We start from the raw sequence: 56373 nt of genomic DNA, 5'->3' as shown, positions 1-56373 counted from the left end.
CGTCGGCCTTCTCATGGAGGGGGAAGGCGTCGCTGCAAGAGTCCTGGAGGCAAATGATGTCAAAGCCGAGAAGGTGAAGGAACTGATCAGTCAGCTGATCTTTCCCAATCAGAATGTTGGGACCATCGGAGAGACAGTATATACTCCGGGTGCAGTGCGGGTGCTGAATCAGAGCTACCGGGAAGCCGTCCGTTTTAAAGCACCGCTTATCGGAACCGAACATCTGCTGATCGCGATGATCCGGGAAAGTGACTGCGCTGCAGTCCGTCTGCTCAATACCATGGATGTAAGCCTGCAGAAGCTTTATGTGGATCTGTGCAGTGCCATGGGCGAAGACGGGGCGGACGCGAAGGAAGAACTTCAGTCATCCAGAAGCGGAAAAGACAGCAGTTCTTCTACACCGGTTTTAAACAGTTTTAGCCGCGATTTGACGAAGCTTGCCAGAGAAGGAAAGCTGGATCCAGTGATCGGACGGGAACAGGAAATCCAGCGCGTGGTTCAGATTTTAAGCAGAAGAACCAAGAACAATCCATGTCTGATCGGTGAACCTGGTGTCGGTAAGACTGCTGTAGTAGAAGGGCTGGCGCAGATGATCGCTGGCGGCAGTGTTCCGGAAACCATTGCGGATAAGCGTGTTATGACGTTAGATCTTTCTGGAATGGTGGCTGGTTCCAAGTACCGCGGAGAGTTTGAGGAACGCATTAAAAAGGTCATTTCCGAGGTGACAGAAGATGGCAATGTGCTGTTGTTCCTGGATGAGATCCATACGATCATTGGTGCAGGCGGAGCAGAGGGAGCGATCGATGCTTCCAATATTTTAAAACCGTCCCTTGCGCGCGGAGAGATCCAGCTGATCGGTGCAACGACCAGAGAAGAATATCGCAAATACATCGAGAAGGATGCAGCACTGGAGCGCCGCTTCCAGCCGGTTGTGGTAGAGGAACCGACGGAAGAACAGTCCATTGAGATCTTAAAGGGACTGCGCCCGAAATATGAGGAGCATCACAGAGTTACCATTACCGATGAAGCCCTGACTGCAGCCGTGCGTCTTTCCGCGCGCTATATCAGTGACCGCTTCCTTCCGGATAAAGCCATTGATTTAATCGATGAAGCAGCTTCCAAAATCCGTCTGACTACCTATGTGGAGCCGGCTGAGATCAAAACCCTGACAGAGGATATTGAAAAACTGGAAACGCAGAAGGAGCAGGCAATTAAGGCAGAGGCTTACGAAAAGGCCGGCGATATCAAAAAACGTCAGCAGAAAAAACGGGAAAAAATCGAAAAGATCCGGGAAAAATGGCAGAAGGAAAAAACATCCAAAAAGCTGATCGTCGGGGAAGGTGAGATTGCGGATGTGGTTTCCGGATGGACGAAGATCCCGGTGCGCAAGCTGGCAGAAGAGGAATCGGAACGGCTCAGAAAGCTGGAATCCATTCTGCATGAGCGGGTGGTTGGTCAGAAAGAAGCCGTGACGGCAGTTGCGAAAGCAATCCGCCGCGGAAGAGTCGGTTTAAAAGATCCGAAGCGTCCGATCGGTTCCTTCTTATTCCTGGGACCGACCGGTGTCGGAAAAACAGAGCTTTGCAAGGCTTTGGCAGAAGCGATGTTCGGTACGGAGAACGCATTGATCCGGGTTGATATGTCGGAGTATATGGAGAAACACAGTGTCTCCAAGATGATCGGGTCCCCGCCAGGATATGTCGGATATGAGGAAGGCGGTCAGCTCAGCGAAAAAGTGCGGAGGAATCCGTACTCCGTTATTCTGTTCGATGAGATTGAAAAAGCACATCCGGATGTATTCAATATTCTGCTTCAGGTGCTGGATGATGGTCACATTACCGATGCCCAGGGCAGGAAGATCGATTTTAAGAATACGGTACTCATCATGACTTCCAATGCAGGTGCGGAGAACATCATTGCTCCGAAGCGGCTTGGTTTTGCATCCAATGACGATGCGAAGGAACGCTACCGTTTCATGAAAGAGCGTGTCATGGAAGAAGTCAAGCGAATGTTCAAACCGGAATTTTTGAACCGGATTGACGAGATCATCGTATTCCACCAGCTGTCCCAGGATCATATGAAAGAGATCGTGGATATTATGCTGAAAGGCATCTGCAGACGGACCCTGACCCAGATGAACTTAAAGCTGACTGTCGATGACGCTGCAAAAGCGTATCTGGTAGAAAAAGGTTACGATGAGAAATATGGTGCACGTCCGCTGCGCCGTGCGATCCAGAATCTTTTAGAGGATGGTCTTGCAGAAGCAGTTCTGGACGGACAGGTAAAAGCAGGCGACGAGGTGACGATCACCAAAGGGGAAGAGGGTCTGAAATTTTTATCGGCAGAACTGATAAAAAACTAGATTAATTTCCATGGTTGTTGTATAATTCTATGAGAAGTGGCACTGCCGGGCAGTGCCACAAGTTACTGCTCACGCGCTGCGTGTCCGGTAACTGCCGCATTTTTACAGCAGCAAAATGCAAAATGAAAATACCAGGAGGGCAAACACATGCCAGTAATCGAATCTTTAATCCGCTCTGAGGCAGATGGAACCATCAGCTTCGGTAATTACAAATTAGACACCAAGAGCAAACTTGACAATTTTGAACATGCGGGAGATTTATATAAGATCAAAACCTTTTATGAGATCACAAAATTAGAGCGCAACGGTTCTTTTGTTTATGAGTCTGTGCCGGGAACTGCAGTGGAGCATTTCTCCGCAAAACACGATGGTGTGGAATTTACCGTATCTGGCGATAAGGACGCACAGATCACCGTACAGCTGGAAGATGACACCGAGTATGAGGTTTACGTGGACGGTGTTGCTGTTGGCGGCATGAAGACGAACATGAGCGGCAAGCTTGTTGTAAGCGTAGAGCTGAATGAGGGTGTTGCCTGCCAGGTGAAGGTTGTAAAGCGTTAAGACCTGAATCAGGAAGGAAACTACATATATGGCAAAAGCAAAGACAACCGTATTTTTCTGTAAAGAATGCGGTTTCGAGTCCAGCAAATGGCTTGGTCAGTGTCCGGCATGCAAGGAATGGAATACCCTGGTGGAAGAACCGGTGGCAAAGAAAACACCTGCCGGTCGTGTAAGCGCGGTTTCACAACGTGCGATGACAAAGCCTGTCAAACTGGATGAAGTGTCCATAGAAGAACAGGACCGGATCTCTACCGGATATCCGGAACTGGACCGTGTACTGGGGAGCGGCATTGTTGCCGGCTCCCTGGTTTTAGTTGGAGGCGATCCGGGTATCGGAAAGTCGACCCTGCTTCTTCAGATGTGCCGGAACCTGGCACGGGACGGTCACAGGGTATTGTATATCTCCGGTGAGGAATCCTTAAAACAGATCAAGATGCGTGCCAGCCGCATTGGCACGATCAGCGGAGAACTGTTATTTTTATGCGAAACAAACCTGGATACCATCGAGGAGGCAATCCGGGAGACCAAACCGGAAGTTGTGATCATCGACTCCATCCAGACCATGTTCCGGGAAGATGTGGCATCAGCTCCGGGCAGTGTGAGTCAGGTGCGCGAATCCACGAATGTCCTGATGCAGATCGCAAAAGGCATGGGAATTTCTGTGTTTATTGTTGGCCATGTGACAAAAGAAGGTGTGGTAGCAGGTCCCCGTGTGCTGGAGCATATGGTGGATACGGTGCTGTATTTTGAGGGAGAGCGCAATGCCTCTTACCGGATTTTGCGCGGCGTCAAAAACCGTTTCGGTTCGACCAACGAGATCGGGGTTTTTGAAATGCAGGAGAATGGTCTGGAAGAGGTTGAGAATCCTTCGGAATATCTGCTGAGCGGAAGACCAGAGGAAGCCTCCGGTGCGGTAGTTGCCTGTTCGATCGAAGGAACCAGGCCGATCCTTCTGGAGGTTCAGGCACTGGTTACCCAGACGAACTTTGGTATGCCGAGACGGACTGCAGCAGGAACAGACTTTAACCGTGTCAATCTGCTTATGGCAGTTCTGGAAAAGCGCTGCCGCTATGAGATGTCCCGTTACGATGCTTATGTGAACATCGCGGGCGGTATGCGGATGAACGAACCGGCCCTGGATTTAGCGATTATCCTGGCGCTGGTATCAAGCATGAAAGACAAGCCGGTCAATCCAAAGTGCATTATATTTGGAGAGGTAGGACTGGCAGGAGAGGTGCGTGCGGTATCCCAGGCGGAGCAGCGTGTTCATGAAGCAATCAAATTAGGTTTTGAATCCTGCATCCTGCCGCAGGTATCCCTGGATAAAATGAAAAAGACCGACAAGATCACCCTGTACGGAGTCAGCAACGTGCGGGAGGCAATCCGTCTGATCTGATTCGTTTATCATGCCTATGCTGGAAGGCAGAACGCCAGGAATGCATGTTTCTGACGTTCTGTTTTTCGCATAAAATCAGGGTTTCGTATCAAAAATATATTTTTTTCAAAAAAATTAAAAAATTTGTTGACAGATACAGGAATCCGTGCTATTATAAATGAGCGTTGAGGGAAACGAAAAACAAAAAGCTCAACGAAAACAACATAGGGGATTAGTTCAATGGTAGAGCACCGGTCTCCAAAACCGTCGATGGGGGTTCGAGCCCCTCATCCCCTGCTTGATTTAAGCGATAAGGTCGATTGATCTTATCGCTTTTTTCGTTTCATAGAGAATTGAGCATATACAAAACGCGATAGGAGGAGTTCAGCATGAGTGCTGACCAGAAAACAATCCGCATTTCCGTCCGCAACCTTGTAGAATTTGTCATGCGCAGCGGCGATATCGACAATCGCCGGACTTCGGCAGCAGAAAAGGATGCCATGCAGGCCGGGAGCCGCATGCACCGGAAAATCCAGAAGCGGCAGGGTGCCGATTACCACGCAGAAGTAGCGATGAAACACATCGTGGAGCAGGAAGATTACCGGATTTTGGTGGAAGGCCGCGCAGACGGTGTGATCGAAGCAGTTTCCGGTGTGACCATCGACGAAATCAAATGCATCTATCTGGATCTTCATCTGCTGGAGAAACCGGCAATGGTCCATCTGGCGCAGGCCTTCTGCTACGCGTACATGTATTGCTGTGACCATGAACATCTGGGTACGATCACGGTTCAGATCACTTATTGCAATCTGGAAACAGAGGAAATCCGCCGCTTCCGGCAGGACAAGAGCAGGGAAGAACTTACCGAATGGTTTGAGGGACTGATCCATGAGTATGTGAAATGGGCGGAATATTTATACCGGCACACCATGCGGAGAAATGAATCCCTGCGGGATCTGGCATTCCCATATGCATACCGGACCGGCCAGAAAGAACTGGCTGTGTCTGTGTACCGTGCCCTGATCCGAAAACGCAATCTGTTCATTCAGGCACCGACCGGAATCGGAAAAACACTGTCTGTAGTATATCCGGCATTGAAATCCATGGGAAATGAAAATGGAGAAAAGCTGTTTTACCTGACAGCCAAAACCATTACACGCAGTGTGGCAGAAACTTGTTTTTCCCTGCTCCGGGAACAGGGAATGTGCTTTACAACGGTCACGATCACGGCGAAAGAGAAATTTTGTCCATTGGAAAAGCCAGAATGCAATCCGGATGCATGTCCTTACGCAAAGGGACATTTTGACCGGGTGAATGATGCGGTCTATGATATCATTCATGAACAGCATGGAATTACCAGGGATATCATTCTGGAATATGCAAAAAACTACCAGGTCTGCCCGTTTGAGTTCTGCCTGGATATCAGCAGCTGGGCGGACGGGATTATCTGTGATTATAATTATGTGTTCGATCCCAATGCAAAGCTAAAGCGATATTTTGCGGATGGAAACCAGGGGGATTATCTGTTTTTGATCGATGAGGCCCATAATCTGGTAAACCGGGCCAGGGAGATGTTTAGTGCCTGTCTGGTAAAGGAAGATATTTTGCAGGTAAAGCGGATTATAAAGGCGAAGGCGCCCCGCCTGGAACGTGCGCTGGAACGCTGCAACCGCAATCTGCTGGAATGGAAGCGGGAGTCAGCCGGATATCAGATTCTGCCGGATGCGAATCTTCTGGTATCGAATTTATTAACGGTAATGGGAGAATTTGAGCCGTTTCTTGACGAACACCGGGAGTTCCCGGAACGTGATATGGTGCTGCAGTTTTATTTCGACCTGCGTCATTTCTTAAATATGTACGATGGACTGGATGATCATTACCGGATCTATACGGAACTGGAGGCAGATGGAAAATTTTGCCTGTATCTGTTTTGCATTGATCCGTCCCGGTGTTTGAATGCGTGTCTTAAGCAGGGAATTGCCGGTATTTTCTTTTCTGCTACCATGATTCCCGTGACATACTATAAGAAACTGCTCAGCGGAAATTCAGAGGATTATGCAATTTATGCCAATTCCCCATTTGACGGCAGAAAACGACAGATCCTGATTGCAAAGGATGTCAGCAGCCGCTATACCAGGAGAAACCGTACGGAATTTGGAAAAGTGGCAGAGTATATCACCAAACTGGCACATAGTCATATCGGAAATTATATGGTGTTCTTTCCTTCCTATAATTATATGGAAGCGGTAGAACAGATCCTGGACGAACAATACGATGGGACGTTTCGATGGCAGATGCAGACAAACCGCATGACCGAAGAAGAACGGGAACAGTTTCTGGAACAATTTGAAGAGCAGAAAAAACAATCATTTGTGGGGCTTTGTGTACTTGGAGGAATCTTTTCAGAGGGAATTGACTTAAAGGCAGAACGTCTGGAAGGAACGATCATTGTAGGCACGGGTCTTCCCATGGTGTGCAGCGAACAGGAAATTCTGATGCAGTATTTTGATGAACAGGGGGAAAATGGATACGATTATGCTTATCAGTATCCGGGAATGAACAAGGTATTGCAGGCAGCAGGCCGGGTTATCCGGACAGCCAAAGACCGGGGCGTGATCCTGCTTTTGGATGACCGGTTTCTGCGAAGAGAGATTCAGGAACTGTTCCCGCGCGAGTGGACCGAGTATGGCATTGTGACCCGGGAAACAGTGGACGGGTGGCTTCAAAATTTCTGGGAGACGGTTTCCTGATCCGCGGAGTGCTGTATGCTTTGTTTTGCAGAATGCAATTTTTACGAAACAGACAATTTTCTGTGGAACAAGAACGTTTTATGAAACAGAAATGGAGATGCTACAGCATCTCCATAAATTGTTTTGCGGCCTGGGAAATCGGCAGATTTTCATTGCTTGCGACAACCAGCTGACGGGTTGGGAGTTCTTCCTCGATCTGAACACGGAAGAGACTGCGCTCATTTTCTGAAATACAGTAATCCGGAACGAAAGCGACACCAAGACCAATGCGTGCAAGGTCGATCAGCAGATCGTTGCTGGAAAGTTCAATCTCCGGTACCAGATCCAGCTGATGGCGCTGGAACATGCTGTGCAGGAATTCGCTGGTAGTGCTCTTGCGGTCCAGCATGAGGATTGGGAATTGCTTTAAGTCTTTCAGACTGACGGTTTTCCCTTTTAATTCCTTATATTCTTCGTTTGCGACAAAGAGATCTTTGAATTCCCGGATGATCCGCACGTTCTGTGTGTTGGAAAGACCGGAGTTCGGATAATTGGTGATGGCAAAATCGACCTGACCGGACTCCAGAAGCTTTGCACAGGCAATGGATGTCTGATTGGTAACTTTGATATGCACGTTTGGATAGCGGCGGTGGAATTCCTTTAAGTATGGAACCAGATAGTAGCGGCAGATGGTGTCGCTGGCTCCGATACGCAACTGACCGCCGTTTAACGTGTTGGCTTCCAGAAGCTGGTTCTCACCCTGCCGGATTAAGTTCATGGCAGGTTCAATATGCTTAAGGAGAATCTCGCCTTCTGGTGTCAGTTGGACCCGTTTTGTGCTGCGGATAAAAAGCGGCTGGTTCAGCTTCTTTTCCAGAACCTTGATGGACTGGCTGACTGCAGACTGGGAAATAAACAGCTGTTTTGAGGCCTCCGAGAAACTTAAGGTGTTTGCTACGTGGTAAAATACTTTATAAAGTTCATAATTGATATCCAATATTAGTCCTCCTTATAAAACCATGGCTATTTTATCACGCTGCTGATGGGTTTGTAAAGAGGAAAATCAAATTGACAAGATATGCAAACAGGTGTATAGTTTCAGTAAATACGCGGATGTGCACCGGTGCATCTGCAATATGTACTGCAAGTAAAGGCGCTTGAGATGAAATTCAGGCGCCTGTTTTCTCGGGCGCATAGAACAAAACAGACAAAGAGTCATTCCTGTTTGAACATGCCTGAATAGCAGACAATTTATATAAAGGTGGAAGAAACGTGAAACAAGACGATACGATAAAAGTCGTAACAGAAGTAGGACTTGCTGTAGATGAAAAGCTCCGGATCTTGAAACATGTGATCGAACCGGAGCAAAAAAACGGAAAGGAAAAACGGATCTGTATTGTGACCGGCACGCATGGAGACGAACTGGAGGGTCAGTATGTGTGTTATGAGATCAACCGGATCCTGAAAGAACAAAAAGAACATTTAAAGGGAATCGTAGAGATCTATCCCGCATTAAATCCCCTGGGCGTGGATTCCATATCCCGGGGAATTCCTATGTTTGACCTGGATATGAACCGGATCTTTCCGGGAAGCGAGGAAGGCTCCGTGGCGGAGCATGTGGCAGCAAAAATTGTGGAGGATATCGCCGGTGCAGACCTTTGCATCGATATTCACGCCAGCAATATTTTCCTGAGGGAAATTCCGCAGGCGCGTGTCAATGTCAATACCAAAGAGACGCTTCTGCCATTTGCCACGCGTCTGAATCTGGATTTTGTGTGGGTTCATGCGGCTGCCACGGTTCTGGAATCCACGCTGGCCCACAGTTTAAACACCATCGGAGTGCCGACGGTCGTGGTGGAAATGGGTGTCGGCATGCGGATTACGGAAAGCTTCTGTCATCAGCTTACCGATGGTATTTTCTGTGTTATGAAAGACATGGGAATCTGGGATGGCGATGTGATCGAGCCAAAGGAACCGATCGTTTCCGATGACGGGGAAGTTGGGTTCTTAAATGCGGAGCATCCGGGCATCTTTGTACCATGCGTGGAGCACTGGAAAAATGTAGAACAGGGACAACTCATCGGCCGGATCCTGAATCCGCTGACTGGGGATGTGGCGCAGGAAGTCAAGGCATCGATTCACGGGATGCTTTTCACCCTGCGTGAATATCCGGTGGTATCCTGCGGTTCCCTGATCGCACGCGTGCTGGGAGGTGACTACCATTGAGGAAAGAAAAAGTATTCACGCTGGAAAACTGTTATCGGGATGATATGGATGTTTATGGCTTCCATTTTGGAAAAGGGGAAAAGTCTGCCTGTATCGTGGGTGCCATGCGCGGCAATGAAGTGCAGCAGCTTTACATCTGTTCCCAGCTTGTAAAAGCATTGAAAGAACTGGAGGAAAAGGGCGCGATCGTGCATGACAATGAGATTTTAGTCATTCCTTCGGTCAACCACAGTTCCATGAACATCGGAAAGCGCTTCTGGGCAACGGATAATACCGACATTAACCGGATGTTTCCGGGGTACAATGCCGGTGAGACGACCCAGCGGATCGCAGCAGGTGTATTTGAGGCGATTCAGGGATACAATTACGGAATCCAGTTTACCAGTTTTTACCTGCCGGGCGATTTTGTCCCGCATGTGCGTATGATGGATACCGGATACCAGAATGCCAGCCTGGCGAATCTGTTCGGTCTGCCTTATGTGGTGATCCGCCATCCGGAGCCGATCGATACGGCAACCCTGAATTACAACTGGCAGATCTGGAATACCAATGCGTTTTCTGTGTATACCAGCGCCACCTCAGTGATCGACGAAAAAGCAGCCCGCATGGCGGTGGCTTCGGTTCTGCGTTTCCTGACCCGCATGGGGATTCTGCGCTATACCAGCCACAGCGGCTATATTGCGAGTGTCCTGCGGGAAGACGATCTGACCAATGTAAAAAATGATCTTCCGGGTCTGTACCGCAGACATGTGGAACCAGGGCAGGAAGTACACCGGGGAGAAGTACTGGCTTCCATTATCGATCCACTGGAAGGTGAGACGATCAGTCAGATCCTTTCACCGACCGACGGAATCGTATTTTATGCGTATCATGAGCCGACGGTCATGGAAGGCACGATCATTTTTAAGATCATTCGCAGACTGCATGAATAAAGGAAGGGACGCGTTCGCTGACATTGGAACCGGGAGTGTTTAAAAGTTAAATATGATAGTGTGATTTCTCCAGAAATCCGTTTATTTCTGCTCCGATGAAAAGAATACAGATACAGATATAAAGCCACAGCATGAGCAGGACAACGGCTGTCAGGCTTCCGTACATGTAAGAAAAATTGCTGAAGTGCGTAAAATAAATGGAAAAGGCATAGGAAAAAATAAGCCATCCGACCGCGGTGAAAACAGCTCCCGCAAGCTGCTGCCGCGGTTTTTGCTTTTTTGCCGGAACAATGGTATAAAGCCCGACGAAGGTAAACAGGAATACAGCCAGGGCAAACAGGGCACGCAGACTGATGATAAGGCGGGCAGCCGGTGCAAGGATCGGAAGATACCGGAACAGGAGACGTTCAATGTTTTTTCCGAAGATCAGAAGAACCAGGGACATCACACACACCAGCATAAAAATAAGGGTATACATGGAGCATAGCAGCCGCTGGAACACATAGTTGCGCCGTTTGAAATCCCCATAGATCCGGTTTAATCCGCGCTCAATGCCAAGCATCCCCTTGGAAGCAGACCAGAGGGCAGTCAGGGCAGTTACCGACAAAATGGTGCCGGGAGATTTGATATACAGATCATCAACAATGCTTACGATCAGGGAGTGCAGCATTTGCGGCATGATGCGGACCATGACGGCGAGCAGATCAGACTTGCCGACATTGGGCAGACACTGGATCAGAGTTAAAAGCAGCATGATAAAAGGGAAAAAGGCGGTTACAATAAAAAAGGATGCCTGTGCCGCATACACGGTAATTTCATCCTTTACGCACCGGTCCCATATGTGTTTACAGTGAAAAAACAGAGAAATCATAGATGGAAAGTTCCTTTCGCATTGGACAGACTGTGCTTACAAACCGTCATCTCCAAATTTATAACATCATAGTATCACGCAGATAAAAATATGGCAAGGATCGCTTCTTGTATGGACTGGAAAAAGGTGGTATAATAACAAAATCCTCTTTTGCGGGATGCAAAACAGAAACCTAAGATAACAGGAGGGGTACCATGAAGAGGTTGTTGCATTACTTGAACGACTACAAAAAAGAGTCGGTGCTGGCTCCGCTCTTTAAAATGTTAGAAGCCAGCTTTGAATTGTTTGTGCCGTTGGTTGTGGCACAGATTGTTGATGTAGGTATCAGAAATCAGGATACAGGTTATATCCTGAAAATGGGAGGAATGCTGTTCCTTTTGGCATTTATCGGTCTGGCATGTTCCATCACCGCCCAGTATTTTGCGGCAAAGGCAGCCGTCGGGTTTGCCACGGGCTTAAGAAACGACCTGTTTGCCCATATTGGAAGATTGTCTTACAGTGAGCAGGATACGATCGGAACTTCTACGCTGATCACGCGTATGACCAGCGATATTAACCAGGTACAGTCCGGCATGAATCTGGCGCTGCGCCTGCTCCTTCGTTCTCCGTTTGTTGTGTTTGGCGCCATGGTCATGGCATTTACGGTAAATGTAAAAGCAGCCATGGTTTTTGTTGTGGCGATTCCGGTTCTTTGTGTCATTGTATTCGGCATCATGCTGATCAGCATGCCGCTGTATAAAAAAGTACAGAAACAGCTGGACCGTGTAACCCAGGCTACACGGGAAAACTTAACCGGCGCAAGAGTCATCCGCGCGTTTAACCGGCAGGAAGATGAGATCAGAAACTTCGATGAATCCAACAGTCTGCTGGTGAAATTCCAGGTTTTTGTAGGAAAAATTTCTGCACTGATGAATCCGCTGACCTACGTTGTCATCAACCTTGCGATCATTGCAGTTGTCTGGATTTCTGGTAAGCAGGTAGATGCAGGAATCATCACACAGGGTCAGACGGTGGCACTTGTAAACTATATGTCCCAGATCCTGGTTGAGCTGATCAAGATGGCAAACCTGATCATTTCCATCTCCAAAGCTCTGGCTTGTGCAAACCGGATCAACACGGTTCTGGATGAAAAGAGCAGCATTGTAAGTCCGGCCGAAGGGATGGAGAAAACACCGGAGGTGTCTGCAGATCCGCAGAAAGCGCCGGCAAAAGTTCAGTTTGACCATGTGAATTTTCTTTATAAAGGAGCAAAGGCAGATTCTTTGACGGATATCCGTTTAACCGTAAAGAGAGGTCAGACCATCGGTATCATCGGCGGAACCGGATCCGGAAAATCTTCCCTGGTGAACCTGATCCCGCGTTTTTATGATGTGCGGGAAGGTGCAGTCCTGGTAGATGGTGTGAATGTCAAAGATTACAAGCTGGAAACCCTGCGCGAAAAGATTGGTGTCGTTCCGCAGAAAGCCATCCTGTTTAAAGGCACTCTGCGTGAAAATATGAAATGGGGCAAAAAAGATGCTACTGACGAGGAAATTTACCGTGCACTTGATATTGCCCAGGCCCGCGAGTTTGTAGACAGCAAGGAAAAAGGACTGGATCTTTATATTGACCAGGCCGGAAAGAATTTATCCGGCGGACAGAAACAGCGTCTGACCATTGCCCGTGCCCTGGTGCGTGATCCGGAAATTTTAATTATGGATGACAGTGCATCTGCCCTGGATTTTGCAACCGATGCAAAGCTGCGTATGGCGATCCAGAACGGCACAAAAGACATGACCGTGTTTATCGTATCCCAGCGTGCGACCACGATTCGCCATGCAGACCAGATTGTGGTTCTGGACGATGGTGCCGCAGTGGGTATCGGTACGCATGAAGAACTGTATGAAAGCTGTGAAGTATACCGCGAGATCTGTCTGTCCCAGCTTTCTAAAGAGGAGGTGCAGTAAGGTGGCAAAACTTGATATCGGAAAACACAAATCGACCTTAAAGCGGATCCTGAATTACATTGGCAGCTATAAGTGGCTTGTAGTCCTTTCTCTGGTCCTTGCAGCCGTGACGGTAGCGACTACGCTGTATGCGCCGATTCTGGTCGGAGAGGGCGTAGACCTGATCCTAGGTCCGGGCAATGTGGATTTTGCAGGACTGTTTGTGATCCTTCGGAAAATTGCAGTGATCATTGCCATTACGGCCCTGGCCCAGTGGCTGATGAACCATATCAATAACCAGATCACGTACCGGGTGGTAAAGGATATCCGTACCAAAGCATTTAACCATTTGGAAGTTCTTCCGCTCAAATACATCGATTCCCATCAGTACGGCGATGTGATCAGCCGGATCATTGCAGATATCGACCAGTTCTCTGAGGGACTTCTGATGGGCTTCACCCAGTTATTTACCGGTGTGCTGACAATCCTTGGTACGCTTGGCTTTATGTTTATGGTAAATCCGTTCATCACGCTGGTTGTGGTCTGTGTGACACCACTTTCCCTGTGTGTAGCGAGTTTTATTGCCAAGAAGACCTATTCCATGTTCCAGCTGCAGTCAAAGACCAGAGGTGAGCTGACTTCCCTGGTAGACGAGATGGTAGGAAATGAAAAAGTCGTGCAGGCATTTGGCTATCAGGAAGAAGCACAGAAACGTTTTGAGGAGATCAATGGACGCCTTCAGGGCTACAGCCTCCGGGCTATTTTCTTCTCCTCCATTACGAATCCGGCAACCCGTTTTGTCAACAGCATCGTCTATGCCAGCGTTGGCGTAGCAGGCGCTTTTGCAGCAATCCGTGGGCTTTTGTCAGTCGGACAGCTTTCTGCATTCTTAAGCTATGCAAACCAGTATACCAAACCGTTCAATGAGATTTCCGGCGTGGTAACAGAGCTGCAGAATGCGCTGGCGTGCGCAGCTCGTGTGTTTGAGCTGATCGACGAGCCGCAGTTTACCCCGGAAGATGCAGATGCGGTCACGCTTCAGAATGTAGACGGCAGTGTGAAACTGGAACATGTCAATTTCTCTTACACTCCGGATACATCCCTGATCGAGGACTTAAACCTCGATGTAAAGCCGGGACAGCGTATTGCAATCGTAGGACCGACTGGTTGTGGAAAGACAACGATCATCAATCTGCTGATGCGTTTCTACGATGTGGTCAGCGGTTCTATCAAAGTGTCTGGCGAAGATATCCGTCATGTCACCAGAAAGAGTCTGCGTACCAACTATGGTATGGTACTTCAGGAAACCTGGCTGAAAGCAGGAACAATCCGGGAGAACATCGCTTATGGAAAACCGGATGCAACCGAGGAAGAAATCATTCAGGCAGCAAAAGAGGCGCATGCCCACAGCTTTATCAAGCGTATGCCGCAGGGATATGATACCGTGATCTCGGAGGATGGAGGAAATCTTTCCCAGGGTCAGAAACAGCTTCTTTGCATTGCCCGCGTGATGCTGTGCCTGCCGCCAATGCTGATCCTGGACGAGGCAACTTCCTCGATCGATACCCGTACGGAGATCCGGATCCAGAAAGCGTTTGCGACCATGATGAAAGGACGTACCAGTTTCATTGTGGCGCACCGTCTTTCCACGATCCGTGAGGCCGATGTAATCCTGGTTATGAAAGATGGTCACATTATTGAGCAGGGCACCCATGAATCCCTGCTTGCCCAGAATGGTTTTTATGCGAACCTCTACAACAGTCAGTTCGCAGGTTAATGAGGAGTGGTGAGTATGAACTATGCAACAATCAAACCAGTTGATATTGCAAATGGTCCTGGCGTGCGTGTGTCGCTGTTTGTCAGCGGCTGCACGCACCACTGTAAAGGCTGTTTTAATGCCCAGGCCTGGGATTTTCATTATGGTGAACCCTTTACAGAAGAAATCTGGGAACAGATCTTTTCGTATCTGGATCATGACTATATGGAGGGAATCACCCTGCTTGGCGGCGAACCCATGGAGCCGGAAAATCAGGAGGGACTGCTTCCATTTGTAAAAGAATTAAAAAAACGTTTTCCGGACAAAAGCATCTGGTGCTTCAGCGGATATGATTTTGAAAAAGACGTTCTTGGGCGAATGATGAAAGAATCCAGGATAACCCGGGAACTGGTTCCGCTGTTTGATGTGATGGTCGATGGAAAATTCGAAGAAGAGAAAAAAAATTTAAGCCTGAAGTTCCGCGGTTCAGAAAATCAGCGGATTCTGGATGTAAAGCGTTCTTTGAACGAAGGAAAGGCAGTCTGGGCAGAACAGTACCGTGAAAAGAACAAATCTCTTGACGGAATGTAAGATTTTTGTCAGAATGTTCCAATTCCCGTCAGAATTGTAGGAATAGTGTCAGAATCGCTAAGGGAACGGTAAAGTCTTAAGCCCCTTCATTGTGCTAGAATGATGTCATAAGAAAACAAGACAGAATTCAGACAGCGCAGATGAGGGGGCTTTTTATGATGAGCAGAATGAAAATTGCGAAATGGATGTTTGCATTTGCCTGCACGATCTTTGCAGGATGTGGATTTAGCTTAGCCGGAGAGGGCTATGGTTTATACAAAAACGCAGTAGAAGAAGTAAGTCTGGAAGAAAAGGTTGCAAAAATCCGCAGCCAGGAGAATTTTACTTCCATAGAGGAATTGCCGGAGACTTATGTACAGGCTGTGATATCAGTCGAAGATCACCGTTTCTATGAGCATGGGGCATTGGATCTGATCGCCATTGGACGGGCTATGTTCAACGATTTAAAGGCAGGCCGTTACGTAGAGGGTGGAAGCACCATTAGCCAGCAGCTTGCAAAGAATCTTTACTTCTCCCAGGAAAAAACCATGAAACGCAAAGCGGCAGAAGTATTTCTGGCATTCGAGCTGGAGCAGAAGTATACAAAAAATGAGATTTTAGAGCTCTATGTCAACAGCATCTATTTTGGAGATGGCTATTACAGCATCGGAGAAGCCAGCGAAGGATATTTCGGAAAATCGGCTTCCCAGATGAATGATTACGAAGCTACACTTCTGGCAGGCGTGCCAAACGCACCGTCCAGATATGCACCAAGCAAAAACCTGGCCCTGGCTGAAAAACGTCAGCAGAAGGTAATCAGCCGCATGGAAGCATGTGGATACTTAAACGATCAGGCAGCCAGTGTGATGAGTGCAGAACTTCTGGCACTGAAATGAGAAAACAAAACCCCAGGGACAGTGTGATATGATATGTTCCCTGGGGTTTTGTCTATGATTTTTTCATTTATTGGATCTCACGAATCATGCAGTACTGCTTTAACGGGAAATTCTGCTTCATGATCCCATAAACCTTAAAACCAAGATTTTTGTAGAATTCCACGTTATGTTCATTGTGTGTTTCCAGCGAAATCATCATGCGGTGTTCATCGGCATAATCGATGGCTTCCTGCATGAGGTGCGCTGCAATGCCGTGGTGCTGCATATTTGGATCGACAGCCAGATAGATGATGTGAAGCCGCTGCTTCTGATGAAGCTGGTCTGTCCAGCTGGAGTTTAAGTAATCGCCACCCTTTAAAAAGTTATGGAAGGTTTTTAACGATGGATCCTCTTTGATGAGATAGGTATCGGTCTGAAGGGTTGCGCGCGCTTCTGCAAAGTAAAACTGGAAGATGTTGTAAGGCTCCGCTTCATCGGAAACCACCAGGATTCCGTTTAAATCTGCACTGTCCGAAAAAATCTCACAGGTTTCATAAAATTCGTCCATATCGCAGTGGAAAAGCTCAGGCATGAGGCGTTCCCGGATTTCCGGATCCGGGATCAGGGTCTCATAGAGCGGATCATGCTTGAAGCAGGTATATAAAAGTTTTTCCAGTTTCGGCAGGTCTTCACGCTGTACGCGGTATAGTTTATCGCTTTCCATAATGTGTTCAGACGGGAGACCGTCTGTCCTTTCTTTTGTTTGGTAATATGTAGTATATCGGATTTCGTCTGTTTTGCTTCTGGTATCGTCAGATTAAAAACTGGTCATGAACCAGGCACTGGATCCGGTCTGTCGTCTGGATCAGCAGACGGCACTGGTCCTGGAAGATCCGTTCCAGATGACTGATCTGCGCAGAAAGCTGAAGCTCCTCCGGGGCAGTCTCTTTTTGCGCCAGCAGTGTTTTCACCAGAGCATACAGGTTCTCATGCGGCATCAGGCGTTTGTATCCCCATTTCAGGCGGTTCTGCGGCTGGTTTAATACATAATCGGTAAAGTGGTCATAAACTTCCTGATCGAACATGAATGCGTAAGCATTGTTATCGACCTGGTAGAGTTTGCGAAGGGCAGAAGAGAGCTTCTGCTCTTTTAAGTTTGCGATCGCTCCTCCGATGAGGCGGATATTCTGAAGCAGGATTTCGTGCGGATAGTGCACATTTCCATACCAGTCAATGCGGACCAGCTCATCCTGCGCACACTTGAAGCGTCTCAAAGCTTCCTGCTCGGCTTCCCTTGACTCGCTAAATAAGACTTCGGCTTCCTCTGTTTTTCCTTCGGCCAGAAGCTCCTGGTAACGGCTGTTTGTATGCATGCGGGATTCATAACGGTCTTCTGCAACTTCCTGTGCATGCTTTAACATGTCTTCCAGATTCGCGATTTTTTCCACGAGAGAGGCCAGTGTCATGGGACTGATCAGGTCCATGGCAACAAATGGGCGGAGAATCTCTTTGGATGCGGCATATCCGTCTAATGCACGTTTCATAACCGGGGCAGAGCATAACGGGATCACGCAGGTCTCGTCCAGGGCAGCGACAAGAAGGGCAAACAGCTCGTGGTGAAGCCGGTAAACCTGCTCGTCATAAAATGCATCGTTATCAAACTGGGAATGATAATGGGTCTCCATAAAGCTGCCGCCGGTAAAGTCATTGACCATGGACGGAATTCCGGCAATTGCCATGGAAAAATCATCCGACCAGGTCTCAATCGGAGAAGTAATGCGGGTCTCCTCCGGGTATGCCTGGGTCAGATCTGGAAGTTCGGAAAGATATTCCTCCAAAAAGCGGGTATATTCGTAGCAGCTGCGGATGCGGGCACGGGTGCCGTGTGCAAGCGCCGGAAGCTCAAAGTTTAAATCGGCGATGACCTTTCCAACCCACTCCGGATGCGCGGTAAACACCTGCTCGTAAGCGCCGGTCGACCAGTCGAAGTTGGAGTCTACAACCCCCCATTCCTCTGCAGCCATCGCACAGATTACAATGGTGTTGTTTGGCTTCATGCCGCTTTTTAAAAGTGCTTTCGCGATTCCAAACATCAGCGCAACCGCGGTGTTATCGTCCTGGAAACCACTGAAGTAAGAGTCATAGTGGGCAGATAACAGGATCATACGGTCTGCATGCTTTCCCGGAATCGATCCCACGATATTGTAAGTGGTGCAGTCACGGGTTACGCGGCTGTCTGCATCCAGGGTTACGGTAATCTCGGAAGTAAGCGCGGTATCGCCTGCAGGGGCATCCGCATCTATGTGTGTGTTAGAAGCAGCTTCTTTTGCAAGGAGCAGACTCTTTAACGGGTCTGCATCTTTTCTGGAGATAGAAAACGCAGGCGCATTTTCCGGTCCGGCGATATCCTGCGCATTCAGCGCCTCATCGTCAATCTCGCCGTAGCCGCCGCTCTGTACAGCGATCAGCGCGGCAGCACCTTTTAAATGAGCCTGATAGACCGGATAATTGATCCACCATTCGTCTCGCTGGTTGATGTCGACCAGAACCAGCTTCCCGGTAATGTCTTTGCCTTCGTAGTCGGCAGCAGTTCCTTTTCCGAGATACATCAGGGAAAAGTCTTTCGGACCATCGGTCACAAAGGTGGTCTGGTAAGCACCGAGCTGAATCTCGTGCCGGGTCCCATTTTCATCGGTATAGGAAAGCACTGCCTTTTTAAATTCCCAGCCGTCTACCTTTATGGCATCTTTCGTGACGTTGGAAAGACCGATGGCTTCCATTTCCTGTTTCAGCATTTCGCCGGTCTCAAATTCTGCTTTGGAACCGGCCGGCCGGTAACCAAGCACTGGGTTGGAGCGGAACTGTTCCATGCGCTTCGCCAGCGTATAAGAATAATTTATATCAAGGTTTTCTAGGATTGATTGTTGTAAATTCATGTGGGTTAACCTCCGTTTGTGCAGTCGATTCCGTGACGAAGTCACGTGACTGCTTTGCCGTTTCATTATAGCACTGAATAGCGGAGGAGAAAAGGAAAATGGAGAAAAAAGAATCAGGTCAAATTAGAATGGCAGATTGTTCGGGATTTGTTTGTGTGGTATGATGAAGCTATGAAAGGCATCCTGGCTATTGGGGCAGTAAAGCCAGAGGCAAAGCGCAGATGAATCAAAACTGGAAGAATATAGCGGAGAGAGTAAGGAAACAATGAAGTCAATACCAATTTATGCACTGACAAGAGAACAGAACCTGACCAATCTTACCAAACTGGAGTATCATTTATCTGAACGAGAAAAGCCACTGAAGTTTCGTACATGGGAACTGAATAGCATGAAAGCCCTGGTAGATCAGCTGGAAGCTCATATGGAGCATGTATACCGCCTGCGCTTTTTCTACTCCTTTCAGATTCCACGGCTTGGAAAGGAATTTGACCTGCTCCAGGTGAAGGAAAACCAGATTGTAAACATTGAACTGAAAAGCGGTGCGGTTTCCGAAGATGCCATACGCAGGCAGCTGATACAGAACCGCTATTATTTGTCTGTACTTGGAAAACCGATCAAATCTTACACTTACATCAGCAGTCAGAACCGGTTGGTGCGTCTGACAAATCATGACCATATTGCTGACACAGACTGGAAACAGTTGTGTGAGGAATTGCAGGAGAAAAGCCCAGAATACACGGGAAATCTGGAAACATTGTTTCAGGCGGAATGGTATCTGATCTCGCCGCTGACACAGCCTGAACGTTTCCTGAGAAAGGAATATTTTCTGACAGCGCAGCAGAAAGATATCGAACGGCAGATTCTAAGAAGAATCAGGACAGAACGAAGAGGGTATTACTGGTTTTCTGGGCTTCCAGGAACGGGAAAAACCTTGCTCCTGTATGACATTGCCATGAAACTTTCTGTCCGGCAAAAGGTCTGCATGATTCACTGTGGAACTTCCGGGCAGAAATGGAAAAAACTTCATGAACGCCTGCTGCGTATGATCTGGATTTCGGATTCGCAAATTACAGAAGAAACAAAATTAGATGAGTACAGTGCCGTTCTGGTTGATGAAGCACATTTACTGAGTCAGGATGTATTACATAGGATTGTAAACCTGGCTGGAAGTCGTCCGGTTATTTTTTCCAGTGACGATGAGAGCCCGGTTTCACCGGAAGAAGCGGATCAAAGCATAAAACAGGAGTTGGAAAATCTTGCTGAGGTTTGGATGTTTCGTCTGACAAATCGGATCCGGACCAATGCGGAACTTTCAGCTTTTATTCAAAATATGATGCATCTTCCAGAGCGGAAAGTTACCAGACACTTTCCAAATGTTACTGTGTTTTATGCCAACAATAACCAGGAAGCAGAAAATTTGATTCAGTATGCAAAAGAACAGGGATATCAACTTTTGTCAGAACATATGGTAACAGGAAAAACACCGGATTGCTTGGCAGTGATGTTGGATGAGCAGTATTTCTATGATGAGAATAAATATTTGCGCTCCGAAAATCATACTGTGCGGAAGCTGTTTCATCAGCTGAATGGTGCAAAAGAAAAGCTGCTGCTGGTTGTAAACAATAATTTCCAGCTTTATGATGTGCTTTTGGACCTGTTATAGTTTCATGAATCTGGATTCACACAGGATTACACCAATTTTACACCATATCTTGACTTTCCTATAGAAATGTGCAATAATACCACTCGTAAAAAGCATAAAGTCTTCAGGGCGGAGCGAAATTCTCCACCGGTGGTAAAGCCCACGAGCCGCAAGGCATGATTCGGTGCAATTCCGAAGCCGACAGTATAGTCTGGATGAAAGAAGAATGATCGTGTATTTCTTATATTTTTGAAAATACCGTATTTGTGATAACCGCTCTGGAATGAAAATTTCAGAGCTTCTTTTATTTCATAGGAATTGTGTTTTATGAAACAAATGGAACATGCAGATCGCATTTTTCGTGATTTCGTGAGCAGGAACAAAGAGAGTTCTTTTTCATGATTTGGAAAATGGTTTACAGGATACGGAAAATTCAAAAATAACGGAAAAACAGTACAAAAAGAAAAGCAAGTTCTGAAGAATATTGATTCTTTGGATCTGCTTTTTTCTGTATTGCATAACTCAGAAGTATCTGTGGTGCATCTGACGTTAACCATCCTTCTGCTTGATACTTATGCGAACAGGAAATGGAGGAAGGAGTCTTTGACAAAACAGGATTATATGCGCCGGGCAGTGGAACTGGCGAAAAAAGGCGAAGGCTGGACCAGTCCGAATCCGATGGTAGGCGCCGTGGTGGTAAAAGACGGGAGAATCATCGGGGAAGGATACCATGCGCGGTATGGGGAACTTCATGCAGAGCGCAATGCGCTCCGTGCCTGTATGGAGCCGACGGAGGGGGCAGACCTCTATGTCACGTTAGAGCCATGCTGCCACTATGGAAAACAGCCTCCCTGCGTAGAGGCAATCGTGCAGGCGGGGATCAAGCGGGTTTTTGTGGGATCGGATGATCCGAATCCACTGGTTGCCGGAAAGGGAATCCAGTATTTGCGGGAACGCGGCATTCTGGTAGAAACCCATGTGCTGAAAGAAGAATGCGATGCGCTAAATCCGGTGTTTTTCCATTACATCCGCAGAAAAACTCCCTATGTGGTTTTAAAATATGCCATGACCATGGATGGGAAAATTGCGGCATATACCGGGGCATCCAAATGGGTTACTGGCGAGGAGGCACGGGCGTGGGTGCAGCGGGAGCGCAGCCGTTACTGTGGCATCATGGTGGGGGTCAATACCGTACTGGCAGATGATCCATTGCTGAACTGCCGCATGCCGGGAGGAAGAAATCCGGTCCGGATCATCTGTGATACACACTTAAAAACTCCGATGGAATCCAGAATCGTAAAGACCGCGAGGGAAATTCCTACAATTCTGGCTGTCTGCGAGACGGACAAAAAACGATATCTTCCCTATGAACAGGCGGGCTGCCAGATTTTGCCAGTTTCAGAGGAAGAGGGGCATGTGAATCTCAAGGACCTGATGAAGCTGCTTGGCGAAAAACAGATCGACAGTATTTTGCTGGAGGGAGGCGGTACCTTAAACTGGTCCGCGTTAAAAAGCGGGATTGTCAAAGAAGTACATGCTTATCTTGCACCGAAGCTGTTTGGCGGTGCAAAAGCCAAAACGCCGGTGGAGGGGCCTGGTGTGGCAGATCCTTCGGAAGCGGTCCGGCTGAAGGTCAGAGAAATCCGAAAGCTGGGCGAGGATTTCCTAGTGGAAAGCGAGGTGCAGGATGTTTACGGGGATCGTTGAAGAGATTGGAACGTTAAAACGGATTACCTGGGGTGCACATTCGGCGGCGCTGACCATTCAGGCAAAACAGGTGCTTGCCGGTACCAAAGTGGGCGACAGCATTGCAGTCAATGGGATTTGCCTGACGGTAACGAATCTGGACACTTCCGGGTTTACGGCAGACGTAATGCATGAAACCTTAAACCGTTCTTCCTTAAAAGGTGCAAAACCGGGCATGCACGTGAACCTGGAGCGGGCAATGGCAGCAGGAGGGCGGTTTGGCGGTCATATCGTAAGTGGCCATGTGGATGGAACCGGAACGATCCGGAAGATTTCGCGGGATGATAATGCAATTTGGTATACTGTGGAAGCCAGCCCGGCAATTCTTCGCTATATTGTGGAAAAGGGATCCGTTACGATCGATGGGATCAGCCTGACTGTGGCATCGGTGACGGAGAAATCTTTTTCCGTTTCCACGATACCGCACACCAATGCCGTGACAACTTTGGGAGAGCGGAAAGAAGGAGATAAAGTGAACCTGGAGAATGATATCATCGGGAAATACGTGGAGCGGCTGCTGGGTGGGGGAATGACAGAGTGCAAATGTCCAGAACAACCAGATTCCAGACAAAAACAGACAGAAAGCAAAATTACAAAAGAATTTCTGACCCAATATGGATTTTAATAAAACGCAAGGCAGGAGGGAAAAATTATGGCATTTCAATACAATACCGTAGAAGAAGCGTTAGAAGAACTTCGCAAAGGACATATCATTCTGGTGACCGATGATCCGGACCGGGAAAATGAGGGAGATTTCATCTGTGCGGCAGAGTTTGCCACGACGGAAAATATCAATTTCATGGCAACCCATGGAAAAGGACTGATCTGCATGCCGATGTCCGAGGAATATGTAAAGAAACTGCAGATTCCTCAGATGGTGACCAATAATACAGACAACCATGAGACAGCGTTTACGGTTTCGATTGATTGTGTCGATACGACGACCGGAATTTCCGCAGCAGAGCGCTCCGTCACGGCCATGCGCTGTGTGGCAGAGGATGCAAAGCCGGAGGACTTTCGCAGACCGGGACACATGTTCCCGCTGCTGGCAAAAAAGAATGGTGTTCTGGAACGGGAAGGACACACGGAAGCTACCGTGGATCTGTGCCGCCTGGCCGGATTAAAGGAATGCGGGCTTTGCTGTGAGATCATGCGGGAGGACGGAACCATGATGCGCACCAGCGAACTGCAGGAACTGGCAAAAACATGGGACTTAAAATTCATCACGATCCAGGACCTGAAAAATTACCGGAAATTCCAGGATCAGCTGGTTGACCGGGTGACTGTGACGAAAATGCCGACCAAATACGGAGAATTTGTGGCTTACGGCTATGTAAACCGATTAAATGGCGAACATCATGTCGCACTGGTAAAAGGGGAGATTGGAGATGGGGAAGATGTCCTTTGCCGGATTCATTCGGAATGTCTGACCGGCGATACGTTTGGTTCCCTGCGCTGTGACTGTGGCCAGCAGTTTGCGGCAGCCATGACCCAGATTGAAAAAGAAGGACGTGGCATTCTCCTTTACATGCGGCAGGAAGGACGCGGCATCGGTCTGATCAACAAGCTGAAGGCCTATGAACTGCAGGAAAAGGGCATGGATACCCTGGAGGCTAATCTGGCACTTGGTTTTGCCGGGGATGAGCGGGAATATTACATCGGTGCACAGATCCTGCGGGATCTTGGAGTAAAGAGCATGCGCCTGCTCACCAACAATCCGGATAAAGTATATCAGCTTTCGGAGTTTGGCATGACCATCAAAGAGCGTGTGCCGATCCAGATGAGCGCGACGAAATACGATCTGTTTTACCTGCGGACCAAGCAGCAGCGTATGGGGCATCTGCTGCGGTATTAGAGGGTAAAAAAATCTGTTGCTATATCATTTTATAATATATTATGAAGAAAGAGGACAAACATATGAGAGTACTGGAAGGAAATGTAGTAGCAAAAGGAATCCGTGTAGGAATTGTGGCAGCAAGATTTAATGAATTTATTACATCAAAGCTGGTTGGCGGGGCACTGGATGGTTTAAAACGCCACGATGTCAAAGAGGAAGATATCGATATCGCGTGGGTGCCAGGTGCCTTTGAAATCCCCCTGATCGCGTCGAAGATGGCGAAAAGCAAAAAGTATGATGCGGTAATCTGTGTGGGTGCCGTGATCCGTGGAAGCACAAGCCACTATGATTATGTATGCAGTGAAGTCTCCAAGGGGATTGCAAATGTCTCTTTAAACAGTGACATTCCGGTGATGTTTGGTGTGCTGACCACCGATAACATTGAGCAGGCAATCGAGCGTGCAGGCAGTAAGGCTGGAAATAAGGGGTATGAGTGCGCGACCGGTGCCATCGAGATGGTGAATCTGATCCGTGCATTGGAAGCATAGATAAAAAGCACCGATAAAATACTGAAAACTTTTGCACTCTAAAAGAATAACATGTTGACGAATCTTATTTTTCGTTTAAAATAAAAGAAGAAAACTAAAAATCTGTATGAAAATAGATAAATCGTTGGAAAATGGAAAGTGAGGAAATAGAACATGTTAAAGCAGGTTTCTGTATACGCAGAAAATAAAAAGGGTGCGCTTAAGATCGTTACCGGAATTTTGACGGATGCCGATATCAATATTTTGGGTTCTGTCACAAATGACAGTGCGGAATACGGAATCATCCGCATGGTGGTTACCAATCCGGAAAAAGCACAGGAAATTCTGACTGAGGCCGGTTACTTATGCCGCCTTACCAATGTACTCGGCATTGAAGTAGAAGATGAAGTAGGAAGCTTAAACCGGGTTCTGGCAGCATTCTTAGAGAGCAATATCAATGTCAATTACCAGTACCTGTCTTTCAACCGTCAGTCTGGAAAGCCGGTCATGGTTCTTCACACAGACGATTGTGAGTTCGTAGAAAAATGTCTGGCAGCAAAGGGATTTCAGATGACCGAAGTTTAAAAAAGTGATCAAAAAATGAGGGATGTTCAGGCAAAAAGGCCGGCATCCCTATTTTTGCTGCACGCGAAAACGACAAAATAATAAGGAGAAAAACTAGACAAATGCACTTTGAAAAACTGGAACAAAATATCATCGATCTGGTCAAAGAGGAACAGGCAAAACTCGGTTATCGGAAGGAATGCATTCGTTTGTACTATCCACTGAGTTCACTTGTGCATCTGACCGGAAAACCATGTGGGGAGCAGGACATGCTCGCGCTGCTTCCTGACTTTTGCCGGGAGGTAGAACCACATCTTGGAAAGATCACGGTTTCTGCAAAGAAAGAACGCTTTTGCTTTTTGATCCCGGAAGAGGGTGTTGTATATGTGAAAGAGAACACACTTCCAAATGAATTTATCAAAGAGTTGGTCGAACTGGTTGGACACCATGACTGTACCATGGAAGAAATCAAAGCATTATTTGAAAAACAGCCATGGCCGGTTATTGTAACACCAGTTAAAGGGGATGAATTTGATCTTTTGATCCGGTTCGCAGAAGGCGCAAAAGATCCTTATTATTATTGTTTTAAGGATGAAGGCTGCCACATCATTTATCACCGGTTCCTTCCGGAAGATTATGCGGACTTTGGATTTGAGGAGGCTTAAGTATGAACCGGAAACATAAAGCAATCCTTTATATTGTATTGTCCTCCTTTTGCTTTGCCCTGATGAGTGTGTTTGTGCGTCTCGCTGGAGATATCCCGCCTGTGCAGAAGAGCTTTTTCCGGAATCTGATCGCATTTTTCTTTGCCGTGATCCTTCTGATCAAAAATAAGATTTGGCTGACTGATGCAAAGAAAAATCTCGGCTATCTGATCCTGCGTTCTACGTTTGGAACGCTGGGGATTTTCTGCAACTTTTATGCGGTCGACCACCTGGTTTTGGCAGATGCTTCCATGTTAAATAAGATGTCGCCGTTTTTCGCCATTGTATTCAGCTTTCTGATCCTTGGCGAAAAAGTAAAGCCAACACAGGCATTTTGCGTAGTCGGCGCTTTTATTGGAAGCTTGTTCATCTTAAAGCCGACTTTTGCCAACATGGCACTGGTACCGTCACTGATCGGACTTTGCGGCGGTCTGTTTGCAGGTGTTGCCTATACGTTTGTACGGCTTTTGGGAGAGCGGGGAGAAAAAGGACCGTTTATCGTCTTTTTCTTTTCCGGTTTTTCCTGCCTGGTATCTTTGCCGTACCTGTTTTTGCATTACCATCCAATGAGTCCGTCCCAGCTTGGATTTCTTCTGCTTGCAGGACTTGCGGCATCCGGCGGTCAGTTCAGCATTACCGCGGCTTATTGCAATGCTCCGGCGCGCGAGATTTCGGTGTACGATTATTCACAGATCATCTTTTCTGCCCTGTTGGGATTTCTTTTGTTCAGCCAGGTGCCGGATTTCTTAAGTGTGATCGGTTATCTGACGATTTGTGTGATGGCTGTAGTTATGTTTCTTTATAATAACCGAAAGACTTGTTGACAGAAAAGAAATATGTTACATTGAATATGGTGATTCAGAATATTGTGATCGACATCAGATCATAGGATATTAGACGATACTTGAGATAAAAGGGGAAAACAGTATGCCAGTATTTGATTTCAGCGATGCTCCGGACGCAAAGAATCCGGGTGAGTGCATGTATACCACATTTCGGTCCAGTGAGCCGGAGGCTTCTCCTGAGAAACCGATCCTTGTCCTCGATAACAAAAAACGGAAATGGCAGCATCATTCCTGCGGAATGTTTACGAATCCGGTAAAACGTACCACCTTCGAATTCCAGGAGGAGGATGGAACGGTAAGCGCCGATATTTTAAAAATTGATGCCCGCTTTGTCAGCCTGTTAAAATGGCTTGGGGAAAATCATATCAGTGTCCGTCTGTCCGGCGAAAACTGTCCGGAAGGGTATGCTGTTTACAAAATCCGGGAAACGGCGTTCGGCGGCGGCACCAAGCTTTCGGCAGAAGACGGCTTTTTGCAGTTTATGATCGAGCGCCTGTTTGCGAGCAATGCACCGGGCGAGGACGTAGTCGATGAAAGACTGGAAGAAGCTGGCGACGATATGAAGCTGACCAGCATTCAGAGTATCACGGATTTCATGAATTGTGCTGGAAGAACCCTTCCAGACAACATCCGTCTCTGGGCGCGGAGAAATCTGGCAGTAGCACGTTCCCACGAGGTATCCCCGGAGGAACGCCGTCACGCACAGCGCGCACTGTCTATTATGATGAATGTCCAGTGGAAGAGCAACTACTTTGAGTCAATCGATCCAAAGGAAGCACGCAGGATCCTGGATGAAGAATTATATGGAATGGAGCGTGTGAAACAGCGTATCATCGAGACGATCATCCAGATCAACCGTACGCATACCCTTCCTGCTTATGGACTTTTATTGGTAGGACCTGCCGGAACCGGAAAGTCCCAGATCGCCTACGCAGTAGCCCGTATCTTAAAGCTTCCATGGACCACCCTGGATATGAGCTCCATCAACGATCCGGAGCAGCTGACCGGCAGCTCCCGTATCTACGCGAACGCAAAGCCGGGCATTATCATGGATGCCTTTTCCATGGCAGGGGAGTCCAACCTGGTATTTATCATCAATGAGCTGGATAAGGCAGCTTCCGGAAAAGGAAACGGAAATCCGGCCGATGTACTGCTGACTCTGCTCGATAATCTTGGTTTTACTGACAACTACATGGAATGTATGATCCCAACTGTTGGCGTTTACCCGATCGCGACAGCCAACGATAAGTCCCAGATCAGCGCGCCGCTCATGTCACGTTTTGCGGTGATCGATATCCCGGATTATACGGCAGAGGAAAAGAAAATCATCTTTTCCAGATTTGCACTGCCGAAGGTATTAAAACGCATGGGATTAAAAGACGGAGAGTGCAATGTGGCACCGGATGGCCTGGATGCGGTGGTAGAGTTTTTTGCCGGAACCAGCGGAATCCGTGATCTGGAGCAGGCAGCAGAGCATATTGCGGCAAATGCATTATACCAGATCGAGGTAGACCATGTTGCAGAAGTGACATTTGACCGTGATATGGTCAGAAAGCTTCTGGGAGCATAAAAAGCAGTGCCGATAACGGTGACGATGCGAAAATCATTACGAGTATTTATTTGAATGAGGTGTGATTGTGGTTTTACAGACAGAACAAACCGAGCGATTAAGAAAAGCACTGCACATTGACATAACAGATGGAATCATTCTTGCAGTTATGCGCCAGGGAAGACGACAGGAAAATGACACGAAAGAGACCATGGAAGCATGGATGGAACGTCATGTTTTTGTATATGCATCCACGCCGAAAGTATTGGAAACCATGAAAAAAGAATTCAGTGTTTCCTCACTTTTACGTGAATATAAACATGGAAAACGGTTTCTGGTATACCGGTGTCATCTTGTAAATAGAGATATGATGCTGGTAGATAAGGTGACCATTTATCTATTTGAAAACACGGTCACCGGCCATGTGGAAGCCCAAATGTTCATCGAAGATATCACACAGGAATATCTGGATAATGTTACCAACGAAGTGCTTTACCAGAAAGATTATACGCTGCTCAGCCTGATCAGCCTGGACCGGGAAATCATAAATTTCCGCAGTTGCCATTTGGAAGACATCGACATAAAGAAACGTAAAAATATCCCATATAAAAAAGCAGCAGAGCTGGTTTGCGGGCATCATATTCATCCAAATGACAGGGAACGTTTCCTTTCCAAAACCAATCTTACATTTTTAAGAAAAACAATGGAAGAGAAGGGAATGCATTCGTTTGCCGTGCAGACAACTGATAAGCTGACGGAACGTTATACTTATTACTGGTTTGACAAATCTGAAAATATGCTGTTGCTGGTTGCGGACGATATGACAAAAGAACTGGAAACAGATCCGCTTACAGGACTTCCAAACCGTGCAGGATTTCTCCGGCAGGTGGGTGAAATCCTGCGAAAACAGTCCGATGCCCAGTATGCAATTTTGTTTTTTAATATCCAGCGCTTTAAAGCCATTAATGATCTGTTTGGTTACGAGAAGGGAGACCGTATTTTAAAGAAAATCGTGGATGTTCTGGAAAAAAGCTTCCTAAAACCACTCGTAACGGCTCGTATGGAGGCAGACCGTTTTGTGGCGTTCGTGGATACCGCTAACTTAAAGTTGGATCAGATGAACCAGCTTTTGCATTATTCTTATCATGACGGAAAGACAGACATTGAACTCCATGGGCGTTGCGGCATTTATTATGTCTCGAAACAGTGTACGTTAAGCGTATCGGATATGTGCGACCGGGCAAAGCTGGCAAAGAATTATATTTCTAACCAGTATGTGCAGCCGTATGCCATTTACGATGAAAGCATGAAAATGGAATACGATGATAATAGCCGTGTGATGATCAATCTGGAACAGGCCATTGAAAAGAATGAGTTCTGTGTCTATTATCAGCCGGTCTATGATGCGAAAACCGAAGAAATCGTTTCTGCGGAGGCTCTGGTCCGTTGGATCCCGGATAAGAAAAATCCGGTCCTTCCGGGGCGGTTCATCCCAGTGCTGGAAAACAGCGGCCATATTACCAAGCTGGATACATTTGTAAACAGAACGGTAAGGGAAATGATCCGGAAACGAAAACAGGAGGGAAAAAAGGTCCTTCCGGTTGCGGTAAACCTTTCCCGTATGGACCTGATGGACAAAGACATCATGGGACGCATCTGGGAAAATGTAAATGATAAGAAAATTCCGGTCAGTATGTTCCATTATGAACTCACAGAGTCTGCTTATGCAGATATTACCGAAAGCGGAAGTAAATTTTTGACCGGGTTGCAGAAAAAGGGAACGAAGATCCTGATCGACGATTTTGGAAGCGGAATTTCTTCATTCAGCACCGTGCGCGACTATGAATTCGATATCATTAAGCTGGATATGGGATTTGTACAGAAAATTGGCACCAGCAAGAAAACGGACAACATCCTCATTGCGCTGATCGACCTGGCGCATAGTCTCGATATGAAGGTGATCGCAGAAGGTGTGGAAACGAAGGAGCAGACGGAGTTTTTGAAAAAGAACGGCTGCGATTTTTTTCAGGGCTTTTATTACGCAAAGCCAATGCCGCAGGATGAGTTTGAAGCGATGCTGGACCGGGAATTATAAATTTAAATCATAAAATAAAAAAAGATTCAAATTGTTGTTGACAATTAACACAATTTATATTATACTACTGAACGTAGCGAGGCGTGGCTCAGTTTGGTAGAGCGCTGCGTTCGGGACGCAGAGGTCGCAAGTTCGAATCTTGTCGCCTCGACTCACTTCAGGTTTTACCTGAAGGAATGGCCTCATGGTCAAGCGGTTAAGACGACGCCCTCTCACGGCGTAAACTCGGGTTCGATTCCCGATGAGGTCATATGCTTTGGATTTTTGTCCAAAGCATTTTTGTTAGGACGCTTCTGTAGCGCAGTTGGTAGCGCAACGCATTCGTAATGCGTGGGTCGCCGGTTCGAGTCCGGCCAGGAGCTTATGAAGAAAACCCTTGAGAAATCAAGGGTTTTCGGCGTTTTGTGGGTTAGTTTTAAGAACTGAAAAACTATAAAAATATGGTGTTTGGGGACTATTTGGGGACTATCGAAAAAGTAGTCCCCAAAATTACTATTATGCGTGGTTTGCCACAGGCTCAGACAAGAGAGCACTACTCATGATATCCGCAGCTTCTGTGCTGCTCTGGTGAAAGAAATATGCGTAGATGTTTAATGTTGTGCTGGTATTGGCGTGTCCCAGGACACCGGATACAGACCTTGGGTCCAGTTTTTTGTTGATCAAGATGGAAGCGGTGGTGTGCCGGAGATCATGCAGCGTTAAGTTATCTGGTATCATTTCGGTTTCGTCCTTTGCGACATTGCTGTTGTAAATTCGGATCACTCGCTTAAACTCCGTCCGCGGACTGTCCACATGCATCTGAGCGCCATCGTCGCGGATGAAAACAAAATTATCCCGGAACTGCTTGCCGCGGGAACCTTTCCAGTAGTCACCAAGCTGCAGACAGATCTGTTTCTGTTCATTCATCAGCCTTTTTGCAGCACTGATTACAATGTCCGGAACAGAGCACTGTCTGGTTGCGTAGGTTTTGGTTTCTTTGTGTATGATCTCCCCTTTTACAACGGCCGTGGATTTGGAAAAGTGAATCGTATTCTTCGAAAAATCAATATCACTCCACAGAAGCGAAACAATTTCTCCACGCCTGGCGCCAGTGAAAAGCGCGATGTAGAAAAACAGCTGCCATTTCAAATCCAGGGACCACAGCTGATCATATTCTTTGATCTGCACTGTTTTTCCTGCGCGTTTCACTGAATGCGCCTTACGCCGGATAGTAACAGGATGATCCAGAATCCACAAAAAACGTTTTGCCTGATCAATCGTGAGCTGCTTGGTTTTGTATTCCCGCTTGACCCTGCCGCGGCCACGCTGCTTCCCGGCATAGATCAGTGGGTTGATAGAAAGATAGCCTTCCTCGACCGCGTAGGACAAAATCGTGCTGATGGCTGCGCGGTATTTGGTCACAGTACCTTCAGACAAAGCACCTTTTTTACCATCCAGCCGGGAATTATCTTTTCGAAGTTCCTTCAAAAATTCCTTGACAACATGATTGGTAATCTGCGTCAGCTTCATCTGCCCTATAGCCGGGATAATGCGATCTCTGAGACGCTGCTCGTAATCAGCAAGCGTGGACTCTGCCAGATCCTTAGATTCTTTCATGTCTGCCAGAAATATCCGGGAGAACTTTTCGAAGGTTGTTTTATCTCCGGATGTGCTGCCTCCGGCCCGGATCCGGTCCTCAAATCGTACGGCATATTTTTCGGCTTCTTTCTGGGCGCGGTCTTCGGACCACTTCGGATCAGGAACAAAAGTATCGGTTTCCCGGATCTTCTTGCCGTATGAGTCATAACCGCAGGACACCGTGATCTTATAAGTGTTTCCACGTTTCTCTATGGATGCCATAATCATCCCTCCTTAAAAATGGGTATAAAAAATACACCTCTTGCACAGGTGCACCAGGAATGATATAATTCTATTGCTCGTAGGTATTCTATCATTCCGGTACACATCCGAAAGAGATTATCTATGTAAAAAGCCGTTCGGTGCGCCAACATCGGGCGGCTTTTGTTTTCTAAGTCATTTTTTTGAATCTTTAATTAAACGCTGATACTCATTACACTTGTTTCTTAATGCATCTCTTTCATTTTCCATATTATCAAGGGCAGCTCTTAACTGTACAATTTCCATATTCCAGGAAGCATAGGGACGTGAATTGCGCTTGCGCAGGTAATCAATTTCAGTTTCGCAGGAATAGAGTTTTGATTTTAAATCTGTGTTTTCGTTCGCTAATTTTTCAAGCTTCTCATAATATGTTGATTCAGAACTATGAAGTGAATCGGTGAGAGATTCAATCTGGTGTTCTGCTGAATTTAAAGCACTTTTCAAGTCGGAATTCTTTATTTCTAGTTCTTTATTACGCCGTTTCAATTCATTCAATGCAGATTGCGCTGATAAAATAACACAATTCTTTTCAGCTAATAATGATTCGAGTGGTGTACGGCAATAAGGATCATCCTTTAACTGTACATGTATCTGTTTGTTTAAAGAGTTAGATAACGTAAGAGGTGAAGGAACAGGAGCGGGTTTGCTATTATCATCTGAAATAATATCGTTGCGTTTGTCTGCCAATTTTGATTCGTAATACGCATCCTTAGTTTCTTCGAAATCATATATTGAGCTTAAAGTAAATAGTGTGAAGCAGGCTGGGACTAGGCAAAAGATCCAAACCTTGAAAAAAGAGTCTTCACCAGGCCAACTGTTGAATATAAAACTTGCTATAAAAGCGCATAAAGCATAACAACATCCAGAATATATTACAGGATTCCACTCACGTTTCATAAGTACCTCCTGAATTGCCAATAATTACCACAAACATTCGTTTATCTAATGCGTTATAATAACATAGCACCCAGCCGAAGGGCCAATGAGAAAGGAGTACATCTACTATGGATCAAACAGAATCTATGCTTTGTATTATAGATCTGTCAGAACACTATACATAAATCTCAATTTTCGAGGACATACTCAAATCTATTTACTCTTAAACTGATCGACGGCGGGGTGCATATATTATCCGACGTCTTTTTTTATGGTTCTTACTGGTGGATATTTTGTCTCCAGTTCTTCCGGAGTTCCCGGAACACCGAAGAATAAATCATTTTCGCGGATGGCATCCGCAGCGTGTACAACAAAGTCTAATACCGTCTTCCGATCTTTTTCATTCATATTCACAAAGAAATCAATCAGAGAACATTCTGTCTGCGAAAGGTTATATCGCTCCTTTAAAGATTCCAGCTCGCTTTCCGGTTCTGGAACAAACATTTCGCCGGTTCCATATCGCAACCAGATTTCACTAACTTTGAATTCTCTACAGATGAGAAGAACTGCGGCATCGCTTGGGTTGCTTTTCCCGGTTTCGTAAGTGGCGACCGTGTTACGCTTAACGCCAAGGCGGTCGGCAAATGCCTGCTGGGTTAAGTTCAAAGTCTTTCGAAGCTCTTTAAGACGCTCATTCATGACCAACACCTCCTTTCTGATGTACTTATTATAGACTGTGAAATGTGGCATGTCAACAAAAATGTTTTATTGCCACAAAAAAGATATTGACAAATGATTTATAGCCACATATAATGGTTTTAGAACCACAAAAGAAACGCATTAAAAGAAAGGAGTGAGAGAAAAGTGGATAAAGAGGAAATGCTCTTTCATTTATCACAGATTTTGAAAGATGTAGCACTTGGAAAATATCAGCCGCTGCCGCAGGGTGTTCCTTTATCTGAGCCGGAAAAAGAAAAATTAAAGGAACACACGCTGGAGGCCCTGCAGGTAGCGATGAATGAACTTGCTAAAGATCTGAATCTTCCAAATGATCTGAAAAAAGCTCTATGTTTGTCCGAATCGGATTTGGAACGGCTTTGCCGGAAGAAAGACATGCAAGCAGGATTTTCAGAACAGAATCTGTGCAATGTTGGCAAATAGTTTTTTCCGGCTCGCAGAAATTACAACCAGCAGGGAACGGTTTTTTCTCATTTCCGATAGTAACAGGATAATAGAAAAACTGATAGACACATAATGAACGCGGGCAATACACATTTACATATTTTGAATTCAAAAAAATCACCTCCGACAGAATTTTATTACATTATACAGCCGGAGACGGTGGCAAACAACAATAAGAAGAAAGGAGAACCAGTATGGAGAACAGAACCGTAGGAAAAGACATCCGGATGAAGGATGCAGAGAAACTGATGAGATACCTGAAAAGTCTTCCGGAGGAACAACGTGGTGACGTGGTAATGGCGTCCTACTATTTCGCGCAGGGCGTGGCAGCAGGAAGCATGAAGAGAGGAGAATCATAATGAAAAGAAATGGTATTGAGATGGTTCTGGTGGAAAGAGAGAGAGCAGAGGTTTTAATTAAGATGCTGCACAAGAACATTCCACGCTGTGGATTTTTAAGCGCGTGTAATGAGTACCGCGGTCAGATTCAGGCACTGCAGTTTTTGGGGCTGATGGAAGACTATGAGGTGGATCAGCTGAATACGGCAATTGCGACCAGAGAGAGCGAACTGTTACTGGAAGAGAGGAGAAAGAACCTTGGTACCGAGAATGAGAACGATTGATCAATGCGCTGAGTTGTTTAAACAGCAGGATCCGGACACGAAGGTGAACAAGACTTTCATCAGAACCATGGTTCTGGAAAATAAGATTCCACACGTTATGTGCGGAAATAAGTATCTGATTAACCTGGATAAACTGATTGAATACTTTTCCGGAGTGGAAGAGAAGTCGGAACCGAAGCCGGAATCGAAACAGGAGAAGCGGGTAAAAATCCGCAGGATGATCGTATGATGAAAGGAGAGTGGATAAAGTGCAAAATGTGCGGCTTAAAGTGGAACGTCTCTACCTTGTGCGAGTACAAGGCGGAGTACATATGCCCGAAGTGTCGCTTGCGCTTAAGGTGGGCAAGAAAAGGCTGAGTAACCGGCTGATAGCTACGGCTGTAACCTTTGGCTTCTGGCTGTTTATCGTGTGCCTGGGCTTTTGTTGGAGAGGGTATTTAGATTTAAAAATGGAAACCTTGTTGTCGATGCTGTTATGGGTATTTGTTTATAGCATACTGGAGGAAGTGAGAGAATGACAAAGAAAAGAAGATACTACACAGTGTGTGAGCACTGTGGAGCAATTCTGGATCCGGAAGAGAAGTGCGACTGTCAGAAAATCAGAACATACGAAGAGCAGCACGGGATCCCGTTGCTCCATAAAAAAATCCGATGTTCATAGCGACCAGAACATCGGATTTAAGAGGTGTGTCTTCTTATCAAGACTGATGTAAGTATATCACAGCATCAAGCGAGGTGCAACATGAAAAGTAGTGTGAGAATAGAAATCCATGGAAACCGGGAACAGTACTGGGGCTGCCTGCGGTTTAAGGATAAAAATGGAAAAGAATATGAGCGCCAGGTATTCGGGAAACGGGAGGGCAGTGTGAAGAGCAACACGCTGCAGGCCCTGATTGAATGCCTGAAACGTATGAACCGCCCCTGTATGATTGATGTATACACAAAAATGGATGAGATCATAGAGCCATTTAAACAGGGTTGGATCAATAATTGGGAGAAAAGCGGTTGGACCAATGCAAAGGGACGGCGTGTGCAGAATGCCGATCAGTGGCAGGAGGTGCAAGAACTTTTAGCTGGTCATTCGAAAAGATTTATAAAGATGGAGGGAAAACAGTGAGAATGAATATGAAACGGTCGAATGGGATGGTCGATCAGAAAGCCCATAAATTTCGTATGGACGGAATGGCAATGGCGCTGAGAATAGTAGAGGAGCGGGGCGTGGAAGGGCTGCGTGAAGAGGTGAAGACGCGCAATGCCATGTTCATCCCGCTGGAAGTAACCAGAAAGTCCGTGGAAGATTTGAATGATTTTCTGGGCAACCGGATCCTAAACACTTACAGAACGGAAATGCTGTTTACGCTCAATCAGAAGTTTGGATTCGGTCCAAAGAGACTTTTGAAATTTTATGAAGAGTTTGGTCATACGGTCGATATGATCCAATGCCTGGATCCATTTGGAAAACCGTATGAAAAAATGTCTGAGCATGCGGAAATCGTGAACCAGAAAATAGGAAATATTCTTGACGTTGATGAGATCAAGCGAATTGAAAAAGAAAATGCAGAGGGAAAGAAACGCCTGATCGAATACGAGTATTTATTGGACTTCCTGCATCGCAAGGGTTTTGACGAGGCTGCGGAATGCCTCAAAACGGCAGCAGAATGGGAGGGCTGACATGGCAAAAAGTATTTTACAGAAGGATAAAGAGTGTTTCCTCTGTCCGTGCCTGCGGAACCTGGAACAGCATCATATTTTTGGTGGGGCAAACCGGAAATGGTCAGAGAAATACGGCTTGAAGGTGTGGCTTTGCCCACGCTGCCACCGGGACCAGAAACAGGGGGTCCATGGAAATAAAGAAATCATGGAGATCATGCACCGGACCGGGCAGCAAGCATTTGAGAAGACCCACACCAGAGAAGATTTTATGAAAATATTTGGCAGGAATTATTTATAGGTAATGCGCCATTAGGCATTACATAGATGTATTTTCATTGCGGTAATGTGTCACGACATGCCGGTACTGCCCCCGCTGACTTTGCGGCGGGGGAGAAAGAAGGAAAAATGAAAGAGTATATGTGTGAGTATTGCGGGAAGGTCATATCTGGTGAACATGTTATGATCAAGACGCAGCGAGGAACAGAATTGCACATTTGCAAGGGATGTATCGAAAAGGAGCGCCACCAGAGAGAAGCGCAGAAGGAGAAACCATGAAATTAAAAGATGCGCATCGTATAGTAAAAAAGATGGCCGCTCAGGCAGACAAGAAAGAGCGCACAGCGCTCAAGATCGCATGTGCATGTATGGAGAAAAGCATGCCGAAAGAGGCGAGATGCACCGAGCTTCCGGAAACGTTGAGAAAATTGAAGCCGGTCATGTATTGCCGGTCATGCAACACCTGGGTGATACCGGGAGAAGATCGTTATTGTCATGTGTGCGGTCAGAGGGTGAGGTGGTGAGAGTGGATAAAACATGGGTAATCGTAGTATTGGTGCTGTACTGTCTCACTGCAGTATTTTTTTTCGGATACCTTCACGGAATTGCGGGGGAAAACAAGAAAGTAACGGCAATAGACTGCATAGCGTGTGTCTGCTGGCCGATCATGATTGCGGTATTGATGGTTGGAATTGTTTTTGTAATTGGATTGCAGGCCGGGAAAGATATAAAAGAGGGCGCACAGGATGAAAGAGAGAAAAAATAGCACAGAGAAAATTGTGTTGCAGTTGTACATGGAAGGAAAGTCGGTGGCTGATATTGCTGACAAAATCGGAAAGACAGAATCAACCGTGTATACATATTTGAGCAGAAATGGCAAGCCGCAGAGATCCAAGAACCGGGCGCAGGGAATCAGCACATGGAGAATCGCACAGGCCCGTAACAAAGCCCGGGAAGGAAGTCGGATCCGTGTAAAGAGCGTGAAAACGCTGATGTTTGGAGATGGTAATATTAAGCTTGGCAGCGTGCCGGTTATGGCGAGGGTGTTGTCAAAGGCGAGCAAGTATTTTTGTCTGGTAGAGTTGCCGGGTGGCACCAGGGAGTGCATCCTGTGGACGGATATGGTCGGCGAGAGCATGGACCGGTATTAAACGAAGAGTCGGAGGACGAAGATGAACGGGAGACAGAAAAAGAAGAAATTCAGAAAATTCATATTAGCATACGAGGGATATCGGAAAAGAAGAGAAGAGGCGAGAAGAGAAAATATAGAGTGGAGAAAAGACTCTAGAAAAATACGCATAAGCTTTTGGTACGGTCAGAAATATAGCTGGCCAAACCGATACCGCAATAAAACTGTTTGCAGAAAACATCTTGAATTAACTACGAACGGGCTGGCAGAACGGTGGCTATATTAAGATTTGATGGAGGTAATGTAATAATGGGTATGGATGAACACATGCTTTTATGTATCCGTGCATTAGCTGAAAATAGAATACAAGACGCAAAGAATGAAGCAATACGCTGTTGCATCAACGATAACACAAAAAAGAATGCTTCAAGGACGGATTACTACAAAAAACTGTTGGAAAATGGAAGTGTGAATCTGTTTGAAGTCCCTATGAATCTTAAAGGACTGATTAATATGCAGGATGTGTCGGACTTTAAAGAGGACAGATACTATCTTGGACATCAGCAGGCTGAACTCTTTCGTAAGATCGAAGCTGGTGTAAGAACAACCACAAAGATGCTGGAATACGGAATCCCCTATACTAACAGCACTCTTATTTACGGGGACCCAGGAACAGGCAAGACAGAATTTGCCAAATATGTAGCGTTTAAACTTGGATTGCCGTATGCGTATCTGAATTTTTCGTATTTGATTGATTCCCACTTGGGACAGACTGCAAGGAATCTGAGCCGTATATTTGATTACTGCAAAGGTCAGAAATGTGTACTGATGCTGGATGAAGTGGATTGCATTGGACTGGAACGTGGAAATGATACTGGTGCAGATGGAGAACTCGGCAGGACCACGATAGCGTTAATGCAGGCTTTGGATGGATTGGTAGATGGTCAGATCGTTATTGCTGCCACAAATAGATGCGACAGACTGGACAAGGCTTTGCTTCGGAGATTTCGACAACAGGTAGAGTTTTGCTGTTTTGATAAAAATGAAAGACTCGCCATGATTGAAACGTATATGAATAGCGTGGAACCATCATTTCTTACGGATGATATAAGGCGGTATTCAGAAGAAAAACATACACAGGCAGAAACCGCGAAATATCTTATTGAAAAAATAGTCGAAAAAGTTAAGTAAAACTGAAATTAAGATTAAGAGTTGGAGATTGTATGAAAGTAAAAGAGTTTTTGAGAGTGTATAGCGGTGATAACCAGGTTAGAATTTATGATGCATTTGATTTTAAATCACATCAATTTACTCATGTGAGCGAAGCAATTAAAGAATTTGGTTATTATACAGTAAAAGAATGGAATGTGATTGATGATATTTTGTTAATCACTATTAGCTCACAATTTTAAGATTTAACTTTCAAAGGGGATGATTCTATAAAGAAAGCTGAAAAACTAGAAATTATCAAATGGTATATAAAACATAATATCAATATTGCAAAATCAATAGATGTGAACGCTATAGATAATCTAAAAGAACTTGAAGAAATTGTTAGAACAAATAAAAATGTTTTTGAAAAAGTATCCAGATGTTATCAATGTACATCTGACGGAAAGAGTTTTTGTAATAGATGTGCTAATTGTATAGAATGGCATTGGGATTCGGACATTCCAGATGATGAATGTGTAGATAATTATAGATTTAGATATCAATATTGGAAGATGTTTTATGGTATTGAGAATTAAGATTGGAGGTATCAGGTATGGGAATTGCTTTAAGAAATAAGCCGGTCTCTGAAATGAGCATGAGTGAACTGGCATATAACGATTGTTATATTAAAGACCGGCAGGCAATGTACAGAGATTACGATACAGATATGTCGGCTAGAGATCTGATCAGAGCGATCTATGAGGCCAGGTACAAAGATATGCCTACAGAATTTTGGGAGGATGATGAGTCGTTTGATGAGATCATGTTGGACAACCTGCAGTATGGGGTTGATACATTTGAGGGTATCATGGCTATACTTTATCAGCAGATCTGGTCAAAGGCAGAGATGCGGGAGGTGTTGCTGAAAATATCAGAAATCTATGATATTACGGCGTTTATTTAAGATTTGGAGAAGAAATGGAAAACTTAGAAGGAAAAAAGATTTTGGACGTCACATGCGGTTCAAAAACCATTTGGTTTGACAAGGACAATCCGGCAGCATTGTTTTGCGACAAGCGTTGCGTAGACCTTGTTGGTATTTGGAAGTCTGGAAATAGCAAAGGAAGACGTACATGTATGGTATCTCCAGATGTGCAGTGTGATTTTACATCTCTACCTTTCCCGGATGATACATTTCCGCTGGTTGTCTTTGACCCGCCGCATTTAAAAGATGCCGGGGAGACGGCGTGGATGACAAAAAAGTACGGTAAACTCGACGAGAATTGGCCGCAAATGATACACGATGGATTCCAGGAGTGTATGAGAGTGCTGAAAGAGGATGGGGTGTTGATATTCAAGTGGTCCGAATGTCAGATTCCAGCGAAAGAAGTGTGGGATGCGATAGGCCAGAAGCCATTGTTTGGTCATCGGAGCGGAAAAGCATCAAAGACATTTTGGGGCTGTTATATGAAGGGCGTGAAATGATTCAAAACTGAAATAAACGAAAGGAGTAAGGAGATTTTTGGTCGACCATATAAAATTGCAATTTTACTCCAAAGGCAGATATGAAAATATTAAGTTGCGGCGCTGGAATGCAGAGCACGGCGCTTGCATTGATGGCATGTGAAAATGCGGTATCGCTAGGTAAGTTCCCATTGGTTCCGGTGTATGATCTAGTTGCTTTTTGCGATCTCGGAAAAGAGCCACCGTGGGTTATGGACCAGGTGAAATTTATCGAAAATGCATGTAATGCTGTCAGAATTCCATTTGTCATCTTGCAGTCGCCGCTTTATAAAGATTACATTAACAACTTTGGGAAAAACCGAGTTGTATCGGTTCCGTTTTGGACAGTGGATTCTAGCGGAAAAAAGGGAAAAATGATGCGAAATTGCACGATGGATTATAAGATTAACATTATACAAAACTATGTGCGATGGACCATCCTTGGGTACAAAAAAGGCGAAAGAACTAAAACAGAGGATATCAAAGCTCACGAAATGCACATTGGGTTTTCAACAGAAGAAAAACAGCGATGTAAAGAAAATCCGCATAAGATGTTTGTCAATAAGTTCCCACTGATTGATATGGGCTTAGAAAGAAAAGATAACTACGCTTACATACGAGATATATGGGGACTTGAAACAAAAGCAAGTGCATGCACGTTTTGCCCGTTTCACAGAAATTATTTTTTCCAGCATATAAAAGAAAATCACAAAGAACAGTATGAGGACTTAGTCGAGTTCGATGAAATGTTGGAAAGGGAGCAGCCTAATACGAAGATTCGCAGCAAGCTTTATATATCTAGATCCAGAAAGCGTATAGCGGATTTGCTTCCGGAAGAATGCCAGGATGCAGAATGTTTTTTATACAGAGGCGAGCAGGTGTGGAATGGGTTTTAAACAAAAATGAAATTTGGAGGTAATGAGATATGAAGATATTAAAGGAAAAAGAAAAGGAATACAGAAAATTATGCAACAAATACAATGAACACGATGATCCTTGGAGTTATGCGTTATTATCGTACGCAGAACGTTGGGCGGAGATGATGGAATCAGGATTGGAAAATGCAGACGATCCAATGAAATATTTAAGGGAGAATGCCGGCAGATTATCAAAAGAAGCAGATCAAGAAGATATAGATATGTCAATACCTGTGCGCATATATGTCATCGAAGGGATACTTTCTAAGTATTGGGAATACGGAAAGTTGCTATGGAAATGGTACTACGAACAATTTACACGTGATGATAAAGGAAAAGTAATTATACGTTATTTAGAGCAGTATAAAGAAGAATAAAGAACGTACGATCTTCGCTGCCAAAGTATAATCTAATCAACGTACTTACTGACAGGGCTTTACAAGGATGGGCAAAAAGAAAAGTGGCCTTAGCTCTGGGAAAAGCTAAGGCCTGGGTTTATGAGTCCTCGTTGAGGACAAGTACATAATACCTAATGTCAGAAAAATATACAATAAGAGAAAATCGCAAAAATCGACAAAATACAGCAAGAAATCAGGGAGCTTAACTCAGCAGGTTAGAGAGACGGCCTTATAAGCCGTGTCTGGCGAGGGTTCGAATCCCTCAGCTTCTATTATCATGAAACAAGGGGGGAGATGCCAATGAACTTAAAAGAAGATAAGTCAGGAAACAAGAAAAGCGATACACCAACCGGTCAAAGTCATGTGTATCGCATCTACGCTTAAGGATATTATATCACAGATTGCATCCTTAAGCAACAATGGGAGGTAAATCTATGAATAATCAGAATATTAAGACAACAGTGATTGATAACGTGATTGTTATGATGTCAAACTATATGACACCGGATATGCTGCAGATTCTGGAGAAGACCATGATCGATGAGTTGGCTGACGTAAAGCTGGAACGGCTCAATACGCTGCCTATGGAAATGAAGGATAGCGTGGACAGCCAGAACCAATATATCATAAAACTCTTCTTATATAAGAAGAAAAATTTAAAAGATGCCACGAAATACGGTTACTTAATGGCGGTAAAGCGTCTGATCACGTTGGTGTATAAACCGCTGACGCAGGTGGACGAAATGGATATATACCGATATTTGGATTGGTACGAGAACAAAAACATGAAAGAGACAGGAAAAAAGAATCAGGCATCTACAATTAATAACGAACGTAGGTTCTTGTCAGCATTTTACTCATGGATGCGTAAAGAGAAAATGATTCCGGACAATCCGGTGGATGCTGTGGAACCGCTTAAGATAGCAAGAAAGCCGATTGATTATTACACAGAAGAGGAAATGGCAATGCTGCGTGACGGCTGCGCGTCCCTCCGAGATAGGGCAATCATCGAAGTCTTTCGTTCCAGCGGCGCCAGAGTAGGGGAGATTGTGGCTATAACTGTGGATATGGTAGACTGGGCGACCGGTGACATCATGATCTGCGGAGAAAAGGGCGACAGATATCGTCCGATTTATCTTGACGGTGAGGCACGTTATCATCTTAAAAAATATTTGGAATCCAGAACAGATGCGGACCCGCACTTGTTTGTGTCAAAAAAGGCGCCGAACAAACCTTTAACGACGAGTGCAATCCGCAGGGAAATGAAAGTGATAGCGGGTAGGGTTGGTGTGACATGCAGGGTTTATCCACATAAGATGCGTAAGACACTTGGTATGGACCTGAAAAATCATGGCGTAGATATCGGCACAATCCAGGAGATCCTTGGGCATGCCGGACCGCAGGTAACTGCAATGTATTATGCTCAGTCGACGCCGGAGACTCTCCGGACGGCACGTAAACGGGCAGCTTAAAACGAGCGGGGGAAGGACCCGCCTGAAACTTGATTTAGCAATTAACTTTAGACGGGCAGGAACAAAAAATGTACATGAAGCGGACAATAAAGTATGGGAACAGGATAGAAATCCGAAAGTACCATACATTCCGCTGTCCTGGAAAAGGGGAGCGGTCACGGGGGGAACGTAAGCAACCAACCAAGGAGCAAATGGCAGCAGCCAACGAACGGAGGGCTGCGAAAAAACTGAAAATGCTGCTAATCGAAAATTTTGATGCTGGGGACTGGCATTTGGTCCTGACGTACGCGAAGGAAAAGAGACCGGATGCAGCAGGGTGCCGCAAGGTACTGAGAAAATTTTTTGAAAAGTGCAGGAGAATTTATAAAGCAGCAAGAATTGAACTGAGATATGTCATGGTGACAGAGTGGGAGGGCAAAGCAATCCATCACCACATTGTGATCAGTGACATACCGGGAATTCATCATGTACTGCAGGATGTCTGGAAAGAGGGCGGGATTCATTTAACACCGCTCTTCCAGAACCATGAATTTGATGCACTTGCGGAGTACCTGACAAAAGAAACGAAGAAAACATTCCACCGGTCGGACAGTCCGATGAAGCAGCGATGGACCTGCAGCAGAAATTTGAGGCGGCCAGAAGTACATACAGAACAAGTAAAAGCTGGATCATGGAGAGAAGAACCGTCCGTACCGAAGAGTCTGGAAGTGCAGGGATATGTGCTTGACAAAACATCTGTGGTGACAGATGTAGATGCCATGGGCTACCCATTTCAGGAATACACCATGGTCCGGTATGAGAAAGAGAGGAGGCGATGACCATGCCGAGACATCATCAATGCCTGTGCCCGTTTTATGAATGCCACTCCCGCAAGGGGCGGGCACAGGCCACGATCACATGTGAAAACGTCATGAAAAACGATGGGTTTGGAGTGAAGAACCAGCTGTTATTTGCCTCATATCTGGATGAAAAGGCATACTATGAGATGTTTTGCATGGATACATACCAGGAATGCCCGTACTACCAGTTTATCAAAAAAGAGAAATACAATGAGTGACCGGACATTCGGACACTTTTTTGCGTGCGCACATGCGCGTGCGTGCGCGTGGAATGAAGAGAGACCGTGAGGCGCTCTCTATTTTGCGTGGAAAAATCATACAAAACCGTACAACAACCTCGGCATAAAGCCGGGGCTTTTTGCTGTGCAAACAAAAATCTCCCGTTGTTGTTATACTCACCAGAAAAGGCAGGTGAGAAGGTGGCAAGACAAAGATGGGAGGAGTGGGCGAACGATGAGAACCGGATAGCAGTACTCCAGGCATGGGCCAGGGCAGGGCTCAGTGACGAGAAGATAGCGAAAAATATTGGAATCAGCAGATCTACGCTGAACGAATGGAAGAAAAAACACCAGTCGATTAGGGAAGCCATGAAGACTGGAAAAGAGATAGCAAACCGGCAAGTGGAAAACGCTCTGTTCAGGCTGACACAGGGCGGGACCGTAAAAGTGAGAAAATTGTTTAAACTCAAAAAGACCCAGTACGACAACGACGGGAAAAAGATGTCGGAGGAAGAATATTTGGAAACCGGTGAAGAAGATGTGTATATCGAGCCGGATTTTAAGGCAATCTCATTCTGGCTGCGGAATAAGATGCCGGAAGAGTGGCGGGATAAGATCTTGGACAATCAGCAGGACGAAGGAGCGCAGGAGAATCTTATCATACTAACACCACGGCAGGTCAGTCAGATGAAAGAGGAAATCAATGGCAGTCAGAACGAAAAAAACTAATCAGGGAGCGGGTTTGCCAGATGCCAGAAAGGTTTTGTGGTGCCCACAGCCAAAACAACAGGAGATGATGAGCCGACCGGAGTATGAAGCATTGTACGGCGGGGCAGCAGGAGGCGGGAAAAGCGACTATCTGGTAGTGGAGGCCCTGCGTCAAGTGAACAACCGGTTTTACCGCGGCATCATATTTCGTCGCGAATATACGCAGCTGGTGGACTTAATTGACCGGTCCAGAGAACTTTATAAAGCGGCATACCCGCGGGCAAGATACAACGAGTCAGGACATGCCTGGAAGTTTCCGAGCGGCGCAAAGATCTATTTTGCAGCCATGCAGCACGAAGAGGACCGGCTGAAATACCAGGGCCGACACTTTGATTTTATCGGATTCGACGAGCTGACTCATTTTACAGAGCGGCAATATACATACCTGTTTTCCAGAGCCAGACCGTCCGGTCCAGGAACAGAGGTGTATGTAAGAGCAACTGCAAACCCAGGAGGCATTGGACATGCCTGGGTAAAGAGCAGATTTGTGTCAATCGCGACACCTGGAACGAGAATTGTGACGGATGTTGTGATCCATGATCCGAAAGGAAAAGAAATCAGACTATCAAAAGACAGAGTTTTTATACCAAGTAGCGTATTCGACAACCCTGCGCTCTTAGAAAATGACCCAGGGTATTTGGCGAGCTTGGCAATCATGCCGGAGGCTGAGAAGAATGCGTTGTTGTATGGAGATTGGGATTCATTCGAAGGACAGGTGTTCACTGAATGGAAGAATGATCCAGAAAATTATGATACGAGGCAGTGGACCCATGTTATTGACCCGTTCAAGATTCCATCAGGTTGGGAGGTTGTGCGTGGATATGACTTCGGTTACAAAAAACCGTTCTCGGTCGGCTGGTATGCGATTGACTACTCGGGGACTATATACCGTATTCGGGAACTTTACGGATGTGTAGAGGGATCGCCGAACGTAGGAACGGAAATGGAGCCGACAGAACAGGCTCAGATGATACGGCAGATTGAAGAGACAGACGAAAATCTGAAAGGTAGGAAGATATCCGGCATAGCGGATCCGTCTATATTTGACCGGTCGAGGGGAAAGTCAGTCGCTGATATGATGGCTGAGAATGGTGTTTACTGGTCCGGCGGAGACAACCATCGTATAGCAGGGAAAATGCAATATCATTACCGATTGGCATTCGATGAGAGCGGGCTGCCGAAATTCTATGTATTCAATACCTGCAAGAATTTCATCCGGACAATCCCCAATCTTGTGTACGATGAGAAAAATGTGGAGGACATTGACACAACACAGGAAGATCACATTTACGATGAATGCCGGTATGTGCTGATGGATCACCCGATACCAATGCGCAGAAACGCAAAGAAAGAGCCGCCGCTGGAAGACCCATTGGATCTTTACGCGAGCGAACGAAAGAGTGCACACAGAGTAATCAGAATTTAGGAGGAGCCATGATTGGAGAAAATGAAGTCAGAAAGGCTTATGAAACATACAAGAAATACAGGGATGGTCTTACAGCCTTTCAGGAGCGTGTGATTAATGCGGAGGAGTGGTGGAAGAACAACCATTGGGAACGCTTCCAGTCCGGACAGACGGACAATATTCGCCCAACGAGCGCATGGTTATTTAACTCGCTCATCAATAAACACGCAGACTATATAGACAACTACCCAATGCCAGCTATATTGCCGCGGGAACAGTCAGATGAGGAAACAGCGAAACTCCTTTCAGAGGTAGTGCCGACAATCCTGGAAATGAATGGTTTTGCAAAAACCTATAACGCTGCATGCTGGGACAAGCCGAAGATTGGTACTGCGGTGTATGCCGTTACCTGGAACCCGGAAAAAGAAAACGGACTTGGTGATGTCGATGTGAGCAATGTGGATGTATTAAATGTCACGTGGCAGCCTGGTGTAGAGGACATACAGAAGTCCAGGAATATTTTTATCACCGAAGTGGTGGATGCAGATTTGCTGAAAGAACAGTACCCTCAGTACGCTGAAAAGATCCAGGCAGGAAACCTGGTTGACCGGCCGAAGTACCTGTACGAGGAAAACATGGACACCACCGACAAGGTGATAGTGTTTGACTGGTATTACAAACACTCCGTGCAGACGGAGTCCGGCGGCAGCAGGACAATCTTGCATTATTGTAAATTCGTGGATGACTGCGTGCTGTATGCAACGGAAAACGATGAGAAGTATGCGCAGACAGGCTGGTACAACCACGGGAAATATCCATTTGTCTTTGACGTCCAGTTTCCGGAAAAGGGATCCCCAGCAGGATTCGGATATCTGGATGTAATGGTAAATCCACAGGAGTACATTGACCGCTTGGACCAGGTGATTTTAAAAGGTGCACTCATGAGCAAACCACGATATTTTGTTACAGGTTCGGCAAACGTGAATGAGGATGAGTTTACAGATCTTGAAAAGGACATTGTGCATTTGGCAGGAAATGATGTATCAGATCAGAGCATCCGTCAGATCGAACCGCCTGTCATTTCGGATGTGGTGTTCACTCAGCGTGATGCAAAGGTAAACGAGCTGAAGGAAACAAGTGGAAACCGTGATTTTTCTCAGGGTTCTACAAGTTCCGGAGTAACTGCGGCATCCGCGATAGCAGCCCTGCAGGAGGCAGGGAGCAAACTGTCCAGAGACATGATAAAAGGGACTTATACAGCATACCAGGAGATCGTAGAGCTGACCGTGGAGCTTATCAGGCAGTTTTATGATCTTCCGCGCTGCTACCGAATCACAAGACCGAATGGAACAGCGGAATATGTGCAGCTGACGAATGAGGCTATGCAGGATCAGGTAACTACGGATATATCCGGCGAGTTATCCATTCGCCGCCCTGTATATGATATCAAGATATCTGCGCAAAAGGCATCACCTTATTCAAGGATTGCTCAAAATGAGCTGGCAAAAGAACTATATGGGCTTGGCCTCTTTAATCCGCAATATTCAGATCAGGCGCTTGCGGTCATGAAAATGATGGACTTTGACCGGAAAGATGAGGTCATGCAGACAATTGAGCGAAACGGTACTATGTATCAGCAGCTTATGCAGATGCAGCAGGCCATGGCACAAATGGCTGATCTGATTGCTAAAACAACGGGAGATACCTCTATTTTAGCAGCATTACAGCAGCAGGGCATAGGACCGGCAGAAACCGAAATTACACCTTCGGTGGGTGGACAGGTTGAGACGGATCAGCTTGGAAGAGCAGTGGCAACAGACAATTCCCAGTCTGGAAAGGCGAGACAGAAAGTGAATGATTCAACTGAGGTGAAAGCATGATTACTGCAAAACTGGAAAAAGATTCCAAAAAAATAAAGCTATCCATTACTGGTCATGCAATGTATAACCCGGGAAACGACATTGTGTGTTCTGCGGCTTCTGTGTTGGGACAGGCCGCGGTGACAATGGTTGGAAATATGAAAGGGGTATACTCAGAAGCCAATATGGGACCTGGGAACCTTGAAATGACAGTGTTTGGAGATACAGAGAAAATCATGGACCGACTTGCGGTTATGACAACAGGATTTCAGATGCTGTCAACAGCATATCCGGAATATGTGGAATTTGACTGTCAAGAGTAGATTTAATGCTGTGCAAACAAAAACACTTGACATGTGATACTGTCATATCAGGCACTCGGGAAAGACCGTGAATTAGGACACTCGGGAGAGACCGAAGAGGGAGGCACTATGGAACTGAAATTGAATCTGAGAATGTTTGATGGAGAAGGTGCTGCAGGTGCAGCGGGAACCGGAGGGGCAGAAGGAACTGCCGGAACGGAAAACGCAGCGGCAACAGAAGGGGCAGCAGGCGAAAATCAGAGCACAGAGCCGGAAGAAACGCCGGAGGAACGTCAGGCTAAGTACAAAGAATTTAAAGAAAAATACAAGGACCTGTACGGAGCGGACGTGAAAAAGCAGATTGACCGCCGGTTTGCACCGATGAACCGGATGCAGGAGCAACTGGACGCACACGAACCTTTGATGCAGATGTTATCGGCAAGATACGGCACAGATGCAACGGATGTAAAGGGGATCATGGCTGCAATAGAGGCAGATGACGCCTATTACGAACAGAAAGCATTGGAAGCAGGAATGCCGGTAGAGCAATATAAGGAGTTTGTTCGGCTCAAAGCAGAAAATAAAGCATTTGAAGAAGCTCAAAACCGCGCTGAAAATCTCAGGCAGGAACAGGACACATGGAGACGCTGGGACGAAGAAGCGGAAAAGTGCAAATCCTTATATCCGGATTTCGACATCCGGACAGAAATTAGTACCAATAAAGACTTTGTACGCATGCTTGGGGCAGGCTGCGATGTGACCACCGCATACCAGGCAGCGCATTTTAATGACATTACACAGAGTCTAATCGCCAGATCGGAAAAAGAGACCAAGAAACGCGCAGCAGAAACCGTGAGATCAGGAGCGTCAAGACCGGTGGAGGGCGCATCCGGCAGCAGTCAGGCAGCAAAAGGTCAGCGAAACATTGCGGCCATGTCAAGAGCTGAATTTGAAGAGTTCCGGAGAAAGGTCCTGAGTGGCGAAGAGACGCTATAAGGAGGACTATGTTAGAGATGATTATGTATCCGCTTGATCTGCGGATGTTTGATGATGTAACGAATACAACCGGTAGCACAACACTGGCTGCGGAGCTGAAAACTTTTTATGACAAAAACCTGTTACGAAGTGCAGAACCGCTTCTGGTGCATGATAGATGGGCGCAGAAGCGTGATATCCCGAAGAACAGCGGCAAGAAGATCGAGTTTCGTAAGTTTTCTCAGCTTCCGAAAGCATTAACTCCGCTGACTGAGGGCGTAACTCCGGATGGCCAGAGTTTAACTGTAAATAAGATCGAGGCTGAGGTAAAGCAGTATGGCGGGTTCGTGAGAACTACCGACGTACTGTCGATGACCACTATCGACAACATCATCGTAGAAGCAACGGACGAGATCGGAGGGCAGGCAGGAAGAACTCTGGATACTATCTCCAGGGAGGTTATGAATGCTGGAACCAATGTGCAGTATGCGGAGGGTCAGGTGTCCAGCAGGGCAGCTTTAACTTCTGAGCATAAGCTCACAGTAAAGGCAGTAAAAATGGCTGTAAGAACCTTAAAGAAACAGAATGCATCCAAAATTGACGGTGCGTACTGGGCAATCATCCATCCGGATATTGCATTCGATCTTACCGAGGACCCGAATTGGGTAGAAGCTCATAAGTATGCAAAACCGGAGGAAATCTATGAGGGAGAGATTGGAAAGATTGCAGGCGTGAGATTTATCGAATCAACAGAGGCAAAAATTTTTGCAAAGGCCGGTGGTGCAAAGTCAAGTACTGACAGCACAAAGATCGATGTTTATTCCACCCTGATTATTGGCGCAAACGCTTATGCAACCACCAAGGTTGAGGGTGGCGGACTCCAGACAATCGTAAAACCGTTAGGTTCTGCGGGCAGTGCCGATCCTCTGAATCAGAGAGCAACCATTGGATGGAAGGCTATGAAGGTAACCGAGATCCTGTCCAATGAGTATATGGTTCGAGTTGAGACCGGATCAAACTTTAGTGATGGAGAAGCAAACTAAGGAGAGAAAAATGAAAAAGAATGAAGCAACGGAAACTGTGGTAGAGGGAAATCTGAAAACCGTGACCGAAGAGAATCTGGAAAATGTGGATGACGGTATGGTCGAGATTCGCCTGTTTAAGGATAACGACAAATATAAAAATCCGCTGTTTGTCGCAGTCAATGGAAAGGCATACATGGTGGAACGTGGAAAACGCGTGAAGGTCCCGAAGGAAGTAGCAGAGGTGATCGAAAACTCTGAAATCCAGTTGGAATATGCGGACAGAGTGATGGAAAACGCAGTACATATAGAATAAAGGAGGGCGCACTATGATCACAGTGAGAAACCGGACACTTATCATCCCAGAAGGAGAGCGAGTTATCGGTACAGACTATGACAGCAATTCAGAAGTGCGCCATTTCAGGGTAGAGCGTGCGCCAGGTGGGGTAGATATATCTCACCTGGCTTTTCGCATTGATCTGATGTACGAAGGTGAAATTTATGACACATGCCTTCTGGAACGTGAAGAAAATGAAGCTGGAATAATCATGACGTGGAATATTGCAGCGTCAAACGTGGCACACGTTGGTACAGTTTGGATCTCGCTTCGTGGTCTCGATGAAAATGGAACCGTAAAATGGGGAACGGATAAGGCACCGGTATATGTAAGAGGATCAGTAAATACTCCGGATAATGTCGGCATAACGGAATTCGAACAATATGAAAAAAAGGTCGAAGATGCGTTAAAGAAAATGGACGAGACAAAATCGGCAGCAGATCAGGCTACGAAAAGAGCAAATGCGGCCGTGCAGGAAGCTGAAAAAAGCATTGAGGGAGCATCGAAGAGTGCAACGAGTGCAGCAGGAATGGCTGATTTATCCGAGGCATGGGCACACGGGAAAACCGGCTACCAAGACAATGATAAGGACAATTCAAAGTATTGGAGCGACCAGTCAAAGAGCCGGGCAGAGGAGGCCAATACAAGCGCGGAAGAGGCAAAAAGTGAAGCTGAACGTGCAGCAGGCTATGCGGAATCAATCAGTCCTTTGGAAGATAAGGGACTATATGTGCCAGAAACAGAATACGGAAAAAACGATCTGGTTAGATATAACAATGATCTTTACAGATGCAAAAAGGATGGGGTAACAAGCATTCCGGCAGAAGGAGATGATTGGAGCCTGTTTTTGCATAGTCCGGCAACACTGAATGATATGACCGGTGCGGATGTGCAGGGATTTTTGGGAAGTGCGGGAGCAACCGGCGTGAATGCACAGCTACTGATCGATGCAATAGCTGATAAGGTAGCAACAAAATTGCTGCTCAAAAGCGATGTAACCAGCCAGATCATAAATGACGCAACAAAGGCAGCCAGTGCAGCAGCCGTGTATGCGATACAGCAGCGGATTGGAACGGGAGATTTGCCGTCCGGGATGAACGATATAATAAGCGGGCTTGTTGCGTTAAATAGTAATATTGAATGCAATAATGTTACGGTGCAAAGTGCGCCAGGAACAATCGTAGATAAAGAAATTACATTTAAAACACCTTTTGATACAGTCCCCAAAGTGATCGTCAGTATCGAATCAGATACTGCCAATTCGAATTATGGTAAGATAACTGCATTTATTAACAATAGATCAAAAACTGGTTTCGTCATCAGACTAGCCAATGCCAGTGAAAATAATTTGACACCTGCATTGACATGGCTTGCTATTGCGAAATGATCATTTTAGCACATTGCAATATAGCATAAACTGACATCACTTACTGGCTTTGCTGAAGGAAACGAATTTCGAATATATCCGGTAAATCCAGTTGTAGATATATTGTCCACCTGTGATAAAAAAATGTCACCATTTGTCCGCAAGGTAAACGTTATTGTTGGAACGGCACTAAATGCCTTGTCAAATGTGACAGTAAACATTACTTCGGCACCACTCGCCAAATTATTTGTTGACGCAAAAACTGGCTTGACAGCCGGTTTAAATTGTATTTCCTTTGCATTTAGTACTGTTAAATTACTATTTCGAGACCATTTTAAGAAAGGAGAATTCAATGGAAAAAATTAAATTTTTGAATAAAACTTATGAATTGGTAGCGAATGGCTACCAGCTGCAGCAGGATGGCGGTCGCACCATCTTCCAGCCGGGAGAGCAGACCTTCGAAGAAATCGAGGCTGCGGTATCTGCAGCAACATCGATCATGCTTCTGGAGGAGACAGGAGCGCCGCTGGCATCCCGCACTGATCTGGTGTATGCCGGCCGACTCACCAAGCAGAAAGACTATGTAATCAGAACCGAAAAGGAAGAGACTGGCACTGATGAAGACGGCAATCCAGTATACACCTACAAGGATGTAACGGGCACCGTGATGATCGCCGAATTTCGCCTTCCGGATCTACGCGAAGCATACAAGTCGCTGGAGGAAGAGGTCACCAACACCCAGATGGCGCTTGTGGAGCTATATGAAGGAGGCGAGGCATAATGGCAAGAGTATATGCAGATTTGGTCCGAAAGGGCAGAATTGCTCTCGATGCTGTACCAAAAAAACTTAGAGCAGATGTTGAAAACATTTTAAACGGTGCCACCTGATAGTTGGCAGAAAGGACTACATATGAGTATCAAACACAGAACCGAAACCCCGAACATCCCTTACGGCCCGGCTACCGGAGTACTGACTCCGGAACCGCGCAATGAGGTATTAAGCACAGGCCCGGACCACGAGTACCGCAAGGACAGCACACCTGGAACTGCCGATCATGCAGAGCCGAGGCATGTGCAGGGCGGTCCCGGGCACAAGGAGTGCGATCACGAGTAAAGGAGATTTATGATGGTAGCACTGATATTTCAGTACATAGCCGCACATTGGATAGAATGGCTGTTTGCGGCTATCTCTGGAGCTCTATTCGCGGCATATCGCGGTTTGTCGAAACGCTTAAAGACTGAAGTGGTAAAGAACCAGGCTATTAACGCTGCAGTACTGGCCCTGCTCCATGATCGCCTTTACCAGGCGTGTCAGTTTTACATAAGCCGCGGATACTGTACGGTGGGAGACCGGGATAACCTGGAGTACATGTTCAAACCGTACAAAGCTTTGGGTGGCAATGGAACTGGAGAGGAACTTTATAACAGATGTCTGGCCCTGGAATATGGGCCAGCAGAAAGAGAGGATTAAGATATGATGGATTTTGGCATTGCCAGCGTAGCGGCAATTACGGTGGTTTGTTATCTGGGAGGCATGGCTTGTAAGGCATCTGCCAAGGTTAATGACGAAGTCATCCCGGTGGTATGCGGAGTGACCGGCGGTATCCTGGGCGTAGTTGGTATGTATGTGATGCCGGACTTTCCTGCAGCGGATGTGATCAACGCGGCAGCAATCGGCATTGTGTCCGGCCTGGCGGCAACAGGCGTGCATCAGGTTGTAAAGCAGGCATCCAAAAGTGCGTAGAAGGAGGTGATCCGGATATCTCCCGCTGGCTGCCCGGGTGATGGCTGCCATTGCGACGTCGCAACAGGGCGGTTTCGTGCCGCCCTTACACATAATAAAGAAGAGAGGACAAATCGATGATGAAAGCAATGTTATCTCAGCCGATGGCTGGAAAAAGTGAAGAAGAAATCAAAGTAACCAGAGAAAAGGCAATTAAAGCACTGGAAGCAAAAGGATATGAGGTCGTAAACACTTTATTTACCGATGAGTGGTACAATAATGAGCGCATGAAGGAGCGTGGTGTGGTACAGATTCCGCTTTGCTTCCTGGCAAAAAACCTTGAAAAAATGTCCATGTGTCACGCAGTTTACTTTTGCAAGGGTTGGGAACAGACGAGAGGATGCAGGTTAGAGCATGATGCAGCAGTAGCATATGGTCTGACTGTCATTTACGAAGAGTAGGAGGGAGTATTTCATGAATTTTACAGAAGCATTTAAAGCCATGAAACAGGGTGCAAAGGTAAAACTTCCAGGCTGGGGAGGATACTGGTACTGGGATCCGGAGAAGGAAACAATCATGATTCAGTGCAGACCACAGGATTCTGATAAGGGCGAGCTCCTGGATATCAGGGAAACGCAGCGTGTTGAATACACCATGCTGAACATGCAATCGGACGAGTGGGTGATTGCTGATGAAAGTAACTGTCCGGTACTTGGCGGCATTGCTGCATTTTCATTTGCAGATGCCATCCGGTATCTTAAACGAGGATTGAAGGTGGCACGACAGGGATGGAATGGGAAAAAACAATATATCCAGTTAGCAACAGCAATCTCCTACAAAGCGGCTGACGGTGAGATTGTAAATTGCAATCACGAAGCTATCGGAAACAAAGCAATCGCGTTTGTTGGAACTAGTGGCGTACAGATGGGATGGCTTGCATCACAGGCTGATATGTTGGCAGACGACTGGATGTTTGCAGAGTAAAGGAGTGATACCATGAGAGACATTTCGCTTTGTCACCCGCGCCTTCAGCGCATTGCATCCGCCTGGATGAAAGCCTGCGCCACCGAGGGCATCACCGTAGCCATCAGCGAAACCCTCCGTACCGCCGCAGAGCAGGATGCTCTTTATGCTCAGGGCCGCACCAAGCCTGGTAACATCGTAACCAACGCCAAGGGCAGCAGCTACCGCTCGCAGCACCAGTGGGGCATTGCCTTTGACTTCTACCTCAAGATGGACATCGATGGGGATGGCAAGATCTCCGACGATGCATACAACGACAGCCAGGGGCACTTCCGGCACGCGGCAGAGATCGGCAAGAAACTTGGTCTTGCCTGGGGCGGTGACTGGAAGAGCATCGTGGACAAGCCACACCTTTATCTGCCGGACTGGGGCAGCACACCTACCGTGCTGATTCAGAAGTACGGTACGCCAGAAGAGTTTATGGCTACCTGGGTGCCGGAACAGGTTAAGACCGGATGGCAGCAGGAGGACGGCGGCTGGCGCTTTTACTTCCGGGATGGCAGTGGCAAGCATGTGGTCAACGCCTGGTACCAGGCTGAGGGTAAGTGGTACTGGTTTGATGGCGCCGGCATGATGGTCCATGACACCTGGTACCGCTACAGTGGTGACTGGTATTATCTTGGATCTGATGGCGCTATGGCCAAGGGCCTGCAGACTGTTAACGGCAAGTGGTATTACCTGGATGATGCTGGCCGGATGGCCACGGAGCCGGTAACTCTCACGCCGGATCAGGACGGGGCGCTGCAGTATCCAGATATTATAGTGTAAATGAGAAAAGGTCGGAAATACTTCCGGCCTTTTTTACGTTAATAGTAATATTGATATTGTTTTGGAAGCAGAAAATAATGTTA

The 56373-nt window shown here is 46.3% G+C and carries 65 protein-coding genes, 5 tRNA genes, 1 pseudogene and 1 riboswitch (1 of these 72 only partly in view); of the genes and pseudogenes, 64 read left to right on the top strand and 7 right to left on the bottom strand.

The window, feature by feature from the left end; translation table 11 throughout:
• The 5 genes from DWZ40_RS10500 to DWZ40_RS10480 form a co-directional block, all read left to right on the top strand.
• On the top strand, positions 1 to 2362 hold the 3' portion of the coding sequence (locus tag DWZ40_RS10500) for an ATP-dependent Clp protease ATP-binding subunit (RefSeq protein ID WP_118542999.1). 107 nt of this gene lie to the left of the window's left edge; 2362 of the gene's 2469 nt are visible here — the last part of the coding sequence; its start codon lies beyond the left edge, outside the window; its stop codon occupies positions 2360 to 2362.
• A 147-nt stretch (positions 2363 to 2509) separates the two neighbouring features.
• A complete protein-coding gene (locus tag DWZ40_RS10495) occupies positions 2510 to 2923 on the top strand; it encodes an endosialidase (RefSeq protein ID WP_118542998.1) in 414 nt (137 codons plus the stop codon).
• A 28-nt stretch (positions 2924 to 2951) separates the two neighbouring features.
• Positions 2952 to 4319 (top strand): DNA repair protein RadA, encoded by a 1368-nt coding sequence (gene radA, locus DWZ40_RS10490; protein ID WP_118542997.1) that lies wholly within the window; start codon positions 2952 to 2954, stop codon positions 4317 to 4319.
• Between the two features lie 205 nt (positions 4320 to 4524).
• Positions 4525 to 4595: transfer RNA gene (locus DWZ40_RS10485), tRNA-Trp, on the top strand.
• Positions 4596 to 4687: 92 nt separating this feature from the next.
• Positions 4688 to 7048, top strand: a complete 2361-nt coding sequence (locus DWZ40_RS10480) for an ATP-dependent DNA helicase (RefSeq protein ID WP_118542996.1) — start codon at positions 4688 to 4690, stop codon at positions 7046 to 7048.
• A gap of 100 nt (positions 7049 to 7148) precedes the next feature.
• Here the strand turns inward: DWZ40_RS10480 and DWZ40_RS10475 are convergent, their stop codons facing one another.
• The gene (locus tag DWZ40_RS10475) at positions 7149 to 8024 is read right to left on the bottom strand and encodes a LysR family transcriptional regulator (RefSeq protein WP_118542995.1); all 876 of its coding nucleotides are present in this window, start codon (positions 8022 to 8024) and stop codon (positions 7149 to 7151) included.
• A gap of 275 nt (positions 8025 to 8299) precedes the next feature.
• On the opposite strand from DWZ40_RS10475, the gene DWZ40_RS10470 reads away from it, so the two are divergent.
• Entirely contained in the window at positions 8300 to 9253 is a 954-nt protein-coding gene (locus tag DWZ40_RS10470; protein WP_243035307.1) for a M14 family metallopeptidase, read from the top strand.
• Entirely contained in the window at positions 9250 to 10185 is a 936-nt protein-coding gene (locus DWZ40_RS10465) for a M14 family metallopeptidase (protein WP_118542994.1), read from the top strand. The genes DWZ40_RS10470 and DWZ40_RS10465 overlap by 4 nt, the downstream gene beginning before the upstream one ends.
• 46 nt (positions 10186 to 10231) lie before the next feature.
• Here DWZ40_RS10465 and DWZ40_RS10460 read toward each other — a convergent pair whose 3' ends face one another.
• Positions 10232 to 11056 (bottom strand): YihY/virulence factor BrkB family protein, encoded by an 825-nt coding sequence (locus DWZ40_RS10460; RefSeq protein WP_118542993.1) that lies wholly within the window; start codon positions 11054 to 11056, stop codon positions 10232 to 10234.
• A gap of 194 nt (positions 11057 to 11250) precedes the next feature.
• Here DWZ40_RS10460 and DWZ40_RS10455 point away from each other — a divergent pair, with 194 nt between their 5' ends.
• The 4 genes from DWZ40_RS10455 (at position 11251) to DWZ40_RS10440 (ending at position 16203) form a co-directional block, all read left to right on the top strand.
• Positions 11251 to 13002, top strand: a complete 1752-nt coding sequence (locus tag DWZ40_RS10455; protein WP_118542992.1) for an ABC transporter ATP-binding protein — start codon at positions 11251 to 11253, stop codon at positions 13000 to 13002.
• A gap of 1 nt (position 13003) precedes the next feature.
• On the top strand, positions 13004 to 14758 hold the full coding sequence (locus DWZ40_RS10450; RefSeq protein ID WP_243035306.1) for an ABC transporter ATP-binding protein: 1755 nt from the start codon (positions 13004 to 13006) through the stop codon (positions 14756 to 14758).
• Between the two features lie 15 nt (positions 14759 to 14773).
• Positions 14774 to 15328 (top strand): anaerobic ribonucleoside-triphosphate reductase activating protein, encoded by a 555-nt coding sequence (gene nrdG, locus DWZ40_RS10445; protein WP_118542990.1) that lies wholly within the window; start codon positions 14774 to 14776, stop codon positions 15326 to 15328.
• 155 nt (positions 15329 to 15483) lie between these two features.
• Positions 15484 to 16203, top strand: a complete 720-nt coding sequence (locus tag DWZ40_RS10440; RefSeq protein ID WP_347560070.1) for a biosynthetic peptidoglycan transglycosylase — start codon at positions 15484 to 15486, stop codon at positions 16201 to 16203.
• 67 nt (positions 16204 to 16270) lie between these two features.
• On the opposite strand, the gene DWZ40_RS10435 is transcribed toward DWZ40_RS10440, so the two are convergent.
• A complete protein-coding gene (locus DWZ40_RS10435) occupies positions 16271 to 16906 on the bottom strand; it encodes an N-acetyltransferase (RefSeq protein ID WP_118542989.1) in 636 nt (211 codons plus the stop codon).
• A gap of 88 nt (positions 16907 to 16994) precedes the next feature.
• On the bottom strand, positions 16995 to 19118 hold the full coding sequence (locus DWZ40_RS10430; RefSeq protein ID WP_118542988.1) for a M28 family peptidase: 2124 nt from the start codon (positions 19116 to 19118) through the stop codon (positions 16995 to 16997).
• 265 nt (positions 19119 to 19383) lie between these two features.
• Here DWZ40_RS10430 and DWZ40_RS10425 point away from each other — a divergent pair, with 265 nt between their 5' ends.
• The 13 genes from DWZ40_RS10425 (at position 19384) to DWZ40_RS10365 (ending at position 30989) form a co-directional block, all read left to right on the top strand.
• The gene (locus DWZ40_RS10425; RefSeq protein ID WP_118542987.1) at positions 19384 to 20781 is read left to right on the top strand and encodes a DNA/RNA helicase domain-containing protein; all 1398 of its coding nucleotides are present in this window, start codon (positions 19384 to 19386) and stop codon (positions 20779 to 20781) included.
• 95 nt (positions 20782 to 20876) lie between these two features.
• Positions 20877 to 20991: riboswitch (FMN riboswitch) on the top strand.
• Positions 20992 to 21363: 372 nt separating this feature from the next.
• Entirely contained in the window at positions 21364 to 22467 is a 1104-nt protein-coding gene (ribD, locus tag DWZ40_RS10420) for a bifunctional diaminohydroxyphosphoribosylaminopyrimidine deaminase/5-amino-6-(5-phosphoribosylamino)uracil reductase RibD (protein WP_118543088.1), read from the top strand.
• Entirely contained in the window at positions 22448 to 23131 is a 684-nt protein-coding gene (locus tag DWZ40_RS10415) for a riboflavin synthase (RefSeq protein ID WP_118542986.1), read from the top strand. Before ribD ends, DWZ40_RS10415 begins: the two co-directional genes overlap by 20 nt.
• 27 nt (positions 23132 to 23158) lie before the next feature.
• On the top strand, positions 23159 to 24361 hold the full coding sequence (locus DWZ40_RS10410) for a bifunctional 3,4-dihydroxy-2-butanone-4-phosphate synthase/GTP cyclohydrolase II (protein ID WP_118542985.1): 1203 nt from the start codon (positions 23159 to 23161) through the stop codon (positions 24359 to 24361).
• Between the two features lie 62 nt (positions 24362 to 24423).
• Entirely contained in the window at positions 24424 to 24891 is a 468-nt protein-coding gene (gene ribE, locus DWZ40_RS10405) for a 6,7-dimethyl-8-ribityllumazine synthase (protein ID WP_118542984.1), read from the top strand.
• A 153-nt stretch (positions 24892 to 25044) separates the two neighbouring features.
• The gene (locus DWZ40_RS10400; protein ID WP_118542983.1) at positions 25045 to 25455 is read left to right on the top strand and encodes an ACT domain-containing protein; all 411 of its coding nucleotides are present in this window, start codon (positions 25045 to 25047) and stop codon (positions 25453 to 25455) included.
• Positions 25456 to 25556: 101 nt separating this feature from the next.
• On the top strand, positions 25557 to 26099 hold the full coding sequence (locus DWZ40_RS10395; protein ID WP_118542982.1) for a DUF3877 family protein: 543 nt from the start codon (positions 25557 to 25559) through the stop codon (positions 26097 to 26099).
• 2 nt (positions 26100 to 26101) lie between these two features.
• Entirely contained in the window at positions 26102 to 26962 is an 861-nt protein-coding gene (locus DWZ40_RS10390) for a DMT family transporter (RefSeq protein WP_118542981.1), read from the top strand.
• A 103-nt stretch (positions 26963 to 27065) separates the two neighbouring features.
• The gene (locus DWZ40_RS10385; protein ID WP_118542980.1) at positions 27066 to 28553 is read left to right on the top strand and encodes an AAA family ATPase; all 1488 of its coding nucleotides are present in this window, start codon (positions 27066 to 27068) and stop codon (positions 28551 to 28553) included.
• Between the two features lie 67 nt (positions 28554 to 28620).
• Complete coding sequence (locus tag DWZ40_RS10380; RefSeq protein WP_118542979.1) at positions 28621 to 30627, top strand: bifunctional diguanylate cyclase/phosphodiesterase; 2007 nt, start codon at positions 28621 to 28623, stop codon at positions 30625 to 30627.
• A gap of 77 nt (positions 30628 to 30704) precedes the next feature.
• A tRNA-Pro gene (locus tag DWZ40_RS10375) sits at positions 30705 to 30778 on the top strand.
• 27 nt (positions 30779 to 30805) lie between these two features.
• Positions 30806 to 30877: transfer RNA gene (locus DWZ40_RS10370), tRNA-Glu, on the top strand.
• Between the two features lie 39 nt (positions 30878 to 30916).
• Positions 30917 to 30989, top strand: a tRNA-Thr gene (locus DWZ40_RS10365).
• 133 nt (positions 30990 to 31122) lie between these two features.
• Here DWZ40_RS10365 and DWZ40_RS10360 read toward each other — a convergent pair.
• The 3 genes from DWZ40_RS10360 to DWZ40_RS10350 form a co-directional block, all read right to left on the bottom strand.
• Complete coding sequence (locus tag DWZ40_RS10360) at positions 31123 to 32466, bottom strand: tyrosine-type recombinase/integrase (protein WP_118542978.1); 1344 nt, start codon at positions 32464 to 32466, stop codon at positions 31123 to 31125.
• A 174-nt stretch (positions 32467 to 32640) separates the two neighbouring features.
• The gene (locus DWZ40_RS10355) at positions 32641 to 33402 is read right to left on the bottom strand and encodes a hypothetical protein (RefSeq protein ID WP_118542977.1); all 762 of its coding nucleotides are present in this window, start codon (positions 33400 to 33402) and stop codon (positions 32641 to 32643) included.
• Positions 33403 to 33633: 231 nt separating this feature from the next.
• Positions 33634 to 34080: a helix-turn-helix transcriptional regulator gene (locus DWZ40_RS10350; RefSeq protein ID WP_118542976.1), complete on the bottom strand. Its 447-nt coding sequence runs from the start codon at positions 34078 to 34080 to the stop codon at positions 33634 to 33636.
• Positions 34081 to 34245: 165 nt separating this feature from the next.
• Between DWZ40_RS10350 and DWZ40_RS10345 the strand changes: the two genes are divergently transcribed.
• The 40 genes and pseudogenes from DWZ40_RS10345 to DWZ40_RS10155 all read left to right on the top strand — a co-directional run bounded on the left by DWZ40_RS10345 (position 34246) and on the right by DWZ40_RS10155 (position 56290).
• A complete protein-coding gene (locus DWZ40_RS10345) occupies positions 34246 to 34542 on the top strand; it encodes a hypothetical protein (protein ID WP_118542975.1) in 297 nt (98 codons plus the stop codon).
• 215 nt (positions 34543 to 34757) lie between these two features.
• On the top strand, positions 34758 to 34922 hold the full coding sequence (locus DWZ40_RS19570) for a hypothetical protein (protein ID WP_182431713.1): 165 nt from the start codon (positions 34758 to 34760) through the stop codon (positions 34920 to 34922).
• Positions 34922 to 35185, top strand: a complete 264-nt coding sequence (locus DWZ40_RS10340) for a hypothetical protein (protein ID WP_118542974.1) — start codon at positions 34922 to 34924, stop codon at positions 35183 to 35185. Before DWZ40_RS19570 ends, DWZ40_RS10340 begins: the two co-directional genes overlap by 1 nt.
• Positions 35160 to 35414 (top strand): DNA-binding protein, encoded by a 255-nt coding sequence (locus DWZ40_RS10335; RefSeq protein WP_243035305.1) that lies wholly within the window; start codon positions 35160 to 35162, stop codon positions 35412 to 35414. Before DWZ40_RS10340 ends, DWZ40_RS10335 begins: the two co-directional genes overlap by 26 nt.
• 82 nt (positions 35415 to 35496) lie before the next feature.
• Positions 35497 to 35703 (top strand): hypothetical protein, encoded by a 207-nt coding sequence (locus DWZ40_RS10330; RefSeq protein ID WP_207664507.1) that lies wholly within the window; start codon positions 35497 to 35499, stop codon positions 35701 to 35703.
• A 224-nt stretch (positions 35704 to 35927) separates the two neighbouring features.
• Positions 35928 to 36302: an RNase H family protein gene (locus DWZ40_RS10325; protein WP_118542971.1), complete on the top strand. Its 375-nt coding sequence runs from the start codon at positions 35928 to 35930 to the stop codon at positions 36300 to 36302.
• Complete coding sequence (locus DWZ40_RS10320) at positions 36299 to 36856, top strand: hypothetical protein (protein ID WP_147354183.1); 558 nt, start codon at positions 36299 to 36301, stop codon at positions 36854 to 36856. The genes DWZ40_RS10325 and DWZ40_RS10320 overlap by 4 nt, the downstream gene beginning before the upstream one ends.
• Before the next feature lies 1 nt (position 36857).
• The gene (locus DWZ40_RS10315) at positions 36858 to 37136 is read left to right on the top strand and encodes a hypothetical protein (protein ID WP_118542969.1); all 279 of its coding nucleotides are present in this window, start codon (positions 36858 to 36860) and stop codon (positions 37134 to 37136) included.
• A 253-nt stretch (positions 37137 to 37389) separates the two neighbouring features.
• Positions 37390 to 37638 carry a hypothetical protein gene (locus DWZ40_RS10305; RefSeq protein WP_118542967.1) on the top strand — a complete coding sequence of 83 codons (249 nt, stop codon included), beginning with the start codon at positions 37390 to 37392 and terminating at the stop codon, positions 37636 to 37638.
• 2 nt (positions 37639 to 37640) lie between these two features.
• Entirely contained in the window at positions 37641 to 37880 is a 240-nt protein-coding gene (locus tag DWZ40_RS10300) for a hypothetical protein (RefSeq protein WP_118542966.1), read from the top strand.
• Positions 37861 to 38265 (top strand): sigma factor-like helix-turn-helix DNA-binding protein, encoded by a 405-nt coding sequence (locus DWZ40_RS10295; RefSeq protein ID WP_118542965.1) that lies wholly within the window; start codon positions 37861 to 37863, stop codon positions 38263 to 38265. Before DWZ40_RS10300 ends, DWZ40_RS10295 begins: the two co-directional genes overlap by 20 nt.
• A 21-nt stretch (positions 38266 to 38286) precedes the next feature.
• Positions 38287 to 38529, top strand: coding sequence for a hypothetical protein (locus DWZ40_RS10290; RefSeq protein ID WP_118542964.1), 243 nt, complete (start codon positions 38287 to 38289; stop codon positions 38527 to 38529).
• Positions 38530 to 38552: 23 nt separating this feature from the next.
• Positions 38553 to 39434: an ATP-binding protein gene (locus DWZ40_RS10285; protein WP_118542963.1), complete on the top strand. Its 882-nt coding sequence runs from the start codon at positions 38553 to 38555 to the stop codon at positions 39432 to 39434.
• Between the two features lie 32 nt (positions 39435 to 39466).
• Positions 39467 to 39655: a hypothetical protein gene (locus DWZ40_RS10280; protein ID WP_118542962.1), complete on the top strand. Its 189-nt coding sequence runs from the start codon at positions 39467 to 39469 to the stop codon at positions 39653 to 39655.
• A 353-nt stretch (positions 39656 to 40008) separates the two neighbouring features.
• A complete protein-coding gene (locus DWZ40_RS10275; RefSeq protein WP_118542961.1) occupies positions 40009 to 40359 on the top strand; it encodes a hypothetical protein in 351 nt (116 codons plus the stop codon).
• Positions 40360 to 40373: 14 nt separating this feature from the next.
• On the top strand, positions 40374 to 40880 hold the full coding sequence (locus DWZ40_RS10270) for a class I SAM-dependent methyltransferase (protein WP_118542960.1): 507 nt from the start codon (positions 40374 to 40376) through the stop codon (positions 40878 to 40880).
• 80 nt (positions 40881 to 40960) lie between these two features.
• On the top strand, positions 40961 to 41794 hold the full coding sequence (locus DWZ40_RS10265) for a hypothetical protein (protein ID WP_118542959.1): 834 nt from the start codon (positions 40961 to 40963) through the stop codon (positions 41792 to 41794).
• A gap of 29 nt (positions 41795 to 41823) precedes the next feature.
• Positions 41824 to 42192: a hypothetical protein gene (locus tag DWZ40_RS10260; RefSeq protein WP_118542958.1), complete on the top strand. Its 369-nt coding sequence runs from the start codon at positions 41824 to 41826 to the stop codon at positions 42190 to 42192.
• Between the two features lie 217 nt (positions 42193 to 42409).
• A tRNA-Ile gene (locus DWZ40_RS10255) sits at positions 42410 to 42485 on the top strand.
• A gap of 162 nt (positions 42486 to 42647) precedes the next feature.
• Positions 42648 to 43685 (top strand): tyrosine-type recombinase/integrase, encoded by a 1038-nt coding sequence (locus DWZ40_RS10250; protein WP_118542957.1) that lies wholly within the window; start codon positions 42648 to 42650, stop codon positions 43683 to 43685.
• A gap of 233 nt (positions 43686 to 43918) precedes the next feature.
• Positions 43919 to 44503 carry a hypothetical protein gene (locus DWZ40_RS10245; RefSeq protein ID WP_147354182.1) on the top strand — a complete coding sequence of 195 codons (585 nt, stop codon included), beginning with the start codon at positions 43919 to 43921 and terminating at the stop codon, positions 44501 to 44503.
• Between the two features lie 2 nt (positions 44504 to 44505).
• Positions 44506 to 44742, top strand: a complete 237-nt coding sequence (locus DWZ40_RS10240; RefSeq protein WP_118542955.1) for a hypothetical protein — start codon at positions 44506 to 44508, stop codon at positions 44740 to 44742.
• A 201-nt stretch (positions 44743 to 44943) separates the two neighbouring features.
• Positions 44944 to 45471: a helix-turn-helix domain-containing protein gene (locus DWZ40_RS10235; RefSeq protein WP_207664506.1), complete on the top strand. Its 528-nt coding sequence runs from the start codon at positions 44944 to 44946 to the stop codon at positions 45469 to 45471.
• Positions 45446 to 46936 carry a phage terminase large subunit gene (locus DWZ40_RS10230; RefSeq protein ID WP_118542953.1) on the top strand — a complete coding sequence of 497 codons (1491 nt, stop codon included), beginning with the start codon at positions 45446 to 45448 and terminating at the stop codon, positions 46934 to 46936. The genes DWZ40_RS10235 and DWZ40_RS10230 overlap by 26 nt, the downstream gene beginning before the upstream one ends.
• Before the next feature lie 8 nt (positions 46937 to 46944).
• Positions 46945 to 48795: a hypothetical protein gene (locus DWZ40_RS10225; RefSeq protein WP_118542952.1), complete on the top strand. Its 1851-nt coding sequence runs from the start codon at positions 46945 to 46947 to the stop codon at positions 48793 to 48795.
• The gene (locus tag DWZ40_RS10220; RefSeq protein WP_118542951.1) at positions 48792 to 49097 is read left to right on the top strand and encodes a ribosomal-processing cysteine protease Prp; all 306 of its coding nucleotides are present in this window, start codon (positions 48792 to 48794) and stop codon (positions 49095 to 49097) included. Before DWZ40_RS10225 ends, DWZ40_RS10220 begins: the two co-directional genes overlap by 4 nt.
• Before the next feature lie 108 nt (positions 49098 to 49205).
• The gene (locus tag DWZ40_RS10215; RefSeq protein WP_118542950.1) at positions 49206 to 50072 is read left to right on the top strand and encodes a hypothetical protein; all 867 of its coding nucleotides are present in this window, start codon (positions 49206 to 49208) and stop codon (positions 50070 to 50072) included.
• 8 nt (positions 50073 to 50080) lie between these two features.
• Complete coding sequence (locus tag DWZ40_RS10210; protein ID WP_243035304.1) at positions 50081 to 51094, top strand: N4-gp56 family major capsid protein; 1014 nt, start codon at positions 50081 to 50083, stop codon at positions 51092 to 51094.
• 10 nt (positions 51095 to 51104) lie between these two features.
• Entirely contained in the window at positions 51105 to 51389 is a 285-nt protein-coding gene (locus DWZ40_RS10205; RefSeq protein ID WP_243035303.1) for a hypothetical protein, read from the top strand.
• A 13-nt stretch (positions 51390 to 51402) separates the two neighbouring features.
• Positions 51403 to 52797: an H-type lectin domain-containing protein gene (locus DWZ40_RS10200; protein ID WP_118542949.1), complete on the top strand. Its 1395-nt coding sequence runs from the start codon at positions 51403 to 51405 to the stop codon at positions 52795 to 52797.
• 123 nt (positions 52798 to 52920) lie between these two features.
• Complete coding sequence (locus tag DWZ40_RS19820) at positions 52921 to 53142, top strand: hypothetical protein (protein ID WP_207664505.1); 222 nt, start codon at positions 52921 to 52923, stop codon at positions 53140 to 53142.
• On the top strand, positions 53129 to 53557 hold the full coding sequence (locus tag DWZ40_RS10190; RefSeq protein WP_118542947.1) for a hypothetical protein: 429 nt from the start codon (positions 53129 to 53131) through the stop codon (positions 53555 to 53557). Before DWZ40_RS19820 ends, DWZ40_RS10190 begins: the two co-directional genes overlap by 14 nt.
• Positions 53557 to 53664, top strand: coding sequence for a CD1375 family protein (locus DWZ40_RS10185; protein WP_118542946.1), 108 nt, complete (start codon positions 53557 to 53559; stop codon positions 53662 to 53664). The genes DWZ40_RS10190 and DWZ40_RS10185 overlap by 1 nt, the downstream gene beginning before the upstream one ends.
• Positions 53665 to 53686: 22 nt before the next feature.
• Entirely contained in the window at positions 53687 to 53890 is a 204-nt protein-coding gene (locus tag DWZ40_RS10180) for a hypothetical protein (protein ID WP_118542945.1), read from the top strand.
• Positions 53891 to 53899: 9 nt separating this feature from the next.
• Positions 53900 to 54247 carry a hypothetical protein gene (locus DWZ40_RS10175; RefSeq protein ID WP_243025744.1) on the top strand — a complete coding sequence of 116 codons (348 nt, stop codon included), beginning with the start codon at positions 53900 to 53902 and terminating at the stop codon, positions 54245 to 54247.
• A 3-nt stretch (positions 54248 to 54250) separates the two neighbouring features.
• Positions 54251 to 54520: a phage holin family protein gene (locus DWZ40_RS10170; RefSeq protein ID WP_347560069.1), complete on the top strand. Its 270-nt coding sequence runs from the start codon at positions 54251 to 54253 to the stop codon at positions 54518 to 54520.
• A gap of 116 nt (positions 54521 to 54636) precedes the next feature.
• Positions 54637 to 54960: a DUF4406 domain-containing protein gene (locus DWZ40_RS10165; RefSeq protein WP_118542944.1), complete on the top strand. Its 324-nt coding sequence runs from the start codon at positions 54637 to 54639 to the stop codon at positions 54958 to 54960.
• 13 nt (positions 54961 to 54973) lie between these two features.
• Positions 54974 to 55483 (top strand): DUF2829 domain-containing protein, encoded by a 510-nt coding sequence (locus tag DWZ40_RS10160; protein ID WP_118542943.1) that lies wholly within the window; start codon positions 54974 to 54976, stop codon positions 55481 to 55483.
• A gap of 12 nt (positions 55484 to 55495) precedes the next feature.
• Positions 55496 to 55672: pseudogene (locus tag DWZ40_RS20455) on the top strand (M15 family metallopeptidase); the annotation flags it as partial.
• A gap of 60 nt (positions 55673 to 55732) precedes the next feature.
• Positions 55733 to 56290 (top strand): M15 family metallopeptidase, encoded by a 558-nt coding sequence (locus tag DWZ40_RS10155; RefSeq protein ID WP_347560073.1) that lies wholly within the window; start codon positions 55733 to 55735, stop codon positions 56288 to 56290.
• The last annotated feature ends 83 nt before the right edge of the window (positions 56291 to 56373 follow it).

The organism is Clostridium sp. AF32-12BH (assembly GCF_003477935.1).
Lineage (GTDB): Bacteria > Bacillota > Clostridia > Lachnospirales > Lachnospiraceae > Brotaphodocola.
The sequence above is the reverse complement of the archived record's forward strand: the minus strand, read 5'-3'. Positions and strand labels throughout refer to the sequence as shown.

Bases quoted from the DNA above. Each gene is read 5' to 3' on its own strand.
- DWZ40_RS10355 (WP_118542977.1), bottom strand. From the start codon at position 33,402: ATGAAACGTGAGTGGAATCCTGTAATATATTCTGGATGTTGTTATGCT.
- DWZ40_RS10430 (WP_118542988.1), bottom strand. From the start codon at position 19,118: ATGAATTTACAACAATCAATCCTAGAAAACCTTGATATAAATTATTCT.
- DWZ40_RS10180 (WP_118542945.1), top strand. From the start codon at position 53,687: ATGAGTATCAAACACAGAACCGAAACCCCGAACATCCCTTACGGCCCG.
- DWZ40_RS10410 (WP_118542985.1), top strand. From the start codon at position 23,159: ATGGCATTTCAATACAATACCGTAGAAGAAGCGTTAGAAGAACTTCGC.
- DWZ40_RS10315 (WP_118542969.1), top strand. From the start codon at position 36,858: ATGGCAAAAAGTATTTTACAGAAGGATAAAGAGTGTTTCCTCTGTCCG.
- DWZ40_RS10285 (WP_118542963.1), top strand. From the start codon at position 38,553: ATGGGTATGGATGAACACATGCTTTTATGTATCCGTGCATTAGCTGAA.
- DWZ40_RS10200 (WP_118542949.1), top strand. From the start codon at position 51,403: ATGATCACAGTGAGAAACCGGACACTTATCATCCCAGAAGGAGAGCGA.
- DWZ40_RS10280 (WP_118542962.1), top strand. From the start codon at position 39,467: ATGAAAGTAAAAGAGTTTTTGAGAGTGTATAGCGGTGATAACCAGGTT.
- DWZ40_RS10460 (WP_118542993.1), bottom strand. From the start codon at position 11,056: ATGATTTCTCTGTTTTTTCACTGTAAACACATATGGGACCGGTGCGTA.
- DWZ40_RS10415 (WP_118542986.1), top strand. From the start codon at position 22,448: ATGTTTACGGGGATCGTTGAAGAGATTGGAACGTTAAAACGGATTACC.
- DWZ40_RS10435 (WP_118542989.1), bottom strand. From the start codon at position 16,906: ATGGAAAGCGATAAACTATACCGCGTACAGCGTGAAGACCTGCCGAAA.
- DWZ40_RS19820 (WP_207664505.1), top strand. From the start codon at position 52,921: ATGTCACCATTTGTCCGCAAGGTAAACGTTATTGTTGGAACGGCACTA.
- nrdG (WP_118542990.1), top strand. From the start codon at position 14,774: ATGAACTATGCAACAATCAAACCAGTTGATATTGCAAATGGTCCTGGC.
- DWZ40_RS10350 (WP_118542976.1), bottom strand. From the start codon at position 34,080: ATGAATGAGCGTCTTAAAGAGCTTCGAAAGACTTTGAACTTAACCCAG.
- DWZ40_RS10205 (WP_243035303.1), top strand. From the start codon at position 51,105: ATGAAAAAGAATGAAGCAACGGAAACTGTGGTAGAGGGAAATCTGAAA.
- DWZ40_RS10480 (WP_118542996.1), top strand. From the start codon at position 4,688: ATGAGTGCTGACCAGAAAACAATCCGCATTTCCGTCCGCAACCTTGTA.
- DWZ40_RS10295 (WP_118542965.1), top strand. From the start codon at position 37,861: ATGAAAGAGAGAAAAAATAGCACAGAGAAAATTGTGTTGCAGTTGTAC.
- DWZ40_RS10155 (WP_347560073.1), top strand. From the start codon at position 55,733: ATGGACATCGATGGGGATGGCAAGATCTCCGACGATGCATACAACGAC.
- DWZ40_RS10455 (WP_118542992.1), top strand. From the start codon at position 11,251: ATGAAGAGGTTGTTGCATTACTTGAACGACTACAAAAAAGAGTCGGTG.
- DWZ40_RS10185 (WP_118542946.1), top strand. From the start codon at position 53,557: ATGGCAAGAGTATATGCAGATTTGGTCCGAAAGGGCAGAATTGCTCTC.
- DWZ40_RS10240 (WP_118542955.1), top strand. From the start codon at position 44,506: ATGCCGAGACATCATCAATGCCTGTGCCCGTTTTATGAATGCCACTCC.
- DWZ40_RS10215 (WP_118542950.1), top strand. From the start codon at position 49,206: ATGGAACTGAAATTGAATCTGAGAATGTTTGATGGAGAAGGTGCTGCA.
- DWZ40_RS10175 (WP_243025744.1), top strand. From the start codon at position 53,900: ATGATGGTAGCACTGATATTTCAGTACATAGCCGCACATTGGATAGAA.
- DWZ40_RS10400 (WP_118542983.1), top strand. From the start codon at position 25,045: ATGTTAAAGCAGGTTTCTGTATACGCAGAAAATAAAAAGGGTGCGCTT.
- DWZ40_RS10230 (WP_118542953.1), top strand. From the start codon at position 45,446: ATGGCAGTCAGAACGAAAAAAACTAATCAGGGAGCGGGTTTGCCAGAT.
- ribE (WP_118542984.1), top strand. From the start codon at position 24,424: ATGAGAGTACTGGAAGGAAATGTAGTAGCAAAAGGAATCCGTGTAGGA.
- DWZ40_RS10250 (WP_118542957.1), top strand. From the start codon at position 42,648: ATGAATAATCAGAATATTAAGACAACAGTGATTGATAACGTGATTGTT.
- DWZ40_RS10440 (WP_347560070.1), top strand. From the start codon at position 15,484: ATGATGAGCAGAATGAAAATTGCGAAATGGATGTTTGCATTTGCCTGC.
- DWZ40_RS10395 (WP_118542982.1), top strand. From the start codon at position 25,557: ATGCACTTTGAAAAACTGGAACAAAATATCATCGATCTGGTCAAAGAG.
- DWZ40_RS10390 (WP_118542981.1), top strand. From the start codon at position 26,102: ATGAACCGGAAACATAAAGCAATCCTTTATATTGTATTGTCCTCCTTT.
- DWZ40_RS10160 (WP_118542943.1), top strand. From the start codon at position 54,974: ATGAATTTTACAGAAGCATTTAAAGCCATGAAACAGGGTGCAAAGGTA.
- DWZ40_RS10360 (WP_118542978.1), bottom strand. From the start codon at position 32,466: ATGGCATCCATAGAGAAACGTGGAAACACTTATAAGATCACGGTGTCC.
- DWZ40_RS10245 (WP_147354182.1), top strand. From the start codon at position 43,919: ATGCTGCTAATCGAAAATTTTGATGCTGGGGACTGGCATTTGGTCCTG.
- DWZ40_RS19570 (WP_182431713.1), top strand. From the start codon at position 34,758: ATGGAGAACAGAACCGTAGGAAAAGACATCCGGATGAAGGATGCAGAG.
- DWZ40_RS10425 (WP_118542987.1), top strand. From the start codon at position 19,384: ATGAAGTCAATACCAATTTATGCACTGACAAGAGAACAGAACCTGACC.
- DWZ40_RS10225 (WP_118542952.1), top strand. From the start codon at position 46,945: ATGATTGGAGAAAATGAAGTCAGAAAGGCTTATGAAACATACAAGAAA.
- DWZ40_RS10495 (WP_118542998.1), top strand. From the start codon at position 2,510: ATGCCAGTAATCGAATCTTTAATCCGCTCTGAGGCAGATGGAACCATC.
- DWZ40_RS10340 (WP_118542974.1), top strand. From the start codon at position 34,922: ATGAAAAGAAATGGTATTGAGATGGTTCTGGTGGAAAGAGAGAGAGCA.
- radA (WP_118542997.1), top strand. From the start codon at position 2,952: ATGGCAAAAGCAAAGACAACCGTATTTTTCTGTAAAGAATGCGGTTTC.
- DWZ40_RS10165 (WP_118542944.1), top strand. From the start codon at position 54,637: ATGATGAAAGCAATGTTATCTCAGCCGATGGCTGGAAAAAGTGAAGAA.
- DWZ40_RS10290 (WP_118542964.1), top strand. From the start codon at position 38,287: ATGAACGGGAGACAGAAAAAGAAGAAATTCAGAAAATTCATATTAGCA.
- DWZ40_RS10275 (WP_118542961.1), top strand. From the start codon at position 40,009: ATGGGAATTGCTTTAAGAAATAAGCCGGTCTCTGAAATGAGCATGAGT.
- DWZ40_RS10270 (WP_118542960.1), top strand. From the start codon at position 40,374: ATGGAAAACTTAGAAGGAAAAAAGATTTTGGACGTCACATGCGGTTCA.
- DWZ40_RS10220 (WP_118542951.1), top strand. From the start codon at position 48,792: ATGATTACTGCAAAACTGGAAAAAGATTCCAAAAAAATAAAGCTATCC.
- DWZ40_RS10210 (WP_243035304.1), top strand. From the start codon at position 50,081: ATGTTAGAGATGATTATGTATCCGCTTGATCTGCGGATGTTTGATGAT.
- DWZ40_RS10385 (WP_118542980.1), top strand. From the start codon at position 27,066: ATGCCAGTATTTGATTTCAGCGATGCTCCGGACGCAAAGAATCCGGGT.
- DWZ40_RS10305 (WP_118542967.1), top strand. From the start codon at position 37,390: ATGAAATTAAAAGATGCGCATCGTATAGTAAAAAAGATGGCCGCTCAG.
- DWZ40_RS10190 (WP_118542947.1), top strand. From the start codon at position 53,129: ATGGAAAAAATTAAATTTTTGAATAAAACTTATGAATTGGTAGCGAAT.
- DWZ40_RS10325 (WP_118542971.1), top strand. From the start codon at position 35,928: ATGAAAAGTAGTGTGAGAATAGAAATCCATGGAAACCGGGAACAGTAC.
- DWZ40_RS10330 (WP_207664507.1), top strand. From the start codon at position 35,497: ATGCCCGAAGTGTCGCTTGCGCTTAAGGTGGGCAAGAAAAGGCTGAGT.
- DWZ40_RS10260 (WP_118542958.1), top strand. From the start codon at position 41,824: ATGAAGATATTAAAGGAAAAAGAAAAGGAATACAGAAAATTATGCAAC.
- DWZ40_RS10170 (WP_347560069.1), top strand. From the start codon at position 54,251: ATGATGGATTTTGGCATTGCCAGCGTAGCGGCAATTACGGTGGTTTGT.
- DWZ40_RS10265 (WP_118542959.1), top strand. From the start codon at position 40,961: ATGAAAATATTAAGTTGCGGCGCTGGAATGCAGAGCACGGCGCTTGCA.